At 66.5% G+C, this 56,193-nt stretch carries 57 protein-coding genes, 1 tRNA gene and 1 pseudogene (1 of these 59 running past the window's edge); 26 read left to right on the top strand and 33 right to left on the bottom strand.

Annotation, left to right across the window (positions count from 1 at the left end; all coding sequences use genetic code 11):
• The 3 genes from purB to IU448_RS11505 all read right to left on the bottom strand — a co-directional run.
• Positions 1 to 255, bottom strand: the beginning of a protein-coding gene (gene purB, locus IU448_RS11495) for an adenylosuccinate lyase (RefSeq protein WP_195055559.1). 1,173 nt of this gene lie to the left of the window's left edge; 255 of the gene's 1,428 nt are visible here — the first part of the coding sequence; it begins with the start codon at positions 253 to 255; the stop codon falls past the left edge of the window.
• A gap of 6 nt (positions 256 to 261) precedes the next feature.
• Entirely contained in the window at positions 262 to 900 is a 639-nt protein-coding gene (locus tag IU448_RS11500) for a TetR/AcrR family transcriptional regulator (protein WP_195055560.1), read from the bottom strand.
• A 135-nt stretch (positions 901 to 1,035) separates the two neighbouring features.
• Positions 1,036 to 2,199 (bottom strand): pyridoxal phosphate-dependent aminotransferase, encoded by a 1,164-nt coding sequence (locus IU448_RS11505; protein WP_195055561.1) that lies wholly within the window; start codon positions 2,197 to 2,199, stop codon positions 1,036 to 1,038.
• Positions 2,200 to 2,415: 216 nt separating this feature from the next.
• On the opposite strand from IU448_RS11505, the gene IU448_RS11510 reads away from it, so the two are divergent.
• Positions 2,416 to 3,477, top strand: coding sequence for a M23 family metallopeptidase (locus IU448_RS11510; protein ID WP_228812620.1), 1,062 nt, complete (start codon positions 2,416 to 2,418; stop codon positions 3,475 to 3,477).
• Between the two features lie 396 nt (positions 3,478 to 3,873).
• Positions 3,874 to 4,434, top strand: coding sequence for a transglycosylase SLT domain-containing protein (locus IU448_RS11515; protein ID WP_228812621.1), 561 nt, complete (start codon positions 3,874 to 3,876; stop codon positions 4,432 to 4,434).
• 356 nt (positions 4,435 to 4,790) lie between these two features.
• Here IU448_RS11515 and purD read toward each other — a convergent pair whose 3' ends face one another.
• A complete protein-coding gene (gene purD / locus IU448_RS11520) occupies positions 4,791 to 6,062 on the bottom strand; it encodes a phosphoribosylamine--glycine ligase (RefSeq protein ID WP_195055563.1) in 1,272 nt (423 codons plus the stop codon).
• A gap of 259 nt (positions 6,063 to 6,321) precedes the next feature.
• On the opposite strand from purD, the gene IU448_RS11525 reads away from it, so the two are divergent.
• Together IU448_RS11525 and IU448_RS11530 are read left to right on the top strand one after the other, a co-directional pair.
• Positions 6,322 to 6,699 (top strand): PH domain-containing protein, encoded by a 378-nt coding sequence (locus IU448_RS11525; RefSeq protein WP_195055564.1) that lies wholly within the window; start codon positions 6,322 to 6,324, stop codon positions 6,697 to 6,699.
• 112 nt (positions 6,700 to 6,811) lie between these two features.
• Positions 6,812 to 7,237, top strand: coding sequence for an HIT family protein (locus IU448_RS11530; RefSeq protein WP_195055565.1), 426 nt, complete (start codon positions 6,812 to 6,814; stop codon positions 7,235 to 7,237).
• Between the two features lie 131 nt (positions 7,238 to 7,368).
• Here the strand turns inward: IU448_RS11530 and IU448_RS11535 are convergent, their stop codons facing one another.
• From IU448_RS11535 to IU448_RS11550, 4 genes are all read right to left on the bottom strand, one after another.
• A complete protein-coding gene (locus IU448_RS11535) occupies positions 7,369 to 8,880 on the bottom strand; it encodes a sensor histidine kinase (RefSeq protein WP_416382984.1) in 1,512 nt (503 codons plus the stop codon).
• Positions 8,877 to 9,602 carry a response regulator transcription factor gene (locus IU448_RS11540; RefSeq protein ID WP_195055566.1) on the bottom strand — a complete coding sequence of 242 codons (726 nt, stop codon included), beginning with the start codon at positions 9,600 to 9,602 and terminating at the stop codon, positions 8,877 to 8,879. The genes IU448_RS11535 and IU448_RS11540 overlap by 4 nt, the downstream gene beginning before the upstream one ends.
• Before the next feature lie 235 nt (positions 9,603 to 9,837).
• Positions 9,838 to 11,460, bottom strand: coding sequence for an alpha,alpha-trehalose-phosphate synthase (UDP-forming) (locus tag IU448_RS11545; RefSeq protein ID WP_228812947.1), 1,623 nt, complete (start codon positions 11,458 to 11,460; stop codon positions 9,838 to 9,840).
• A gap of 158 nt (positions 11,461 to 11,618) precedes the next feature.
• Positions 11,619 to 11,789 (bottom strand): hypothetical protein, encoded by a 171-nt coding sequence (locus IU448_RS11550; protein WP_195055567.1) that lies wholly within the window; start codon positions 11,787 to 11,789, stop codon positions 11,619 to 11,621.
• A gap of 143 nt (positions 11,790 to 11,932) precedes the next feature.
• Here IU448_RS11550 and IU448_RS11555 point away from each other — a divergent pair, with 143 nt between their 5' ends.
• From IU448_RS11555 to IU448_RS11570, 4 genes and pseudogenes are all read left to right on the top strand, one after another.
• Positions 11,933 to 12,766 carry an alpha/beta fold hydrolase gene (locus tag IU448_RS11555; protein ID WP_195056232.1) on the top strand — a complete coding sequence of 278 codons (834 nt, stop codon included), beginning with the start codon at positions 11,933 to 11,935 and terminating at the stop codon, positions 12,764 to 12,766.
• Positions 12,767 to 12,909: 143 nt separating this feature from the next.
• Positions 12,910 to 13,140, top strand: a complete 231-nt coding sequence (locus IU448_RS11560; RefSeq protein WP_030522889.1) for an MbtH family protein — start codon at positions 12,910 to 12,912, stop codon at positions 13,138 to 13,140.
• Positions 13,141 to 13,367: 227 nt separating this feature from the next.
• A tRNA-Thr gene (locus tag IU448_RS11565) sits at positions 13,368 to 13,440 on the top strand.
• Positions 13,441 to 13,512: 72 nt separating this feature from the next.
• Positions 13,513 to 13,695 (top strand): annotated as a pseudogene (locus IU448_RS11570) (HNH endonuclease); the annotation flags it as partial.
• A 117-nt stretch (positions 13,696 to 13,812) separates the two neighbouring features.
• Here the strand turns inward: IU448_RS11570 and IU448_RS11575 are convergent.
• From IU448_RS11575 to IU448_RS11630, 12 genes are all read right to left on the bottom strand, one after another.
• Positions 13,813 to 14,298, bottom strand: a complete 486-nt coding sequence (locus IU448_RS11575; protein WP_195055569.1) for a h domain protein — start codon at positions 14,296 to 14,298, stop codon at positions 13,813 to 13,815.
• The gene (locus IU448_RS11580; protein ID WP_195055570.1) at positions 14,295 to 15,413 is read right to left on the bottom strand and encodes a hypothetical protein; all 1,119 of its coding nucleotides are present in this window, start codon (positions 15,411 to 15,413) and stop codon (positions 14,295 to 14,297) included. The genes IU448_RS11575 and IU448_RS11580 overlap by 4 nt, the downstream gene beginning before the upstream one ends.
• Complete coding sequence (locus IU448_RS11585; protein WP_195055571.1) at positions 15,410 to 16,867, bottom strand: MCE family protein; 1,458 nt, start codon at positions 16,865 to 16,867, stop codon at positions 15,410 to 15,412. Before IU448_RS11585 ends, IU448_RS11580 begins: the two co-directional genes overlap by 4 nt.
• Entirely contained in the window at positions 16,864 to 18,114 is a 1,251-nt protein-coding gene (locus IU448_RS11590; protein ID WP_195056233.1) for an MCE family protein, read from the bottom strand. Before IU448_RS11590 ends, IU448_RS11585 begins: the two co-directional genes overlap by 4 nt.
• A 41-nt stretch (positions 18,115 to 18,155) precedes the next feature.
• Positions 18,156 to 19,475, bottom strand: a complete 1,320-nt coding sequence (locus IU448_RS11595; RefSeq protein ID WP_195055572.1) for an MCE family protein — start codon at positions 19,473 to 19,475, stop codon at positions 18,156 to 18,158.
• Positions 19,472 to 20,533 (bottom strand): MCE family protein, encoded by a 1,062-nt coding sequence (locus IU448_RS11600; protein ID WP_195055573.1) that lies wholly within the window; start codon positions 20,531 to 20,533, stop codon positions 19,472 to 19,474. The genes IU448_RS11595 and IU448_RS11600 overlap by 4 nt, the downstream gene beginning before the upstream one ends.
• On the bottom strand, positions 20,530 to 21,555 hold the full coding sequence (locus IU448_RS11605) for an MCE family protein (RefSeq protein ID WP_195055574.1): 1,026 nt from the start codon (positions 21,553 to 21,555) through the stop codon (positions 20,530 to 20,532). The genes IU448_RS11600 and IU448_RS11605 overlap by 4 nt, the downstream gene beginning before the upstream one ends.
• On the bottom strand, positions 21,552 to 22,844 hold the full coding sequence (locus IU448_RS11610) for an MCE family protein (protein ID WP_267467074.1): 1,293 nt from the start codon (positions 22,842 to 22,844) through the stop codon (positions 21,552 to 21,554). The genes IU448_RS11605 and IU448_RS11610 overlap by 4 nt, the downstream gene beginning before the upstream one ends.
• Positions 22,845 to 22,849: 5 nt before the next feature.
• Complete coding sequence (locus IU448_RS11615; RefSeq protein WP_195055575.1) at positions 22,850 to 23,707, bottom strand: MlaE family ABC transporter permease; 858 nt, start codon at positions 23,705 to 23,707, stop codon at positions 22,850 to 22,852.
• A 4-nt stretch (positions 23,708 to 23,711) separates the two neighbouring features.
• A complete protein-coding gene (locus IU448_RS11620; protein WP_195055576.1) occupies positions 23,712 to 24,476 on the bottom strand; it encodes an MlaE family ABC transporter permease in 765 nt (254 codons plus the stop codon).
• 297 nt (positions 24,477 to 24,773) lie between these two features.
• On the bottom strand, positions 24,774 to 25,679 hold the full coding sequence (locus IU448_RS11625; protein ID WP_195055577.1) for a 3-oxoacyl-ACP reductase: 906 nt from the start codon (positions 25,677 to 25,679) through the stop codon (positions 24,774 to 24,776).
• A 44-nt stretch (positions 25,680 to 25,723) separates the two neighbouring features.
• Complete coding sequence (locus IU448_RS11630) at positions 25,724 to 25,912, bottom strand: ferredoxin (RefSeq protein ID WP_068045459.1); 189 nt, start codon at positions 25,910 to 25,912, stop codon at positions 25,724 to 25,726.
• 224 nt (positions 25,913 to 26,136) lie between these two features.
• Between IU448_RS11630 and IU448_RS11635 the strand changes: the two genes are divergently transcribed.
• Both IU448_RS11635 and IU448_RS11640 read left to right on the top strand, forming a co-directional pair.
• The gene (locus IU448_RS11635; RefSeq protein WP_195055578.1) at positions 26,137 to 27,330 is read left to right on the top strand and encodes an acyl-CoA dehydrogenase family protein; all 1,194 of its coding nucleotides are present in this window, start codon (positions 26,137 to 26,139) and stop codon (positions 27,328 to 27,330) included.
• 32 nt (positions 27,331 to 27,362) lie between these two features.
• Complete coding sequence (locus IU448_RS11640; protein ID WP_195055579.1) at positions 27,363 to 28,469, top strand: acyl-CoA dehydrogenase family protein; 1,107 nt, start codon at positions 27,363 to 27,365, stop codon at positions 28,467 to 28,469.
• 194 nt (positions 28,470 to 28,663) lie between these two features.
• On the opposite strand, the gene IU448_RS29570 is transcribed toward IU448_RS11640, so the two are convergent.
• Positions 28,664 to 29,773, bottom strand: coding sequence for an alpha/beta hydrolase (locus IU448_RS29570; protein ID WP_324188571.1), 1,110 nt, complete (start codon positions 29,771 to 29,773; stop codon positions 28,664 to 28,666).
• A gap of 346 nt (positions 29,774 to 30,119) precedes the next feature.
• Positions 30,120 to 30,947, bottom strand: coding sequence for an SDR family NAD(P)-dependent oxidoreductase (locus IU448_RS11650; RefSeq protein ID WP_195055580.1), 828 nt, complete (start codon positions 30,945 to 30,947; stop codon positions 30,120 to 30,122).
• 71 nt (positions 30,948 to 31,018) lie between these two features.
• On the opposite strand from IU448_RS11650, the gene IU448_RS11655 reads away from it, so the two are divergent.
• Positions 31,019 to 31,435, top strand: coding sequence for a winged helix-turn-helix transcriptional regulator (locus IU448_RS11655; protein WP_195055581.1), 417 nt, complete (start codon positions 31,019 to 31,021; stop codon positions 31,433 to 31,435).
• Between the two features lie 154 nt (positions 31,436 to 31,589).
• Here IU448_RS11655 and IU448_RS11660 read toward each other — a convergent pair whose 3' ends face one another.
• The 3 genes from IU448_RS11660 to IU448_RS11670 form a co-directional block, all read right to left on the bottom strand.
• Positions 31,590 to 31,931 (bottom strand): type II toxin-antitoxin system death-on-curing family toxin, encoded by a 342-nt coding sequence (locus tag IU448_RS11660; protein ID WP_228812957.1) that lies wholly within the window; start codon positions 31,929 to 31,931, stop codon positions 31,590 to 31,592.
• Between the two features lie 26 nt (positions 31,932 to 31,957).
• Positions 31,958 to 32,155: a ribbon-helix-helix protein, CopG family gene (locus tag IU448_RS11665; protein WP_174552625.1), complete on the bottom strand. Its 198-nt coding sequence runs from the start codon at positions 32,153 to 32,155 to the stop codon at positions 31,958 to 31,960.
• Positions 32,156 to 32,312: 157 nt separating this feature from the next.
• Entirely contained in the window at positions 32,313 to 33,959 is a 1,647-nt protein-coding gene (locus IU448_RS11670; RefSeq protein ID WP_195055582.1) for an acyl-CoA synthetase, read from the bottom strand.
• Positions 33,960 to 34,021: 62 nt separating this feature from the next.
• Between IU448_RS11670 and IU448_RS11675 the strand changes: the two genes are divergently transcribed.
• A complete protein-coding gene (locus tag IU448_RS11675) occupies positions 34,022 to 34,804 on the top strand; it encodes a crotonase/enoyl-CoA hydratase family protein (RefSeq protein WP_195055583.1) in 783 nt (260 codons plus the stop codon).
• Positions 34,805 to 34,889: 85 nt separating this feature from the next.
• Here IU448_RS11675 and IU448_RS11680 read toward each other — a convergent pair whose 3' ends face one another.
• Complete coding sequence (locus IU448_RS11680; RefSeq protein ID WP_195055584.1) at positions 34,890 to 35,309, bottom strand: VOC family protein; 420 nt, start codon at positions 35,307 to 35,309, stop codon at positions 34,890 to 34,892.
• Positions 35,310 to 35,619: 310 nt separating this feature from the next.
• On the opposite strand from IU448_RS11680, the gene IU448_RS11685 reads away from it, so the two are divergent.
• From IU448_RS11685 to IU448_RS11705, 5 genes are all read left to right on the top strand, one after another.
• Positions 35,620 to 36,624, top strand: a complete 1,005-nt coding sequence (locus IU448_RS11685) for a sigma-70 family RNA polymerase sigma factor (protein ID WP_195055585.1) — start codon at positions 35,620 to 35,622, stop codon at positions 36,622 to 36,624.
• Positions 36,625 to 36,729: 105 nt separating this feature from the next.
• Entirely contained in the window at positions 36,730 to 37,077 is a 348-nt protein-coding gene (locus IU448_RS11690) for an SAV_915 family protein (RefSeq protein ID WP_228812627.1), read from the top strand.
• A complete protein-coding gene (locus tag IU448_RS11695; protein ID WP_195055586.1) occupies positions 37,074 to 37,364 on the top strand; it encodes a hypothetical protein in 291 nt (96 codons plus the stop codon). Before IU448_RS11690 ends, IU448_RS11695 begins: the two co-directional genes overlap by 4 nt.
• Before the next feature lie 3 nt (positions 37,365 to 37,367).
• A complete protein-coding gene (locus IU448_RS11700) occupies positions 37,368 to 38,456 on the top strand; it encodes a hypothetical protein (protein ID WP_195055587.1) in 1,089 nt (362 codons plus the stop codon).
• Entirely contained in the window at positions 38,443 to 39,309 is an 867-nt protein-coding gene (locus tag IU448_RS11705; RefSeq protein WP_195055588.1) for a hypothetical protein, read from the top strand. The genes IU448_RS11700 and IU448_RS11705 overlap by 14 nt, the downstream gene beginning before the upstream one ends.
• Positions 39,310 to 39,663: 354 nt before the next feature.
• On the opposite strand, the gene IU448_RS11710 is transcribed toward IU448_RS11705, so the two are convergent.
• Both IU448_RS11710 and IU448_RS11715 read right to left on the bottom strand, forming a co-directional pair.
• Entirely contained in the window at positions 39,664 to 40,272 is a 609-nt protein-coding gene (locus IU448_RS11710; RefSeq protein WP_195055589.1) for a TetR/AcrR family transcriptional regulator, read from the bottom strand.
• Between the two features lie 38 nt (positions 40,273 to 40,310).
• The gene (locus IU448_RS11715; protein ID WP_228812629.1) at positions 40,311 to 41,789 is read right to left on the bottom strand and encodes a hypothetical protein; all 1,479 of its coding nucleotides are present in this window, start codon (positions 41,787 to 41,789) and stop codon (positions 40,311 to 40,313) included.
• A gap of 146 nt (positions 41,790 to 41,935) precedes the next feature.
• Here IU448_RS11715 and IU448_RS29715 point away from each other — a divergent pair, with 146 nt between their 5' ends.
• Positions 41,936 to 42,157, top strand: a complete 222-nt coding sequence (locus tag IU448_RS29715) for a FitA-like ribbon-helix-helix domain-containing protein (RefSeq protein WP_416382985.1) — start codon at positions 41,936 to 41,938, stop codon at positions 42,155 to 42,157.
• Positions 42,158 to 42,320: 163 nt separating this feature from the next.
• Positions 42,321 to 42,581 (top strand): PIN domain-containing protein, encoded by a 261-nt coding sequence (locus IU448_RS11720; protein ID WP_195055590.1) that lies wholly within the window; start codon positions 42,321 to 42,323, stop codon positions 42,579 to 42,581.
• Between the two features lie 451 nt (positions 42,582 to 43,032).
• Here IU448_RS11720 and IU448_RS11725 read toward each other — a convergent pair whose 3' ends face one another.
• On the bottom strand, positions 43,033 to 44,073 hold the full coding sequence (locus tag IU448_RS11725; RefSeq protein ID WP_195055591.1) for an LLM class F420-dependent oxidoreductase: 1,041 nt from the start codon (positions 44,071 to 44,073) through the stop codon (positions 43,033 to 43,035).
• Positions 44,074 to 44,134: 61 nt separating this feature from the next.
• On the opposite strand from IU448_RS11725, the gene IU448_RS11730 reads away from it, so the two are divergent.
• From IU448_RS11730 to IU448_RS11750, 5 genes are read left to right on the top strand one after another with little or no spacing between them, the layout of a single operon-like run.
• The gene (locus IU448_RS11730; protein WP_416382986.1) at positions 44,135 to 45,148 is read left to right on the top strand and encodes a Zn-ribbon domain-containing OB-fold protein; all 1,014 of its coding nucleotides are present in this window, start codon (positions 44,135 to 44,137) and stop codon (positions 45,146 to 45,148) included.
• Between the two features lie 13 nt (positions 45,149 to 45,161).
• Positions 45,162 to 46,229: a thiolase domain-containing protein gene (locus tag IU448_RS11735; protein WP_324188572.1), complete on the top strand. Its 1,068-nt coding sequence runs from the start codon at positions 45,162 to 45,164 to the stop codon at positions 46,227 to 46,229.
• Complete coding sequence (locus IU448_RS11740) at positions 46,226 to 47,392, top strand: thiolase domain-containing protein (RefSeq protein ID WP_195055593.1); 1,167 nt, start codon at positions 46,226 to 46,228, stop codon at positions 47,390 to 47,392. The genes IU448_RS11735 and IU448_RS11740 overlap by 4 nt, the downstream gene beginning before the upstream one ends.
• Positions 47,393 to 47,394: 2 nt before the next feature.
• The gene (locus tag IU448_RS11745) at positions 47,395 to 48,270 is read left to right on the top strand and encodes a TIGR03619 family F420-dependent LLM class oxidoreductase (protein ID WP_195056240.1); all 876 of its coding nucleotides are present in this window, start codon (positions 47,395 to 47,397) and stop codon (positions 48,268 to 48,270) included.
• Between the two features lie 48 nt (positions 48,271 to 48,318).
• A complete protein-coding gene (locus IU448_RS11750) occupies positions 48,319 to 48,735 on the top strand; it encodes a nuclear transport factor 2 family protein (RefSeq protein WP_195055594.1) in 417 nt (138 codons plus the stop codon).
• Positions 48,736 to 49,155: 420 nt separating this feature from the next.
• Here IU448_RS11750 and IU448_RS11755 read toward each other — a convergent pair whose 3' ends face one another.
• Positions 49,156 to 50,412: a cytochrome P450 gene (locus tag IU448_RS11755; RefSeq protein ID WP_195056241.1), complete on the bottom strand. Its 1,257-nt coding sequence runs from the start codon at positions 50,410 to 50,412 to the stop codon at positions 49,156 to 49,158.
• Positions 50,413 to 50,569: 157 nt separating this feature from the next.
• Between IU448_RS11755 and IU448_RS11760 the strand changes: the two genes are divergently transcribed.
• Together IU448_RS11760 and IU448_RS11765 are read left to right on the top strand one after the other, a co-directional pair.
• The gene (locus IU448_RS11760) at positions 50,570 to 51,733 is read left to right on the top strand and encodes a steroid 3-ketoacyl-CoA thiolase (protein WP_195055595.1); all 1,164 of its coding nucleotides are present in this window, start codon (positions 50,570 to 50,572) and stop codon (positions 51,731 to 51,733) included.
• Positions 51,734 to 52,166: 433 nt separating this feature from the next.
• Positions 52,167 to 52,583, top strand: coding sequence for a helix-turn-helix domain-containing protein (locus IU448_RS11765; protein WP_019044759.1), 417 nt, complete (start codon positions 52,167 to 52,169; stop codon positions 52,581 to 52,583).
• A gap of 232 nt (positions 52,584 to 52,815) precedes the next feature.
• Here the strand turns inward: IU448_RS11765 and IU448_RS11770 are convergent, their stop codons facing one another.
• Genes IU448_RS11770 through IU448_RS11780 form a run of 3 tightly spaced genes read right to left on the bottom strand, consistent with a single transcriptional unit; the run spans position 52,816 to position 55,195 of the window.
• Positions 52,816 to 53,835, bottom strand: coding sequence for a hypothetical protein (locus IU448_RS11770; RefSeq protein WP_195055596.1), 1,020 nt, complete (start codon positions 53,833 to 53,835; stop codon positions 52,816 to 52,818).
• Positions 53,832 to 54,344 carry an ImmA/IrrE family metallo-endopeptidase gene (locus IU448_RS11775; protein WP_195055597.1) on the bottom strand — a complete coding sequence of 171 codons (513 nt, stop codon included), beginning with the start codon at positions 54,342 to 54,344 and terminating at the stop codon, positions 53,832 to 53,834. The genes IU448_RS11770 and IU448_RS11775 overlap by 4 nt, the downstream gene beginning before the upstream one ends.
• 5 nt (positions 54,345 to 54,349) lie before the next feature.
• Positions 54,350 to 55,195 (bottom strand): hypothetical protein, encoded by an 846-nt coding sequence (locus tag IU448_RS11780; RefSeq protein WP_195055598.1) that lies wholly within the window; start codon positions 55,193 to 55,195, stop codon positions 54,350 to 54,352.
• Positions 55,196 to 56,193: the final 998 nt, after the last annotated feature.

The following is a 56,193-nucleotide window of genomic DNA, read 5'->3' on the forward strand; positions in this document are numbered from 1 at the left end:
GATCCGGGCCTTCACATCGTGGCGGGTCACCCGCTCGCGTTCGGCGATCGATGCCAGGTCGACCTGTTCGACGACCCGTTCGTAGTCCGCGACCACACCGGGCGGGACCTCGACCCCCAGTTCGGACTGGGCGCGCAACACCTCCAGCCACAGCCGCCGCTCGAGCACGATCTTGTGCTCGGGAGACCACAGATGCACCAGTTGCGGGCTGGCGTAGCGGGTGGCGAGGACGTTGGGGATCAGGTCGGAGGTCACGTCCGGTCAGTCTAATGACCGGTACCGGTCCATCGGCTGGTGCGTCGCCGGAGCGACGATATCGATGACCTCCAGCAGTGCCCCGCGGGCCAGCCGCCGGGGTTGCGGATCGGGTTCGCTCAGGGCGGCGACCGCCGCGCCGTCGACCACCGCGACCAGCCTGCGAAGTTGTTCGGGCCGCACGATCCGGTCGGATCGGCGCAGCACATCGGCAAGCAGCTCGTCGAGCTGCCCGCGTAGTCGGAGCTGGACCTCGCGTAATTCGGGATGCCGCGCGGAGGCGACGGTGCGCTCGTAGCGGGCGATCAACCGGCCCCGCGCGCCCTCGTCGGCCCCGTCGGAACCGATCAGCAGGTCGAGCACCAGCTCGACCGTCGCCTCCGCGCCGCGGCGGCGGTGGGTCACCTCACCGACGCGCCGCCGCATCGCCTCGAGTTCGGCGTTACCGCTGAACTCCACGGCGCGCGCGATCAGATCCTCGAGCGATTCGAAGTAGTAGGTCGTCGAGGCCAGCGGGAGTTCGGCGCGGGTCGCGACCGATCGGTGCCGCACCGCGTCGAAACCACCTTCGAGCAGTAGTTCGGCGGCTGCGGCCACCAATGCCTGGCGACGCCGTTCACCTTTCGGAGTCGTCGCGGTTATCACCGTGCCATCGTGCCAGTCATATCAGTACGTCCGTGCGGAATCAGGGAAAGGGGAAACAACCATCGATGTTTCTACCGCATCCTCGCAGCAATGGTGTCGTACTGTGCAAAGTTGTTGCCGTACAGCGGGATCGTGTCACGCACGCTGTTGCAGGTAGCTCGCCAGGCGGGTGAGTGCCGTTTCGATATCGGCGGTGGCACCGGCGAAGGAGAGCCGGACGGTCCGGTTCCCGTTCACGGTGTCGAAATCCAGGCCGGGCGCGAGCGCCACCCCGGTATGCGCCAGTACGTCCGCGCACCAGGCCATCGAATCGTCGGTGCGGTGCCCGATATCGGCGTAGGCGTAGAAGGCGCCGTCGGCGGGGGCCAGGTCGGTGATCCCGAGCGCGGCCAGCCCGTCGAGCAGGATCCGGCGGTTGGCCGCGTATCGCCGGACATGCCCGTCCAACTCGGCCCGTGACTCGGCGTCGAAGGCGTGCACCGCCGCGTACTGCGAGATCGCGGGCGGGCAGACGGTCATATTCGAAGCCAGCCGCTGCAACGCGGGCCGGATCCCCGCCGGGGCCAGCATCCAGCCCAGCCGCCAGCCGGTCATCGAGAAGTACTTCGATACCGACCCGATCACCACCGCCGACCGCGAGGTTTCCCAGGCCGACGCGGTGTGCTCCCCACCGTAGGTGATGCCGTGGTAGATCTCGTCGGAGATCAGCAGGGTGCCGTGGGCATCGCACCAGCGGGCCACCGCGGCGAGTTCGGCGGGTTCGATCATCGTGCCCGTCGGGTTCGCCGGGCTGGCCACGATCAACCCGCGCGGCGGTTCGGGCAGGCTGTCGAGCATCGCGACGGTGGGCTGGAAACGCGTTTCGGCGCGGCAGTCCAGCTCGACCACCCGGCAGCCCAGCGCCGTCAGCGTGTTGCGATAGGCCGGATAGCCCGGGCGGGCGACCACCACGGTGTCACCGGGGTCGAAGGCCGCCAGGAAGATCAGGGTGAACGCGCCCGACGATCCGGTGGTCACCACGACATCGTCCGGATCGACCGGATAGCCGTAGGTGTCCCGATGATGGCCGGCGATGGCTTCCCGCAACTGCAGAATGCCGAACGTCTCGGTATAGCCGAACAGTTCGGCATCGATCGCCGACTTCGTGGCACGCAGTACCGGGGCCGGGGCCGGGGTGGAGGGCTGCCCGGCGGCCAGGCTCAGCACATCACCGTGCGTGCGGGCGCGTTCGGCGGCGGCTTTCCAGACATCCATCACGTAAAAAGGTGGAATGGTCGAGCGCCGAGATTCAGTGGACACCCGACCGACGGTAGAACACCGCTTCGGACGCTCTGACGGCTATGGTCAGCTCTGATGCTCGACGAGGCCAGCCGGCCGGCCGCCGGCCCGCCACCATCCGAGTCCGGATCCACCGCTTCCGGCAGCGGTCCCGGGCTGTTCCGGCGTAGCCGGAGCCGGATCTCCCGGCGCGGGGATCAGGAGCCGGAATCCGCGACCAGGGCGAGCATCGGGACCTTGCCGGACGAATCGGATACCGCGTTCGACACGCCTGTCCCCGATGCTCCGAAGGACGACGAAGCACCGCCCCCGGGGTCGCGTACTCTCCTGCAGCGCGCGGTGCTGATCGGCGGTGGCCGGCTCATCGCGCCCGACTGGCGGGAACGCGCCACGCAGGAACGGGAAATACACCTGACGCCCGGGCAGCGGCTCGCGGTCGCACGCCAGTGGACGCACCGGCAGCTCACCGCGCTGCGCTACCGGGTCCCGACCCGCGCCGAGCTCGCCGAACTGTTCGACCGCCGCCCGTCGGTGCAGGATATCGCCGATTCCGCGCGGCGGCACCGTTTCCTACTGGGCGGCCTGGGTCTCACTCTGCTGCTGGCCGCGGGAGATGCGGGAACGGGCCTGCTGGTGACCGCGCATCCCCCCGCGCCCGGTATCGCCCACCGCGTCGCGGTCGCCCACCCGCTGCGACTATCCATACCGGTGCCCTCGGTGCGCCGCTATCTCGACGCCATCGACAACGGTGAGCGGCTGCGCGAACAGGCGGTGGTGGCCGCCGCCGCCCGCGCGACCCTGGCGCGTGCGAAAGCGGAGGCGGCGGCCGCGGCGGCGGGTCAGGAGCAACCGTGGATCAACAGCGCACCGGGTCCCGAGGCGCTACCGCCGGGCGCTGTCCCACCGGGCCCCGGCGGCTTCGTCCTCCCGGCTCCCGGCACGTTCACCTCCGGTTTCGGCAGCCGCTGGGGCACCTTCCACCGCGGTATCGATATCGCCGGGCCGATCGGCAGTCCGATCTATGCCGTGGCCGACGGTACGGTCATCGATGCGGGCCCGGCCCAGGGGTTCGGTCTGTGGGTACGGATCCGTCACAACGACGGAACCATTTCCGTTTACGGCCATATGTACGATTTCTTCGTTTCGGTCGGCGAGCGGGTACCCGCCGGGATGCAGATCGCCCGGATGGGCAATCGCGGTGATTCCACCGGACCCCATCTGCATTTCGAGATCGTCATGGACGGCCGGCACGTGGATCCGCAACGCTGGCTGGCCCTGCACGGACTCTCGTACGGCTGAGTTTTCGTCCAGGCGAATATTCGGTAATCAGAACCAGGCACGACCCACATCCGCGCGATTGTGATCGATACCACGATATATGCAGGTACAGCCATTTCTCTCAGCAGAATAGAACCGTTGATTCGTCTCCTGTTCACCTGTGGTTAATCTATCGCAATCATTCTGTGATGCGCCAGCGAGCAGGCCGCGAGCCTGCCTATCGCGCGGCGAAGATATTCGCCCGAATATCCACCACCCTGCACGCCCGCCGATCGCCATCGGCGCGCGGGATACCGCGTAACCGGCGCGGACAACTGAATCCACAGATTCCACGAAGCAATCACAAAAGGAAACAGCGCAACGACGGCGCCGTCGATATCGCGGCGGCGTGGTGATCCCGCGCTGCCGGAGTTCGTCATGAAATTACGAAAACTGTTGCCCCTGGCCGTTGCCGCCGCCGCTCTCGCGGTCCCGGTGCAGGCTGGCGCCGAAACTCCGGTCGCCGGCGTACCCGCAGAGTTACAAGGACCCGCGCAGCAACTGCAACAGCAGGCCCAGCAGTGGCAACAGCAGTTGCCGCAACCCCAGCGCGATCAGCTACAGCAGTTCGTCCAGCCGCTGCCCCAACCGCTACCGCAGCTACTACCGCCGAGCTTCCCCGACAACCTGGACGGCTGGATCCGCAACGCGCTGCACATCCTCGGCCGGCACGGTATCCCGGCGAGCTACGAGGGCATCCACCGCACCGCCGTGCGGGAATCCGGCGGTAACCCGCACGCGATCAATCTCTGGGATTCCAATGCCGCGGCCGGGATCCCGTCCAAGGGACTCATGCAGGTGATCGACCCCACCTTTGCCGCCTATCACGTAGAAGGCACCTCGTGGGACATCTACGACCCGGTCGCCAATATCGCGGCAGCCTGCAACTACGCCGCCGCCCGCTACGGTTCCATCGACAACGTCTTCGGGGCGTACTGACCGCGCCGGATCCCCGGGGCCGCGCCGCACCCCGCTACCCGGTCAGCGGCGCGCCCCGGGAACAGGCCACCGGCCTGTCCGGCGACCTCGGATCCGCCCGCCGCGGGACGAGTCGCGCCGATGCGGGCGGCGCGATCGCGCCACCGGGACCTGTCACGCCGAATCGCCCACCGCAGAGTCGGGTCATGCCGGTGCAGACGGCCCCGCAGGCGCAGCGGCTCAGCTTGCGGCACCGGCCGGAGCCCCCGGCACCGTCGTCGGCCTCGGAGTAGACCCCGCGAACCTGCGCCGGCCCGTTGGCCCGCAACGGCTCGGTCGCGCCGGCCGGCGGGCTCGGCAGCACGCATCCGCGAAACTCAGAGTTCGATCCGGCCCTCGACCGCGGCGAGTCCGATATCGGAACGGTAATGGCTGCCGGGCAGTTTGATTCCCGCCAGGCGGTCGTAGGCTGCTTCGCGCGCCGCCGTCAGATCCACACCGGTGCCGACAATGCTCAGCACCCGGCCGCCCGCCGAGACCAGCGCACCGTCCGCGCGCTGCGATGTTCCCGCGTGCAGAACGGTCGCTAGATCATCGGTCGCCGCATCGCTCGCGCCGGTGATCACATCACCGGTCCGCGGCCGTCCGGGATAGTTCTCCGCGGCCAGCACCACCGTGACCGCTGCCCCACCGTGCCAGCGCGGCGCCGGCGCCTCGGCCAGCGTGCCGGTCGCGGTGGCGAACAGCAGCTCGCCCAACGGACTGTCGAGCAGCGCCAGCACCGCCTGCGTTTCGGGATCGCCGAAACGACAGTTGAATTCCACCACCGCCGGGCCCCCCGCGCCGATAGCCAGCCCCGCGTAGAGCAGTCCGCTGAACGGACAGCCACGCCGGACCATTTCGGCGGCGACCGGGGCCACCACTTCGTCGACGATCCGCGTGACCATATCGCCGGGCAGCCAAGGCAGCGGCGTATACGCGCCCATCCCACCGGTATTGGGCCCGGTATCGCCGTCGCCCACCCGTTTGTGGTCCTGGGCCGGCAGCAGCGGCACCACCGTCTCCCCGTCCACCAGGCAGAACAGCGATACCTCCGGCCCGTCGAGGAAGGATTCCAGCAGAACCGGATGTCCCTGTTCGAGCAGTTCGGCGGCATGGTCGCGGGCGGCGAGACGATCCGGGGTGACCACGACGCCCTTACCGGCGGCCAGCCCGTCGTCCTTCACGACCCAGGTGGGTCCGAAACGGTCCAGCGCGGCATCCAGTTCGGCCGGCGTGTCCACCACTTCGCTGTGCGCCGTCCGCACCCCGGCCGCGGCCATCACATCCTTGGCGAACGCCTTCGACCCCTCGATCCGGGCAGCTGCCGCCGACGGCCCGAAACAGGCGATCCCGGCCGCCCGCACGGCATCGGCCACACCCAGCACCAGCGGCACCTCGGGACCGATGACGACCAGATCGGCGGCCACCTCCCGCGCCAGCGCGGCCACGGCCTCCGCGGAACCGGCATCCACCGGGCGCACCTGTGCGTGCTGGGCGATACCGGCGTTCCCCGGTGCCGCGATGAGCGCACTCACTGCCGGGTCACGGCGCAGCGCAAGGACGAGGGCGTGTTCACGGGCTCCGGAACCGATGACGAGTACTCGCACCCGGACAGCTTAGAGCGTGTCCGGGAGCTCGGGTCCGGGGGCGGATCGCGCGCAAGCACCGGAAGCGTATTCGGTGGCTGGTGGGTCGGGATCGACAGCGTCTCCGGTGGCCCGCCACCGCCGGTACCAGCGGGTTTCCGCAGGCCGGCGTCCGCTCGCGCCACCTTGTGGATGATGGTGGGGAAACACCCGAAGCGGGTGGGTAATTCGCGCACCGGCCCGCCAGGGGTCATAACGCGCGGACGGGAGGACGGTCGTCATGGGTCTGATGGACGGGATCATGGGCAATGCCGGGCGGATGGAACCGGCACAGGCGCAACAGGAATTCCAGCGGCTGCTGGGCAACGGCGAACAGATCTATTCGGCCTATATCCTGGTGCGCGACGCCATGCTGTTCACCAATCGCCGGCTGATCCTCGTCGACAAGCAGGGTCTGTCGGGTCGCAAGGTGAGCTACCACAGCATCCCCTACCGCTCCATCACCCATTTCGCGGTGGAAACAGCAGGCACCTTCGACCTGGACGCCGAACTGGTGCTGTGGATCTCCGGCAGCGATACCCCGCTGCAGAAGAAGTTCAACCGCCAGGTGGACATCTACGAGGTCCAGGGAATCCTCTCCCACTTCGTCGGCGTCTGAACTCCGCCACCGGCCATACCCGCCCGGTGCGACTCGACGGTTCCCGGCCGGGCCGGGACTCGCAGCCCCCGCACGACCCAGCCCATCCGAGCACAACCAATATGCTCACCACATGGCTTCTGTTTTCAGTGCGATCATCGCCGGGGATCTGCCGGGCCGGTTCGTCTGGGAGGACGACGAATTCGTCGGATTCCTCACCATCGCCCCGGTGACCCCGGGGCACACCCTGGTGGTCCCCCGCAAGGAAATCGACCAGTGGCAGGACATCGAACCCGAGGTCTTCGCCCGCCTCAACGGTGTGGCGCAGAAGATCGGGCAGGCGGTGCGGGCAGCCTGGGACGCGCCCCGAGCCGGTCTGCTGATCGCCGGGCTGGAGGTACCCCACCTCCATGTACACGTCTTCCCGGCCTTCACCATGGGCAATTTCGATATCTCCGGCGCAGACCAGAACCCCTCCCCCGAATCGCTCGACGACGCGCAGACCAGGATCAAGCAGGCCCTGCGCGATCTCGGCTACGGCGCGAACGTCCCCGCCTGATCGCTACGCCCCGTCCGCGATCCGGTCTCGCCCCAGCGTAGGTACCGGACCGGGCGCAGGCGTATGGAGCGCTTCCGGCGAGGCTGTGCCGGCCGAAGTCGGAACCTCGCTGTTCGGTGGTGCCGAGCTGCTCATAGCTTTTCCGGATCATCCGACAACCGGTAAGTCCCCACGCGGTCACCCGACACCGGCCGCCGCCGCGGTAACCGGACCGTGAATGTGGTACCGCGGCCCGGCGCGCTGTCCACCGCCACGCTGCCGCCGTGCGCGGCGACCAGCGCCTGCACGATCGACAGTCCCAGCCCGGAACCACCGCTACCGCGACTCCGCGAATCGTCGACCCGATAGAACCGCTCGAAAACCCGTTCGGCCTGCTCGCCCGCCAATCCCGGCCCGGTATCGGCGACCTCGAGCAGTACCTCGTCCGGGCCGGGAGTGAGCCGCACGGTTACCGCCGCGTCGGACGGCGTATGCACGAGCGCGTTGTTCAGCAGATTCGCCAGGACCTGCCGCAGCCGGGCCGCATCCCCCGGCACCTCGGTGGTCCCGGTGCCCGGCCGCACCGCCAACTCGATCGACCGCCGCGTACCGCCCTGAGCGGCCGCCATCGCGCGGGCACTGTGCACCGCGTCGCCGGCCAGCGACAACAGATCCACCGGCGCGTACTCCACCGGCCGTTCGGCGTCCAGCCGGGCCAGCATCAACAGATCCTCGACCAGCAGACCCATCCGCTTCGATTCCCGCTCGATGCGGTCGAGCAGCATATCGGTATCGCGGGTGGCGCCCTGCCGGTACAACTCGGCAAAACCTTTGATCGTGGTCAGCGGAGTGCGCAGTTCGTGGCTGGCGTCGGCCACGAACCGGCGCATCTTCTCTTCCGAACGCCGAGCCGCCTCCTCCGATGCCTCGGTTGCGGCGAAACCCCGCTGAATCTGCGCGAGCATGGTGTTCAACGACCGGGCCAGCCGGTCCACCTCGGTATTCGTGGGCCGCATCGGCACCCGGCGGTGCAGATCACCGGCCGCGATATCGGCGGCGATCTCCTCCACCTGCTCCAGCCGGCGCAAACTGCGCCGGATCACGAAGTAGGCGGCCACCGCCAGCACCACCAGCACCGCCGCACCGATCACCACCTGCAGCACTACCAGCCGCTCGACGATCGCCTCGGTGTCGTCCAGCCGCAACGCGACCAGACTGGTGCCGTACGCGTTCTCGGTGTAGCGAACACGCCACTGCCCGGAATCACCGCCGGCCGACCCGGTGGTGAACGTACCCGGGCGCAGATCGCCGGGCAGCTCCGGTGCGCCGTTGCGGTCGTCCTGCAGGAACAACCGGCCGTCGGTGTCCTGCACGCGGGTGTAGAACTTCACCGGTGGGCGCTCTTTACCGGGCTCGCCCGGCAGTGATACCGGAGGCCGTCCCCCCGGCCGGGCCCAGCTGTCCGCCGCCTCTTCGAGCTGTTGATCCACCCGGTCGATCAACGTACTCCGCAACGCGGAGGTCACCGCGACCCCCGAAGCCAGCAACCCCACCGTCGCGAGCGCCACCAACGCCAGCACCAGCGTCACCCGCAGCGGTAACGCGGCGAACCGCCCGGCCGGGCCCTCCGGCGGCCGATCCGCCGGCGCGATCTCGACACTCACGATCGGCCCGCAGGCGATTCCCGCATCACATAACCGACCCCCCGCAAGGTGTGGATCAGCCGCCGCGGGCCGGTATCGACCTTCTTCCGCAGATAGGAAACATAGGTCTCCACCACCCCGACCTCACCGCCGAAGTCGTACCGCCACACATGGTCCAGAATCCGCGGTTTACTCAGCACCGTTCCCGCATTCACCATGAAATACCGCAGCAGGGTGAACTCCGTCGGCGACAGCGCGACCAGCTCCCCGGCCTTGAAAACCTCGTGGGAGTCATCGTCCAGTTCGATATCGGCGAACCGGATCCGCGACCGCTCCCGCTCCGGCGCCGCCCCGCCTGCCCGCCGCAGGATCACCCGCAACCGGGCCACCACTTCTTCCAGACTGAACGGTTTCGTGACATAGTCGTCCGCCCCCAAGGTCAACCCGGTGACCTTGTCCTGGACATCGTCGCGGGCAGTCAGGAACAGCACGGGCGCATCGATCCCGTCGGCCCGCAACCGCCGCAACAGCCCGAACCCGTCCATCCCCGGCATCATCACATCGACGATCAGCGCATCCGGCCGGAACCCGCGCGCCACATCCAGCGCCTGCGCACCATCCGACGCGGCGGCCACCTCGAACCCCTGGAACCGCAAACTCACGGTCAGCAACTCGACGATCATGGCTTCGTCGTCGACCACCAGTACCCGCGCCTCGGGTGCGGTATCCGGCCCACCAGTCATAGCTCCATCCTGGTCCAGCGCCCTGGTACCGCCCTGCGTACTTGCTGTGAACACGCTGTGTGTGAGATGGACGAGCAGTCGCGGACCCGGATTCGGCGCGCCGACTCGCGATGACGAGAGACGACCGGTTGGCGGCCTGAGTTCGTTCGTAGTGCAGGGCCGGCAATCGGCAGGACGGTCCACACGCGGGGAAGCCCCGAGGCGTACGGACGCCAGGACCGACGGACGCCGAGGCTCAGTCGGGGTAATTGTCTTCCGGGTCGGCTACCAGGGCTTTTCCGGCGACCTGGCCTTTGGCGAGAGCGTCGAGGAAGGCGCGGGCCCAGCGGTCGACATCGTGGGCGAGGACCTGGCGGCGCAGGGCGCGCATGCGGCGACGGCGGGTTTCGCGGTCGTCGGTGAGGGCGGAGACGATGGCGTCCTTCACGCTGTCCAGATCGTGCGGGTTGCACAGGTAGGACTGGCGGAGTTCGGCGGCCGCGCCGGTGAACTCGCTCAGCACCAGTGTGCCGTTGAGACCACTGTGGCAGGCCACGTACTCCTTGGCCACCAGGTTCATACCGTCACGCAGCGGGGTCACGAGCATGACGTCGGCGGCGACGAAGAAGGCGATGAGCTCCTCGCGGGCGATGGGACGGTGCAGATAGTGCACCACCGGATAGCCGACCCGGGCGAACTCGCCGTTGATCCGGCCGACCTGGCGTTCGATATCGCCACGCATCTGGATATAGCTCTCGACCCGTTCGCGGCTCGGTGTGGCCAGCTGCACCATCACGGTGTCGGCCGGGTCGATACGGCCTTCGTCGAGCAGTTCTTCCAGGGCGTTGAGCCGGATATCGATGCCCTTGGTGTAGTCGAGCCGGTCGACACCGAGCAGGACGTGTTTGGGGCTGCCGAGTTCGGCGCGGATCCGGGCGGCGCGCTCCCGTACCGACCGCCGCCGCGAATGCTCGTCCAGTCCGGCCGAGTCGATGGAGATCGGGAAGGCGCCCACTCGCACGGTCCGGAACCCGACCTGCACCACACCCATCTTCGACCGCACCCCGACCGTGCCGCGCGAGGTGGGCTGCCCGGCCAGCCGGCGGGCCAGGTACAGGAAATTCTGGGCGCCGCCGGGCAGATGGAACCCGATCAGGTCCGCGCCCAGCAGGCCCTCCACGATCTCGGTGCGCCACGGCATCTGCATGAACAGTTCGACCGGCGGGAACGGGATGTGCAGGAAGAAGCCGATGGTGAGATCGGGGCGCAGCATCCGCAGCATCTTCGGCACCAGCTGCAACTGGTAATCCTGCACCCAAACCGTGGCGCCCTCGGCGGCGACCTTGGCGGTCTCCTCGGCGAAACGCCGGTTCACCTGCACATAGGCCGACCACCAAGCCCGGTTGTACACCGGGCGGACGATCACATCGTGGTAGAGCGGCCACAGGGTCGCGTTGGAGAAGCCTTCGTAATAGTCGGCGACCTCCTGCGCCGACAGCGGCACCGGATGCAATTCCAGCCCGTCCTCGACGATCGGGTCGACCTCGACATCGGGAACGCCGGCCCAGCCGACCCAGGCGCCCCGGTTGCTGCGCAGTACCGGCTCCAGCGCGGTCACCAGCCCGCCGGGACTGCGTTTCCAGCGGGTGCTCCCGTCGGGCAGTTTTTCCAGGTCCACCGGGAGCCGGTTGGCGACGACGACGAACCCGGATCCGGCCCCGCGTTCCCGCAGGGGTTCGGCGTCCACCGCCTCGGGCTGGGCCTCCACCAGATCGATCGGACCGGTGACCGGACCGGAACCGTTACCGGCACCGGACGGGCCCGCGGATACGCCGGTATCGTCCTGACGGGTGGAATCTCTGGACGGCTGCTCTGTCATCTGGTCCACTCACGCATCCTTCGCGCGGCGCTGTACGCCACATGTAGTTGTGTGGATCCGCGGACGTCGCCGTTGGCGCCGGCGGCCCACATGGCCGTCAGCGCCCGGCGGCGATAGCTTGCGTGACCAGACGCTCGGCCATGCGGTCGAAGCTCAGCTTATTCGGTTCGGGCGCCCGGGCCGATCCCCAACATCGACAGGAGCATCCGGCATTCGTCGGCATCGGCGGCGTAGGCGGCCACGACCCGCTGCGCCTGACGAGCGGTCTCGTCGGCGAGGGGTTCCAGATCGTCGTCGGCGATACCGTTGGCGCTGCTTTTCGCGGCCATCTCAATCCTCCCGGCAGGTGCGCTGGTATGTGAAATGTCAATGGTATCTGCCCCGTGCGGAGGTCGCTGCGGGCGCGGTAACACAACGCCACCGCGCGGGCTATACCGTGGGCAGCGGAAACGATCAGGAAGGGGCCCTCAGCATGCCGTTGGCCACGGTGAACGGAATATCGATCAACTATCAGGTCAAAGGGGACCGTTCCAAGGGCACCGATGTGAAAGGCGGCGGCCCGCTGGTAGTGCTGATCATGGGGACCGGCAGCCCGGGCCGCGTATGGGAGCTGCACCAGGTGCCGGCACTGGTCGCCGCCGGCTACCGGGTCTGCACCTTCGACAACCGGGGTATCGCACCCTCTTACGAGGCCGCGAACGGGATGACCATCCAGGAGATGGTCGCCGATACGGCGGGGTTGATCGAGTTCCTGGACGAGGGTCCGGCGCTGGTGGCCGGCACCTCGATGGGCGCCCGGGTGGCGCAGGAGCTCGCCCTGGCCCGGCCCGAGCTGGTGCGGAAAGCCGTGTTCCTGGCCGGGCACGGCCGCCTGGACCGGTTTCAGAAGACCTTGTCGCTGGGCGAACACGAACTCGACGAGAGCGGGGTGAAGCTGCCGCCGAAGTACGAGGCCGCCCTCACCGCCGTGATGAACCTTTCCCCCGCCACCATGGCCGATGCCAACGCGGCCCGGGACTGGCTGGACCTGTTCGAGTTCACCGGCGGTCCGGTGCCCCCCGGCATCCGGGCGCAGCGCAAGATGGATCACGAATTCGATCGGGTGCAGGCCTACCGCGCCATCCGCGTGCCGTGCCTGGCGGTGGGTTTCGCCGATGACCGGATGATTCCGCCGTATCTGTCGCGGGAGGTCGCCGAGGCCATCCCGGGCGGGCGTTACCAGGAGGTTCCGGACGCCGGCCATTACGGCTACCTGGAGCGGCCCGATACAGTGAACAAGATCCTTCTGGAGTTCTTCGCCTCGTGAGGTGGAGCCCACAGCTAACACCGGCCTTGCTAGGGTCGACACATCGTTGGGTTCGCGAAACGGCAGCCGGAGGTCGTTCCTCTCTGCCGTGGCTGACCCGGACAGATCCGTACACATACGCGCGAGCACCCCTGTGAGGTGAAATGAGCACCAACCCGTTCGACGACGAGGACGGCCGCTTCTTCGTTCTGGTCAACGACGAAGAGCAGCACTCCCTGTGGCCGGCTTTCGCCGAGGTCCCGGCCGGCTGGCGCGTGGTCTTCGGCGAGGACAGCCGCGCCGCCTGCGTGGAGTACGTGGAGCAGAACTGGACCGATATGCGGCCCAAGAGCCTGCGCGACGCCATGGCGGCCGACGAAGCGGCCCGCAAGTAGTTCCGCCTCCGCACAGCCCGGCCGTATCCGTTCCGGTTACCGCTCTCCGATTCGGGTGCCGCACCGAATAACGGCCGGGCTGCGCAGTGTCCCGGCCGATCTGCACACGCTCGGCCACGGTACCGCTGGGGGCGTGACCCGTTCGTCGGCATGGTGAATCGGGTTCGCGAACTCGGCGGCGGCCCCGTATGATCGGCTGTCGAGCGGCTCGTTGTCCGAGCCGCTCCGCCGCCTTGGCGCAACTGGCAGCGCAACGTACTTGTAATGCGTAGGTTGAGGGTTCGAGTCCCTCAGGCGGCTCATATTTTGCTCTGGCCCACCGACATGTCGGTGGGCCGGAGTATTTTTCGCGGTATGAGGCGATGCCGGGGGCAGAGGCTACCGCTCGCCTTCGTGCTCGACCACATCAACGGCCACGCGACCGATAATCGGCGCGAGAACTTGCGATTGGCATGCCCGAACTGCGATTCACAGCTTCCGACTTATAAAAGCCGGAACCGGGGCAACGGTCGGCACCTGCGGCGAGCGCGCTATGCGCACAGCCAGTCGTACTAGCCGACAGGTTGGCGATCCCGTCCCGACCACGCACTGCCGAGATCCCGAACCGGCACCGGCGCGGGGATCTTCCCGGGTCCGCGGAGCAGATCTCGGCAGGCGGTTACCGTCGGCCGGTCAGATCGGGGTGACCGAGGCGACGAGCCACTGGTCGTCGGATTTGTCGAGGGCGACCCGGACGCGGCTGCCGGTGGTGGTGCCCTGGGGGGCTTCCTTGCTGGTGGTCACCTGATTCAGGAACAGCAGGACCACGGCGTGGGCGCGGTCGGCGGAGACGACGCCACCGGCCTGGGTGGTGGCCTTGACGGTGAGTTCCTTCTCCTTGGCGCCCGGCACGATGGCCTTCTCGATGAGCTGGAGGTAGTCGTCCCGGAAATCGGGAGCCAGGCTGTCGGCGGCCTTGGGCAGTTCCTTTTCCACCGTCTGGTGTTCATAGCTGAAGATGGCCGAGACGGTGCGGCTCGCGGCGGCGACGGCGTCGGTGCGTGACTGTTCGGACTGGCGGTAGTCCCAGTACCGGTAGCCGCCGATACCGGCCACCACCGCGGCGGCGACGATCACGACAGCGGTGACGCCGACGAGGATCTTGTTGCGTAGTTTCATGCCACGAACTCCACATCGGAGGCGGTCAGGGTGCCGTCGTCCCCGCGCTGCACGGTGACCCGGAAGCGGTAGTACCGCTGCTGTTCGCCTTCGGCGCCCGCATTGGTGAGGGTCTGTTTCGCGGCCACCAGGATCACCGCAGAGTTCTCGTCGTCGCGTTCCACGGCGGCCTCGACGACCTCGCCCGTGGACTGCACCTTCGCCTGCTTGACGATTTCGGTGAACGGGTCCACCCGGCCGTCGAATTCGGTTTTGAATTCACCGGAGGCCATGGTGAGGATGCGGTCGATATCTTCCTTGGCCGTATCGGCGCGGATGGTGGTCAGGTTGAGGATCGTCTGGCGCGCGGTCGCCACATACTCGGCCCGGCGCTCGTCACGCTGCTCGGTGGACTGGACGGCGAGCATCGACACCACTGCGGCGCCGACCAGGCCGATCAGCAGTACGGCAGCGGCAGTGAGCGCCACGATCCGTTTCCAGGAGCCGGAGCCGCTCTGCACGGCGGGCTCGGTGCCACCGGATTCGGCCGGAACGGTTTTCTCCATCGAGACGACGGTTGCGCCGGTTTCCGCAACGCCGCCTTCCGAATTCTCGGCAGCCTTCGCCGGGGTTCCGGGCTTGTCCGATATCCCGGTGTCTGCGGCGGACTTGTCGATCCGCACCGTCTCGTCGGGGTCGATCGAATCGGTGCCGGTAGCGGCACCGGGTGCCTGCTCCGCCGCCGTGTCGATCCGTTCGGTGACATCCGCGGACTTTTCCGCAGGGACCTCCGTGGACTTGCCCGCAGCGGCACCATCCGGCTGTCCGGAGGCGACCACGGATTTCCCGGCGGCTTCCTCGGGCTCGTTCGCAGTATCTGTGGACTTATCGGCGGCACCACCGGACTTGCCCGCAGCGGCGCGCCCGGGTTTGTCCGCAGTGATGCGTACCGTTTTATCGGCTGCGGCACTTCCGGGTTTCTTCTGCGCGGCGTCGCGCCCCGGTTCGGCGGCAGCGCTCACCGCTGCGGCGGACGCCGAATTCGCGGTGAGCTGTTCGGTTGCGTCCTCGACCGGTGGACCCGCCGTCCGGCTGGCCCGCCTGCGGGTACGGCGGGGGTCCTTGGTCTCGCTCATTTCTGCTGCTCCTGGAACATTGCCTGCCAATCCGCGGGTACGGTGCCCGATCCGCCGGGTGCGATATTGCCCTGACGGTAGCTGCGACCGTCGGTGCCGGTATAGACCCCGGTGGCCGGATCGTACGAGAGAGCGGCGGCGGGGGTGCTTGCGCCCGAGAAACTAGCAGGTGCGGGGGGTACTCCCGCAACCCCGGGGCCCGTGTCGGGCGCGGCAGCCGGTGCCGCGGGTTCACCGGGTGCAACCGGTTGCGGCGGTCCGAACGGCGGGTTCGTGCCCTCCGGAACGAATCCGGTGCGGCACAGCTCCGGGGTCGGGGCCCGGCGGCCCGGGAATTCCATACACGGTGTGTTGCGGATACCGCGTACCGCGCTGATGTCGTTCTGTGGAGTCTTGCAGTACAGGCCCTTCGGCGTCGGGATCGTATCGACCGCGTCGGGCCCACGCCGCTGATCAGGGGGCAGGAACCCGGTGGTACAGGCCGGCGGATCGTTGAGCACCGTCATGAAGTCGACCAGCGCGCCGTACTCCATGGGACCGCGGACGGCAGTGAGCAGCGCGGCGATCAGCGGCGGGTAGACGACCAGGATCTGTTCCAGGCCGGCGTGGTAGGTGACACCGACCTGTCCCACGCTGACCAGGTTGTTCAGCAGCAGCGGCAGGGTGGGCCGGAGTTCGTCGAACTGCTGGGTGACCCGTTCCATCGCCGCCGGACCGTTGGCGAGGATACTGCGCAGCGCCGGGTCGTGGGCGCGCAACTGGTCGGTGACGACCGCCAGATCGCGGGTCCACGACCGGATCGCGGCATCGGAGTTCACCTGGGTGTCGAGCAGCGGGCCGATCTGTTCGATGAGCTGTTTGGTGGGCCCGACATTGTCGTTGGCCTCCTGCACCAGCAGTGCCGCGGAGTCGAGGAACCGTTGCAGATCCGGTCCGGCGCCGTTGAAGGCCCGGAACGCCTCGTCGATGACCTGGCGCAGCCGGGTGTCGGCGACGCTGGCGAGCAGCCGGTCGGCCTGGTCCAGCAGTGCGCCGACGTCCTGCGGTAGTTCGGTGCGGTCCACGGGGATCACGCTGCCGTCGTACAGGTTGGCGTCGCCGGGCTGCTCCGGCGGAACCAGATCGACGTACTGTTCGCCGATCGCCGAAACGCTGCGGACCAGCGCGGTGGAATCGGCCGGGATCTTGTAGTCGCTGTCGACCGAGAGCCGGGCTTCCACACCGTCGCTGGTGAGCCGGACCTCCCGGACCACACCGACATTCGTTCCCCGATAGGAGACGTTGGCGTTCTGGTAGAGCCCGCCGGTGGCGGCGAGTTGCAGGGTGACCTCGATACGCCCGATACCGAGCATGGCGGGTACGCCGACGTAGGTGCCGCCCATGACGGCCAGGCCGACCACCGTGAGGATGGAGAAGATGACCAGCTGGATGCGGACGAAACGGCTGAGCGTCACGGGCCCTCGCCCCCTTGCGGCTGCCCGGGCAGCGGCACCGTCAGCCCGGGAATGGCGGGCAGGCCGGGAATCGGCGGCAGCCCGGGAATGGTCGGTTGCGGCTGGTCGCTGGGCGGCGCGCCGGGGGGCGGCGCCAGCGGTGTCGCGAGCGGGTTGCCCTGTTCGCCGGCGGGTCCGGCCACCTGGCCGAGGGCGACCTCTACGCCGCCGAACATTCCGCCGAGCCCGGTCCCGGTGAGGAAGTTCGAGTCCAGCCGTGCGGCGGTCAGGTCGACCGTCATGAACAGGTTCAGGTAGTCGCCCTTGATCGCGTTGTCCAGGTTCTTCAACGGGAACGGGAACGAGGCGATGATCTTCAAGGATTCGGTGAGGTCGGCGCCGGTATCGGCCAGTGTCTGCAGGACCGGGGCGAGGTTGGCCAGGTTCGCTTTCAGGTCGTCGCCGCTGTTGGCGATCAACCGGTTCACCACATCGCTGAGTTCACCGAGCTTGGTGATGGTGGTGGTGATGTTCTGCCGGCGATCGGCCAGCACGGTCAACGCGGGATGGATTTCCGAGATCGCTGCTTCCACCACATCGGTCTGCTCGACGAACTGGCCGGAGAGCCGGTCCAGTCCGCTGATCGCGGAGATGATGTCGTCGCGTTGCGCGTTCAGGTTGCCGATCAGATCGTTCATCTGGGGAATGAGGTCGCGGATCTCTTCTTCGTTGCCGACGAGCGCCGAGTTGAGTTCGCGGGTGATGTTCTCCAGCTGCGAGATACCGCCGCCGTTGAGGACCACCGACAGCGAGGACAGCACCTGTTCGGTGGTCGGGAAGACCCCCGCCCGCTCCAGCGGGATCACGTCACCGTCGGCGAGCCGGCCTTCGGGGGCGGTACCGGCCGGTGGCGCGAGTTCCACATGGTTGCTGCCGAGCAGACTGGTCTGGCCGATCTTGGCGGTGGCGTTGGCGGGCAACACGACATCAGGATTGAGCGAGACGGTCACCAACGCGTGCCAGTCCTCGACCTCGATATCGGTGACCGCGCCGACCGCGACGTCGTCGATGCGTACCGGTGAATTACGGGTCAGTGTGGTGACATTCGGCATCTGGATCTGCACGGTGTACGCGCCTTCGCCGGTACCTTCGGTGCCCGGCATCGGCAACGAGTTGAGTCCGTCGTACTGGCAGCCGGTGATCGGCAGGGCCAGGGCGAGCCCGACGGCGAGTGCCGCCGCCCGGCGCCGGAAACCCGGCGCGGGCATCTTCGGCCGGATGTCCGGCGCCCGCATCGCGAGTCGGCGCATCATCGTCCTCCTCCGGGCAGGCCGGGAATTTCGGGAAGCGGAATACCCGGGATCGCCAGTCCCGCGACACCGGCCGGAACCGTGACGGGTGCGGGCGCGGGCGCCGCCGGGGGTCCCACCTTCTGCGGATCCACCCGGCCGGGCAGGTCGGGGGTGGTGTAGTCCAGCTGGTCCGGGAACGCGGTCACACCGGTCGCGGGGTTGGTCATTATGGGCACGTAGTTCATCGCCAGCGAGTTGATCACCGGGGCGAGGTATTCGACGCACAGGTCGGCGCTGGTATCGGATTCGTGCTGTTCCAGAGCCCGGACCGAACCGCACAGGAAGCTCACCGGATCGGCGAAGTTGTTCAGCGAGATGGCGCCGGTCAGCGTGCCCTGGGCGGGTTTGTAGATCTGGTAGAAGTTCACCAGCGCGGTGGGCCCGGAGTGCAGCGCCTGCTCCAATTCCGGTCGTTTGTCGACCAGGATCTGGGTCACGTCGGCCAGCCGCTGGACGCCTTCGGTGAGTTCGGTTCCGCTGCCGTCCAGGAAGCGCTGCACATCGGCCAGTGCGAGATCCAGGTTGTCCAGGCCGGCGCCCAGATCCTGGGAGACGCCGGCGAGTACCGAAGAAACCGAAGCCAGCCGCCCGCCGAATTGCACGATCTGCTCGTTGCTCTTGGAGAGCACATCCACGAACTTCTGCAGGTTGCGGATGGTGCCGAACAGGTCGGTGCGGCCGTCGGACAGCGTGGTCAGCGTGGCCGAGAGTTCCCGCAGGGTGCTGCGGAACGCTTCGCCGTTACCGTCGAGGTTTTCCGCGGCGGTGTCCACGAAGCGGCCGAAGGAGCCCTGGGGGTCGTCGCCGACCGGGCCGAGCGCGGTGGAAAGTTTGTGGAGTTCGGTTTTGATGTCGTCCCATTCCACCGGGACGGCGGTCCGCTCGATGGGGATCTCCGCGCCGTCGGACAGCGTGTCCCCGCCGGTGTAGGCGGGCGCGATCTGGATGAAACGCGCGGAAACCAGCGACGGCGCGATGATCACAGCCCGGGCGTCGGCGGGCAGGTCGACGCTGCCGTCGACCGTCATGGTCACCTTCGCCTGCTCTTCACCGGGCTCGATGGAATCGATCTTGCCGATGGGCACGCCCAGCACCCGCACGTCGTCACCGGGGTAGATTCCGGTCGTGGAGGTGAAGTACGCGGTGATCTCGTGCTTGGTGAGTTGGTTGTACGCCAGGTAGCCGCCGGTGGCGACCAGCGCGATCACCACGACTCCGGCGAGGATCCCCACCCATTTCTTCGGCAGTGCGCGAACTGTGTCCTTGACCGTACTCATCGCGGCGGCTCCTGTGCGGACGGGCCGATCTTGGGACCGGGTTCGAGCAGATAGGCGCGCAGCGATTCGGGCAGGTGCTGCGGCCAGACCAGTGCGTCCACCAGCGGATGCAGGGTTTCACTGCTGGCGTTGACGACGTAGGCGTTGAAGTACGGACCGCTGCCGACCTGTTCGCCGAGCGCCGCGGCGAACGGGCCGAGACCGTCGAGCGCTTCGGTGATGTTGTCCCGGTTGCGCTCGAGCAGATCGAGCACCGAATTGAGCTTGTCCAGGGCCGGTTTCAGCTGCGCTTCGTTGTCGTGGACGAGGCCGGACAACTGCTGGGCCAGCGAGTTGACGTAGACGATCATCTGGCTGATGGCGGTGCGCCGCCGGTCGAGTTCGCCGAGCAGCTGGTTGCCGTCGACGAGCAGCGCGTTGATCGCGTCGGCCCGGTCGGCCAGGATCTTGGTGACGTTCTGCGCCCGGGACAGCAGATCCGACAGGGCCTGATCGCGGGCGTTGATGGTGCGCGACAACGCGGTCACGCCGTCCAGCGCCGACCGCAGCGGTGCCGGGGTGTCGGCGAAGGCCGCGGAGAGTTCGTCCAGCGTCTGATTCACCTTCTGCAGGTCCAGGTCCTGAACGGTCTGGCCGAGGTCGCCGAGCGCCTCGTTCAGCGAGTAGGGCGAGGTGGTGCGTTCGAGTGGAATGGTCTCGGTGACGGTCAGGGTGCCCTCGCCGTCCGGGTTCACGGCCAGCGATTTGCGGCCGAGAACGGTGTTGGTCTTGATCGCGGCGGTGGTCTTGCCCCCCAACTGGATCGAATCGTCGACGCTGAACCGGACCAGCACCCGGTCACCGTCGAGGCTCACGTCCTCGACGCGGCCGGATTTGATCCCGGCGACTTCCACGTCGTCACCGGTCACCAGCCCGCCGGCGTCGGCGAAGTAGGCGGTGTAGAAAGCGCCGCCGCGGATGAACGGCAGCCTTTCGAACTGCAGCGCCGACAAGGCCACCGCGACCGCCAGCACCAAGCCGACGACGCCGATGGTCACGGCACGTGATTGCTCCTTCATTCGCTCGCACACCTTCCGGTCGTCTGCGGGCCGGGCAGTTCGAGCAGCAGCGGCTTACCGTCGGGGCCGTCGACCAGGAAGTTGGTCTGGCATACGTAGATGTTGAGGAACGAGCCGTAGGCGCCGATGCGGTTCAGCATCTTGTAGGCGCCCGGCAGTTCGTCGAGAACGTACTGCACAGTGTCCGAACCATTGTCGAGGTTGGTGGCCAGCCGGCCGGTCTGGGCGATGGTCGCGGCCAGGTCGGGGCGGGCTTGCACCAGGAGATCGTTCGTCGCCCGCGTGGCGTCGGCGATCCGCGGCAGCGCGGCGCCGATGGGGTCGCGGTCGGCGGCGAGGCCGCTGACCAGCCGGCGCAGCTCGTCGATCGTGGTGGCGAATTGGTCACCGCGATCGTCGATGGTTTTCAGTACCGAGTTCAGGTTGTCGATCACACTGCCGATGAGCGCGTCCCGGTCGGCGAGGGTTTTGGTGAACGAGCCACTGCTGTTGAGCAGTTCGACGAGCGTGCCGCCCTGCCCCTGGAAGATCTGCAACAGGGCGTTGGTCAGGTCGTTGACCTGGGCCGGGTCCAGTCCTCGCAGTAGCGGTTTGAAACCACCCAGCAGCAGGTCGAGGTCGAGGGCGGGCGCGGTCTTGTCCAGGCCGATGGTGCCGCCTTCGTGCAGGGTGGTCGCCTCGCCCGGGCCCTCCAGCAGTTCCAGGTAGCGGTCGCCGACCAGGTTCTCGTAGCGGATCGTGGCCTTGGTACTGGTGAGCAGCCGGTACTTGGTATCGACATCGAATTCGACGTGTGCGTGGTATTCGTCGTCGACCTTCACCGAGGAGATCGAGCCGACCGGTACTCCGGCGATTCGCACCTTGTCGCCGGGCAGCATGCCCGAGGCGCTGGTGAACACGGCGTGATAGCCGTTCTGGCTGGAGAAACGCACCTGCGAGAACACGATCGCCAAACCGGCGAAGACCAGGGACATCACCAGCGTGAAGATGGCGAGTTTGACTGTCGTTGCGGTGTTTTTCATGGCCGGCCCACCCCCGGGAGTCCGCCGAACAGAACTTCGAAAACCTTGGGCGCGTTGAGGTTCAGCTTGGTCGAGGGAATGTAGGGATGCCCTTCGGAGGTATCGGTGACGACATAGTCGGCATGGCTGCCCGGTACGCGGTCGGTTGTCCCGGCGCACCGCGGTCCGCCCGTGGCGTTCACCTTCGGCAGATCGTTGGGGTAGGTGTAGGGCGGTGTGCCGTACATGAAACCGGTGTTCAGGGCCACACCCTCCTGTCCGCCGCCGAAGACCTGCTCACCGATCGGCATCGCCTTGGCCGCACCGCCGATGAGGCAGGCCAGCGCGGGCTTGTACTCGTTGAGCAGTTCCGTGGTCGGCCGCAGCAGATCCAGTGCGGTGCCGAGCTGCGCCTCGTTCTCGTGCAGGACCGCGCCGGTGGTGTCGGCGAGACCGGTGAGATCGGCCAGCAGGGCGTCGACATCCGATTCCGCTTCGGTGATGGTGCGGGTGCTCACCGTGGCATTGTCGACGGTTCGCAGCAGATCCCCGGACACATCCGCGTACAGGTTGCCCACGGTGGCGGTGGCCTGGAAGTCGCGCTGCAAGGCCGGCAGCATCGGGTTGATCTCGCGGAGATACGCGTTGCCGTTCACCAGCAGCTCACCGAGCGATTCGCCGCGACCCTGCAGCGCGGTCCCCAGCGCGGTGAGCGTGGCGCTGAGCTTCTCCGGCTCCACCTGGGCCAGCACATCGCTGAGATGTTGGAACAGCGTGTTGAACTCGACAGTGACCTTATCGGTCGCCAGCCGGGCGCCCGGTTGCAGCGATTGCTCCTCCGGCTCCTGCGGGATCACGAAGTTGATGTATTTGGCGCCGAACACCGTGGTCGACCGGATATCGACGGTGGCATTGGCGGGCACCAGGCCCAGCTTGTCGGGATCCAGCGCCAGGCGCAGATCGGTGCCTTCGTCGGTGGGTTCCAGCGCGGCCACCCGGCCGATCTGCACACCGCGCACTTTGACCTTGGCATCCGGGTCCAGCACCAGACCGCTACGGGGTGCTGCCACGGTGACCGTGACGCTGGGTGTGAAACCGCCGAAGAACATCGTCAGGGAGACGAATACCGCCGCCACCACGGCCAGGACCATAGCACCGCCGGCCAGTTTCAGCCCGAATTTCCGCTGGAAGGTGGTCCATCCGCTCACCGGGCGCAGTGGCGCCGCGGGTTCGCCGGGATCTTGGATGCCGTTCGTGGCCGCGGGATCGCGCCCGGGCTGTTTGCTGTCCGATCGCATCAGTTCAGTCATGGCGCCTATCCGGAAAGGTTGAAGTTGCCGGAGGTGCCGTAGAGGGCCAGGGAGATCAGCAGCGTCACCGAGACGACCGCGATCAGCGAGGTACGGACCGCATTACCCACGGCGATACCGACACCCACCGGGCCGCCGGCCGCTGTGTAGCCGTAATACGTATGGATCATCATCACCGCCAACGCCATGACAATGGCCTGAACGAACGACCACAGAATGTCGCTCGGAATGAGAAATGTGGAGAAGTAGTGGTCGTACACGCCGGCCGACTGTCCGTAGATCACGACGGTGGCGAACCGGCTGGCGATGAAGGAGGCGATCACGGCCAGCGAGTACAGCGGCACGATCGCGATCATCCCGGCCAGCACGCGGGTTCCCACCAGGTACGGCATCGGACGGATCGCCATGGATTCGAGTGCGTCGATCTCTTCGGCGACCCGCATCGCGCCCAATTGGGCGGTGGAGCCGGCACCGATGGTGGCGGCCAGGCCGATTCCGGAGATGACCGGTGCCGCGATACGGACATTGAGGAACGCGGCGAAGAAGCCGGTCAGCGCCTCGACGCCGATATTGCCGAGGGAACTGTAGCCCTGGACGGCGATGGTGGCACCGGAGAACAGGGTCAGGAAGCCGACGATCACCACCGTTCCGCCGATCACGGCGAGGGCGCCGGTACCCATGCTGATCTCGGCGATGAGACGGATGGTTTCGGTGCGGTAGTGCACCAGCGCGCGCGGCATGGAACCGATCGCGCGACCGTAGAACACGGCCTGTTTGCCGAGATCGTCGATCGAATTCGAGAATCTGCGGACGCGCCGGGTAACTCTGGGGAAGCGGGATTGGATGATCACCGAGGCCGACATCGCGTCACCGCACCGAGAATTTGAGACCGACCGCCGTAACCACGACGTTCACCACGAACAGCGCCATGAAGGCGAAAACCACTGTCTGGTTCACCGCATCACCGACACTTTTGGGACCACCTTTGACATTCAAACCCAGGTAGCAGGCCACCAATCCGGCGATCAGACCGAAAAGACCGGCCTTGACTTCGGAAATGATCAGCTCGGGAAGATTGGTCAGCAGGGTGATGCCGTTGACGAATGCGCCCGGGTTCACGTCCTGCAGATACACCGAAAAAAGGAAGCCGCCGACAATACCGATGGTGCAGACCAGGCTGTTCAGCATCAGGGCGACGAACATCGAGGCCAGCACCCGGGGCACCACCAGCCGGTGGATCGGATCGATGCCGAGCACCTTCATGGCGTCGATTTCTTCCCGGATGGTGCGGGCACCGAGGTCCGCGCAGATGGCGGTGGCGCCCGCGCCGGCGACGATGAGCACCGTGACGATAGGCCCGACCTGGGTCACCGCACCGAAGGCCGCACCGGCCCCGCTGAGGTCGGCGGCGCCGATTTCGCGCAGCAGAATATTCAGGACGAATACGACGAGCACGGTGAACGGTATTGCGACAAGAACGGTCGGCAGAATCGATACCCGCGCTACGAACCACGACTGGTCGATGAATTCCCGCAGCTGAAAGGGCCGCCGCAGACTCGCCCGGGCCACCGAGGCGGTGAGTTCGAAGAATCCGCCGACGGCCCGCAATGGCACGGCAAGGACGTCGTTCACTGTGGATCCTCCTTGCCTGACTGGTCCCGCTGGCGGCCGGTGGGGGTACACCCCGGGACACGCCCCGCTAAGTAGAACACGTTCATTTCCTATTTGGGGCCATTTTGAGGCTTGTGAACTGTTGACTTGTCGCAATCTCAGACAGCGAGACTGGAACCTGTTGCATACGCCTTGGGCATCATCGTGTGAGGCCGGGCACAATACGACCCTTTGTTTACCAACGACTGGACGTTTGTACAACTCCGACCGGCCGGGTTGCGCGATTCGAATCGTGCAACCCGGCTCGGCAGAATCGGCTCAACCCAGTTCGTGCAGCGCCGTTGCAGAGAAGGTACGGCCTTCGTCGCGTCCGGCGAAGTAACCGGTCAGCGTGGTAGCCAGATCGTCATCAGACCATTGCGCACCGGCCGCGTCGAAGCGCTGCTCGACCTCCGGCGCCGCCATCAACGCGACCATCGGCCCGTAGACCACGAAAACCTGCCCGTTCACCCGGTCCGCGGCCGGGGAGGCGAGGTAGGCCACCAGCCGCGCCACATGTTCGGGCGACAGCGGATCCACCTCGTTCTCGGGCGCCGCACTGAAGACCTGTTCGGTCATCGCGGTACGCGCCCGCGGGCAGATCGCGTTCGCGCGCACACCCACGCGTTCCAGCGCCCGGGAAGCCGACAATGTCAGAGCGGTGATCCCGGCCTTGGCCGCCGCGTAGTTGGCCTGCCCCGCGGGCCCCAGGAGACCCGCCTCGGAAGAGGTGTTGACAATCCGGCCGTAGACCGGAGCACCGGCCTCCTTCGACCGCGCCCGCCAGTAGGCGCCCGCATTACGGGTCAGCAGGAAATGCCCGCGCAGATGGACCGACAGAACCGCGTCCCAGTCCTCGTCGGACAGGTTGAACAGCATCTTGTCGCGGGTGATCCCCGCATTGTTGACCACGATGTCCAGGCCACCGAAGGATTCGGTGGCGGCGGTGATCAACGCGTCGGCGGTGGACCGCTCGGCGACACTGCCCGCGACGAACTCCGCTTTGGCGCCGAGGGCCCGGATCTGCTCCAGCGTCTCACCGACGGCGTCGGACTCGGCGAGGTCGTTGACCACCACCGAGGCCCCGGCTCCCGCCAGAGCGAGCGCTTCGGCCTTACCCAGGCCCGCACCCGCTCCGGTCACGATCGCAACTCGCCCGGCAAGGCTGGTATCTGTATCGCTCACCGGGCCGACTCTAGAACGTGTTCTTATTCACGGCAAGAGCAGATTCACAGCAAACGCAAAGCCGCTTTCGGACATTGCGCAACCGCATCGGCAACCGCCGACTCCTGCTCGGGCGCGACCTCACCCTCGGCGACGTGCAGCATGTCCTCGTCATCGAGTTCAAAGACGTCGGGAGCAATTCCCGCGCAGATTCCGTTCGCTTCGCACTGATCGAAGTCAACGCTGACCTTCATCGAAACTCCTTTTCCCGCCCAATGGCGCAAGCCTAACAAGCGAGGCACCCACGGGCAGGCTACATGGGCTGATTACCTTTCAATACTGGAACATGTTTCAGTGCATATGCAATGATCGGAGCCAGGTATCGGAGATCCATTCCGCGCTCCGCGAGGGTGAGCGCGGCACGATCCCACGTCCAGGCCCATCTCCAACCCGCAGAACGAAGGCTCGAGGTACCGCCATGCGCATCGCGTATACCCCGGAACACGAACAGCTCCGCGCCGAGCTGCGCGCATACTTCGCGCGCCTGATCACCCCGGAACGGCGGGCCGCGCTCAGCGCGCAGACCGGCGAGTACGGGCAGGGAAATGTGTATCGCGAGGTCGTGGCCGAGATGGGCCGCGACGGCTGGCTGGCCCTGGGCTGGCCCGAGGAGTACGGCGGCCAGAACCGGCCCATGCTCGACCAGCTGATCTTCACCGACGAGGCCGCCATCGCCGGCGCCCCGGTGCCGTTCCTGACCATCAACTCGGTCGCGCCGACGATCATGCACTACGGCAGCGAGGAACAGAAGAAATTCTTCCTCCCCAAGATCGCCGCCGGTGACCTGCACTTCGCCATCGGCTACTCCGAACCCGGCGCCGGTACCGACCTGGCGTCGCTGCGCACCACCGCCGTCCGCGACGGCGACGACTACGTGATCAACGGCCAGAAGATGTGGACCAGCCTCATCGCCTACGCCGACTACGTCTGGCTGGCCGTGCGCACCGACCCCGCCGCCAAGAAACACAAGGGCATCAGCATGCTGATCGTGCCCACCACCGCCGAAGGTTTCTCCTGGACTCCGGTGCACACCATGGCCGGCCCCGACACCAGCGCCACCTACTACCAGGATGTGCGCGTCCCGGTGACCTCCCTGGTCGGCCCGGAGAACGGCGGCTGGCCGCTGGTCACCAACCAGCTCAACCACGAACGGGTCGCGCTGACCTCCGCCGCGGCCCTGCAACTGGCCGTCGCGCAGACGACCGCATGGGCCAAGGAGACGAAGGCAGCCGACGGGTCGCGGGTGTTCGACCGCGAATGGGTCCAGCTGAACCTGGCCCGGGTGCATGCCAAGGTCGAATACCTCAAGCTCATGAACTGGGAGATCGCCAGCCGGGCCGACGCCGGCGGCGACGCCGCACCCCGCCCGTGGGACGCCTCGGCCTGCAAGGTGTACGGCACCGAACTGTCCACCGAGGCCTACCGGCTGCTCATGGAGGTGCTCGGCCCACAGGCGGCACTACGCCAGGACTCCCCCGGCTCGGTGCTGCGCGGCCGGTTGGAGCGGATGCACCGGGCCGCCCTCATCCTCACCTTCGGCGGCGGCACCAACGAGGTCCAGCGCGACATCATCGCCATGACCGCGCTGAAACAGCCCGCCTCCGCCCGCTGACCGCGTCCGATTCCAGAAATAGGTAGTTCACCATGGATTTCACTCCCACCGAAGCCCAGCTGGACCTGGCCCGGCTCACCGGCGAGGTCTGCGAGAAACTGGTCACCGCCGACCGGCTGCGCGAACTTGACGGCGGCACCGCAAAATTCGACGAACCATTGTGGAAATCGCTCGCCGAGACCGGGGTGCTGGCGGCCGCGTTGCCCGAGGAAATCGGCGGTAGCGGGTTCGGCACGCTGGAGCAGACGGCGATCCTGCGCGAACTCGGAAAATCCGTCGCGGCCGTCCCCTACCTGTGGTCGATCGTGCTCGGCGCGGGCGCGCTGGCCCGGTTCGGTTCCGCGCCGCAACGCGAACTCGCCGCCGCGGCCGCCGCCGGCACGTCGATTCTCACCGTCGCCGTGGCCGAGGAACACAACTGGAATCCGGCCCGGCCCACCACTACGGCCACCGAATCCGGCGACGGGTGGCAGGTGACCGGCGTGAAGACCACCGTTCCCGTCGCCGACCGCGCCGCGCGGATCCTGGTGCCCGCCTCGGTATCGGGCCAGCCCGCCGTTTTCCTGGTCGATCCGGCCCACGATTCCGTCACTGTGACCGCACAGCAGGTCACCGACCGCAGCGCGGAATCACTGGTCGAATTCGCCGACTCCCCCGCCGAACTGCTCGGCACCCTGGCCGACGGCGAACAGATCCTGTCCTGGCTGCTCGACCGCGCCTGGCTCGGTCTGTCCGCGCAGCAACTGGGCACACTGGAACGCTCGCTGGAGCTGGTCGCCGGCTACGGCCGCGAACGCGAACAGTTCGGCCGCGCGGTCGGCAGCTTCCAGGCCGTGGCCCAGCGCCTCTCCGACGCCTACATCAGCGTCCAGGGCCTACGCCTCACCACCACCCAGGCGGCGTGGCAGCTCAGCGAAGACCTCGACGCCACCGGCGCCATCCACACCGCGAAGTTCTGGGCTGCCGAAGCCGGTCACCAGGTGGCGCACACGCTGGTCCATGTACACGGCGGGGTCGGGATCGACCGCGACCACATCGTGCACAACTACTTCACCGCCGCCAAACACAACGAGTTCGCCCTCGGCGGAGCCACGAACCACTTGCTTGCGCTGGCCCGGTTCGTTCCCGAATCCGCTTAGGGTCCGACCGGTCGGCGCCGCTGTACCTGCTCTCGACGGAGAGTCCCCAAGCCGGTCTGACCTGCCGATGTGTACTCGCCTCCCCTTGCGGGGGCGCTGCTCCGCGCCCGGCGTTGGCGCGACCGAGTCCAATGGGGGGAGGGAAAGCAGTCGATTCCTGTCCCGGGACAGACGCGGCCGGATTGCCCGACCGGTCAGTGGAAGCGCACCTCGGGGCTCGCCGGATCCGGTGCGTCGAGGATCGGGTGCGCGATACCGCGCAGGTGAAAATCGACGAAGGCGGTGACGTATCGCCGAGTCAGGTCCATCGCGCGGTTACCGTCGATTGCCGTCGCCGGGACCTGGTAACCGAGGGCCGCGGCGATCGGCGCGTAATCGGTGAAGGACGAATGTGACGTGCCGGCCACCGACAGCCAGCGTTTCCAGCCGTGGAACGCGTCGAAGGCGGTATCCCATTCGGCACCGGACTTACCGTCGGGTGCGTGCCCCGGTGCACCCATCATCAGAAACGGCCGGTCGACAGCTCGGCCGTACGGCGCGGCGGGGAACGTTCCGTCCAGGTTGAATCCCGCGCGGATCCGGCCGTCCTCGGCGAGCGCATACGGCGCGGTGAACCCGCCCGCGGAGTGACCGCCCATGGCGATCCGGGACGGATCGATCGGTAGGCGTCCCGCCAGTTCGTCGAGGACGAAGGACACGTCCTGTGCCCGACCGCGCGCGACCCCGGCAGCGTCCAAGCGGCCCACGCACGCCTCGCATTCGGTGATGCGGCCATCCGGGAAGGTCACCGCCGAGACCTCGTATGTGTGGTCGATACCGAGTACGAGATAGCCGCGAGCGGCCAGCTCCTCGGCGAGGCCGGTGAGCGATGCCCGCGGCATGGTGAAGCCGGGCGACAGCACGACCGTCGGCAGCGGATGTCCCCACCGCGGCGCGTCCACATAGGCGTGCGTTCGTATCTTGCTGAGTGAATCCGGCGCGAAGCCTTCCAGTCCCAGCGAAGCAAGAATGAGTGCCGATTCTTCCGGTGTGGCGTAGAGGTCCGGCCGGCCGATCGGTGCCAGTGCCGGGTACCAGGCAGAGACCATCAGTTCGCGGTCGCGCCCCGGAACCCACGGGTCGGGCCGATCGTCGATCAGATGGAACTCCTGGACACCGACCGGGAACGGCCCCGTCGGGGCCGGCAGGGCCGCGCCGAGCCCGGGCCCTGATGTGGCGGGCGCGGCCGACGCGGGTGCGGTGACCACAACCCCCAGCGCGACCGCGAGAATCGCTGCGAAGGCAAGGAAACGAGTGATACCCACGGACTCACTTTCGATCGGAACAATCATGTTCCGCTGAGCTTCGCAGGCGTTCGTACTGCTGCGCATCAGGTGAATCCCGGAATCCCACCCTGGGGACTTATGGATCGGACAGCGAGTGCGGACCATCGGCCCGCTCGAGCTCCGCCCCTGCGTCACCGTGCGCACATCTCGCGACGTCGCGCCACAATCAGCAGTGGCGAGCACGGGCGTTCCGGCGAGGCCGCGACAGCCTGACCTGCGCCCGAATCCCCGCGCGACGCCATGAGCGTGGCGGAAACGGGCACCATCCGGCCCCCACGGGCGCGCTCCGAAGCAGATGGCGAGTTCCGTGATCACCTCGCGGCGTTCACGCCTGCGCTGACAGCAGTTCTTCGGTGAGCCGGGAAAGGCGGTCGGCTGCGCCCCGGTCGAGCGTGGGCAGCGACAGATCGAGGGCACGGCCCCGGTCGATTGCGCGGAGTGGCACCGCGGAGGGAGTGTCGACGAACTCGTGGATCGGGTGGATCGCGGTGGACACGGGCCGGGCGGCGAACACGGCGAGCGTCCTGATGGCTGTCCGGGCTACGGGGTTCAGCGGTGAGAGGTCGCCGCTGCGGGTGAACCCGGGATGATAGAGAACGTATCCGATCTTCCCGCCGAATTGTCCGGCGAAGGAGACCCCCAGCAGATCGTTCGCCCGGCCGGCCTGCAATTGGGCACGGACCACACTGTAGCCATGCGCGAGATGCGGATCATCCCAGTTCACCGCTCCTTTCCGAACCCCGACTCCGGCGATGTTCACGATCACCGGCTGTGCACTGCGCTCGAGCAGCGGAACCAACCCGTACGAGAGCAGATACCGGCTGAGGTAGTACAGCGCGAAGGTGCGCTCGAATCCCTCCTCGGTCTGGATGCGCGTCGGTGAAGTCCGGTTCGCGAACAGCAGCAGCGCATCGACTACCTCGTACTCCGACGCTATTTCGGCGACAACTTTTCGCGTCTCCGCCACCGAACTCAGGTCCGCCCGCAGAAAGCGCGCACGGTCCGCATCAGGCCCTGCGGCAGCAACCAACGAATCCCCCTTGGCCGGATTGCTGCCGATCACCACGACCCGATCGCCCCGGGCAAGCCGCTCCAGCGCGAACGCGCGCCCCATACCATCGGTACCACCACTGACAACAACAGTTTTCGTCATCGCACCTCCATCGGTCCACCTGTCGATCCCATCCTCGACAACGGTTACCGACCCCGGAAGAAGGCACTTCTATGTTCCCCACCCCAGCGCAGGCCCCCTCCTTCGCCACGGCGGAACTCCCCGCGACCGTCCCCAGCGCCGACTATCAGTCTTGCCCGGTCACCGATATCGTCCGGATTCTCGGCGACAAATGGACCCTGCTGGTGATCGCCCTACTCGCCCGCCGCCCCTACCATTACAACGAACTGCACCGCTCCGTCGAAGACATCAGCCGCCGCATGCTGACCCGAACCCTGCGCGCCCTGGAAGCGGACGGCCTCGTCGACCGGACGGCCTACCCGACCGTCCCGCCAACGGTCCGATACAGCCTCACTCCCCTGGGCGAAACACTCCTCGATCCCCTCTCGGCCATCGCCGGCTGGGCGGTGGATCATGCAAGCGATATCGCCGCAGCCAGACTGGCCCACACCGGAGCAGCCGCGCGGTGATATCGAACAGTGGTCGATCGAATGCGTGGCACCGCCGACAGCAAAGAGGTCGAAGGTATGAGTACCGACGAGATCATGGAATTGCTTCGCGGCGACCGACCTGAGCGATGAACCACAGTCCGAGTTCCTGCCACGCCGATTCGAAACCTCAGAGTTACTGCTCGAACCTCGTCAGCTGCTCGGTGATCTTCGGCAGATCGAGCTGGCCTTGGGCAACAGCCAATACGAACCGTTCGGCTTCGTCCACATCGAAGTTCCTGTCCAGCGGATGCCCGTTCATTTGCAGGAACACCCATGTCGCGTACCAAGCCAACCGCTTGTTCCCATCGATCATCGCGTGGTTCCGCGCAATCGACTCCATCAGTGCAGCGGCCTTCTGCCATAGATGCGGGTAGGCGTCCTGGCCAAAAACGCTCGCTTGCGGCCGGGCCAGTGCCGACTCCAACAGCCCGTAGTCGCGTACCTCCGGTGTCCCGAGACGGTCGGCAAGATTCATCAACTCGACAAGCGTGAGGTACTTGATCAAGCGAGCCGCCGGTTCAGTTCTTCGCTGGCCGCGAGCACATGATCGGCAGCCTCGTTGAACAAGCGCGAATGCTCATTGATCGCGGTGATCACGGCGTCATGCGCGAACTGCTGCATGCTCCTACCCTCTCGCTCAGCCCGCTCCCGCAGGGCCTCCAGTTCCTCATCGCTGAACCTGACATTCAAACCGGCCATACCGAACGGTACCACGCGGTACCACCGATACCGCGGCCCTTGAAGGGAAGATACGCGCAGGTAGCGGCCCAGCCAGGAGGCGACTGCCTGGATTCACCGCTGGAGCACAAGCGAGGGGCTGCCGCATCCATGCGACAGCCCCTCGGGGCGAGGAATTCTACGACGAGCTGCCCGCCTGGGAATGCTCGTCGGCGTCGCGCTCCTCGGTTTGCGCCTTGGCCCACTTGTAGTCGGGCTTACCGGCCGGGGACCGCTTGATCTCGTCGACGAACCACAGGCTGCGCGGCATCTTGTAGGAGGAGATCTCCTGGGTCAGCACCGGACGCAGCTCCTCGAGGGTGGGGCGTTTGCCGCCGCGGCACTGCACCACGGCCGCCACCCGCTGACCCCAGCGTTCGTCGGGAACACCGACCACCAGCGCGTCGAAGATCTCCGGGTGGCATTTCAGCGCGCCCTCGACCTCTTCGGGGTAGATCTTCTCGCCGCCGCTGTTGATGCTCACCGAGCCGCGGCCCAGCATCGTGACGGTGCCGTCTTCCTCGACCCGCGCGTAGTCGCCAGGGATCGAGTACCGGACGCCGTTGAACTCCTTGAACGTCGCCGCGGTTTTCACCGGGTCGTTGTAGTAGCCGACCGGGATATGCCCCTTCCGGGCCAGCAGGCCGACCTGACCGGAGCCGGGCGCGACCGGGTTGCCGTCGTCGTCGATCACCGCGGTGGACGCGTCGATCTTCACTCGCGGGCCACCGGTGTGCGTGGCGCCCTTGGCCGCGATGGAGATACCACCGAACCCGGTCTCCGACGAGCCGATCGAATCGGTGATGACCGTATTCGGCAGCAGTTCGATGTAGCGGTCCTTGAGCGACGGGGAGAACAGCGCCGCACTGCTGGCCATGGCCCACAGGTTGGTGTGCTGATAGGGCTCGCCAGTCTCCGGATGGCCGGCCTCGAGCGCGTCCAGCATCGGCCGGGCCATGGCGTCGCCGGTGATGAAGATCATGTTGATACCGTGCGCGTCGACGGCCTGCCAGACGGTGTGCGCGTCGAATTCCGGGATCATGATGGTCTTGCCGCCGTCGAACAGCCCGTGGAAGACGGCGGTCTGCGAACCACCGTGGATCAGCGGTGGAATCGGGTACCGCACCATCTGGCCGCCGGCCGCGCCGTTCTTGGCCTGCTGCCATTCGTCCTGCACGTATTCGCCGGTCATGAAGTTGATACCGCCGCCGAGCACGCGCCACCAATCCTCGTGGCGCCACATGACGCCCTTGGGCATTCCGGTGGTGCCGCCGGTGTAGAGCATGAAGATGTCGCCGTTGGAGCGATCGCCGAAATCGCGTTCGCCGGACGATTCCGCCAGGGCCGCTTCGTAATCCACCGATCCCTCGGCGGTAGCCGCGTCGGTGCCGTCGTCGACCACGAGCACGGTCTTCAGCTGCGGCACCTTCGGCCGGACGTTGGCCACCTTGTCGGTGTAGCGGCGCTCGTGGATCAGCGCCACCATGTCCGAATTCTCGAAGATGTACTGCAACTCGTTCTCGACATAGCGGAAGTTGACGTTGACCATCACTGCCCGCGCTTTGAAGACCGCCAGCATCGACTCGACGGCCTCGATGGTGTTGCGGGAGTAGATGCCGACCTTGTCGCCCGGCTGCACACCGTGTTCCAGCAGGTAGTGCGCCAGTCTGTTGGCACGGTCCTCCAGTTGGGCAAAGGTCTCCGAGCGGTGGTCGTCAGCCAGCGCAACCCGGTCCGGCACGAGATCGATTGTGTGTTCGACGAGGTCGGCTATGTTGTACGTCACAAGGTCAAAAATAGAACGTGTTACTGTTTCTGGCAAGGGTCCGAGTAACAGGAGAAACAACGATGCCTCAATGCCTCGTCGAGAAGCGCGGCCACGTCCTCATCGTCACCATGAACCGCCCCGAGGCCCGTAACGCGCTCTCGGGCGAAATGATGGCGATCATGCGCGACGCCTGGGATCAGGTGGACAGCGATCCGGAGATCCGGGTCGCGATCCTCACCGGCGCCGGCGGGGCGTTCTGCGCGGGCGCCGACCTCAAGGGTATGACCCAGCAGCATCCCGGGGACTCGTTTGCCGGAGGCGGCTGGGATCTGTCGAAGATCGAGGCACTGCTCAAGGGTCGTCGCCTCACCAAACCGCTCATCGCGGCTGTCGAGGGGGCTGCCATCGCCGGCGGTACCGAGATCCTGCAGGGCACCGATATCCGGGTCGCCGGCGAAAGCGCCAAATTCGGTGTCTCCGAAGCGCGCTGGGGCCTGTTCCCGCTGGGCGGCTCCGCGGTCCGGCTGGTCCGTCAGGTCCCCTACACCGTGGCCGCGGATATCCTGCTGACCGGCCGGCATCTCACCGCCGCCGAGGCCAAGGAGATCGGCCTGGTCGGCCATGTCGTCCCGGACGGTCAGGCGCTGGACAAGGCCCTGGAACTGGCCGACCTGATCGCCGCCAACGGACCGCTCGCGGTGCAGGCGATCCTGCAGACCATCCGCGATACCGAATGCATGCCCGAGGAAGAGGCGTTCCAGATCGACGCCAAGCTCGGCATGGCGGTGTTCCAGTCCGCGGACGCGAAGGAAGGCCCGAAGGCATTCAAGGAGAAGCGCAAGCCCACCTTCACCGGTAAGTGAGCTTGCCGGGCTCGCGATGAGCCGAGACAGCAGAAATGTCCCGGTCGACAGCCGTCGACCGGGACATTTGTATCACGATGCGCTGTTATTCGGCGCCGGGGTAATTCATGTAGAAGGGCTCCCACTGGTGCCCGTCCGGGTCCAGGAAGGTGCGGCCGTGCATCCCGACCTGCGCCTCCTGCGCCTGCTTATCGGTGTTGACCTCTTCGGTGCCACCGGCGGCCACGGCGGCCTCGGTGAGCCGGTCCACCTCATCGGCGCTGCCGAGCGACAATGCGTAGGCGGCGCCGGTAGCGGCCGAGGTATCGGCGATCGGACGCTTGCTGAACATCCCGAAGTGCGCATGGGTGAGCAGCATCAGGCAGATGTTGTCGTCGACCACGATGCAGGCGGCGTTCTCGTCGGTGAAATCGTCGTTCACCTTCCAGCCCAGCGCTTCGTAGAACTTCTTGGAACGCGCCAGATCGGCGACGGGCAGGTTCACGAAAATCATCTTGCTGCTCATGGTTTCGGTCCTTTCGAGGTGGTGGTCTGGTCTCCGGCCGGCTTGTAGGTAGAGACGGCGACCGCTTCGCAAACTCATCGGCGATGCCGGGAAAACTTTTACCGCGCCCCGGTCATAGGGGCGGAGGACGGCCGGGCCCGAATCTCGACGGGCGGCGCGGATGTGATCGTTGCGCCCGGTTGCCGGGCCTGCGCCTCGCCGGGTGGCACGCATGTGGCGGTTGTGCCTGCCGGGACGGCAGTGGCGCACCTGTGAACAGGCTTTTTCATCCTCTGTTCACATGTCGGGGGCCTGTGTCAAAGTGACACCCATGAGCGAGCAGACCGGCACGATCGACGCCGACGTACTGAGATCCTTCGAATCACATCGGCGTGAGCTCTGCGCCTATGCCTACCGCATGCTGGGGTCGTCCTTCGAGGCCGAGGACGCCGTCCAGGATGCCTTCACCCGCGCCTGGAAGTCCTACGACTCGTTCGAGGGCCGGTCCAGTCTGCGTTCCTGGCTGTACAAGATCACCACCAATATCTGCCTGGACATGCTCGACGGGCCGCAGCGCCGCGCCCGGCCGATGGACCTGTCGAGTCCCGGCACCCCCGATCAGCCGCTCGGCCCGCCCAAACCGGATTACGTCTGGGTCGAACCCATCCCCAACGCGCTCGCCTTCGGAGCCGACCCGGCCGATCACGCCAGCACCAAGGACAGCCTGCGCCTCGCTTTCGTCGCCGCCTGCCAGCATCTGCCCGCCACCCAGCGCGCCATCCTGATCATGCGCGAGGTGCTGCGTTTCTCGGCCAACGAAACCGCCGAGGCACTCACCATGAGCACCGCGTCGGTGAACAGCGCCCTGCAGCGTGCCCGCGCCACCATGAGCAAGGTCAAACCGGCCGAAACCGACAGCTACGACGAATCCGATACCGATCAGCGCAAACTGATCGACGATTTCGTCACCGCCTTCGAGTCCTACGATATGGACGCGCTCACCACTCTGTTGAAAACCGATGTGGCACTGTCCATGCCGCCGTTCGATCTCTGGATCTCCGGCCCCGAGAACGTGGCCGCCTTCATGCTCGGCACCGGTGCCGCCTGCCGCGATTCCCGGCTGGTACCGCTCGGCGGCGCCAACGGTCATCCGGCCTTCGGCCACTACAAACCGAGCGGCGAACCCGGCCGCTGGACACCGTGGTCGATCACGGTCCTGGAATTGCGGGACGGCGTGATCGCGGGCCTGAACTTCTTCCTCGACACCGAGCGCCTGTTCCCACTGTTCGATCTGCCGCCGGAATGGACGGAGAAGCAGGCGGGCGAACCCACCTGAGCCCCGCTGGTCGCGCGTCGTGGCTTTGCTGACCGGGCTTTGTTTCGTTTCAGGACTCGCCTATCCGGATGGAGTCGGGTATCGGTGTCGACTAGCATTCCGCGCATGAACGAATTCGGTACTACGGTCGCCATTGAGACCGGCCGGAGCCAGTTCGGTCAGGGGGGAACACCTCTTCCGAAAAACTTTCCGCCCGTTGTCTACTTGCCGGTGTTGAGGCAAGTGCAGCGGGTCGAGGACGCGCAGATCATGTTGCGTCAAATGCGTGACGGCCGCCTGGCTTGCTTGGCATATTCGGCGCTGGATCGCCTGTTGACCTGCTGCGGCGAAGATCAGCCCTGGATGTGGACTCCGACCGTAGCTCTGGATGCATTGCAGCAGGCCCGACCGTTCGACGTCCTGCTCCTGGATGTCTACATTCCGGAGGAGAGCCGGAGGTATCCGCGGTCATGACGGAGCTGTACATCGACCAGGATTCGCTCGCAACGATAGTGAGCACACTGGCCACCTCCAGCACGGAGCTCGATGCGACGAACAACAAGACCCCCGACGCCTTGGATGCCGGTACGGTGACCCCCTCGGTCCTTGCGATCCTGTCTGTTCTGATAGACGGTGCCGGACAGCTCGTCGTGGGAATGGCTGCGAGTAGCGATGCGGTAGCGGATGCCGCCGCGAAGTACAAAGAGCAGGACGATACGACGGCCGACGCGGTGATACAGCAGACGTGGACGGCGGTCTGACCGATGAGTATCAATACCAAAGTCGATGGGGACCCGGCCAGTATTCGGGCAGCGGCGGGATGGCTACGAGACACCCTCGCAGGTCAACTGTCGATCGCTGTGACAGACCTCGACAAAGTGCGCGGCCTCGCCGAGGCTGGATGGGACGGTGAGTCCGGCGAGGCGTTCGCCATCAAGACCCGGAACACGGCCAACAAGGCGAACGGTTTCGTCACTGAAATACAGAAGTATGCGACCGAACTCGACGCACTTGCCGGCCAAGTGCAGCAGGCACAGGTCGATATGTCGACCATCCGGACCAACGCGAGCAACGCCGGACTCACTCTCACAGAACAGACCGTCGAGATGCCGGCCGAGGATGACGCCACCAAGCTCGCGGCCTACAACACCGCTTCCCAAGCGGTACAGCAGGTCCGCGATCGTGAGGGCTTCTGGGGATCTACCTGGACTAATATGCAGAATGACGTCAAGGACAAGTGGTTCCTGGTCGTCGGCGACATGATCAACGGGGCAGCCGGCGCACTTGCCGTCAAGCATTCGTCGATGCTTCTCCAGAGCGCGGCAACCGCATCCAGTGATGCGTTGAAGGCCATGATCGAAGCCAAGAACGCGCCCGCCGGAACCCCACGTCAGGTGGTCTATCGCGATATGGACTGGTCGCGACAGCAGATGCTGAAAGCCGGCGATCTGCTGGACCAGTCGGACAACGCGAAAACCAAAGGCGCAAAGATCGGTTTCCGGGTCGGTGGTGCGCTCGCTGTCGCAGGAATCGCATATGACATATACAACGGCAAACCTGCAGAGCAGGCCGTCGTCTCCGGTCTCTCGGGCTTCGGCGCTTCCGTCGCCGCTGGTGCCGCGGTCGGCGCGGCCGTGGGAATGGTAGTACCAGGGCCTGGGAACCTCGTGGGCGCTGCAGCGGGCACCGTGGTCGGGGCGGCTGCCGGACTCTTCACCTCAGGCGCTGTTGATTCTCTGTATTCGGAGGGTCTGAGTGTGGGTAGTGCTATCGACGGTGGAGTCCAAGCGCTGGAATCGACTGGCGAAGCCATCGGTGGGGGCATCTCGAAGGCGTGGAATGCGCTCTTCTGACCTTCCCGGTTATCCGAGCCCTTGGATCGAGGCACGCGGGTTCGCGCGGAAGCGTCTCGTATCCCTGGTTTTCCTCACGTGCCTGGCAGTTCTATGCGCTGTCGCGGCGGTGCTGATGTGGCGCAGCGGGGACCATGCGGCCCACGTCGTAGCCAAGTATGTCGGATTGTTCGGCCTGACGATGGCAGCCGTTGTGGCGATTGGGGCGTACACGAACTTCGGTTCGATTCGGCGGCCGAGCATGGCCGTATCGGGGAAAGCGGAAGGCGAGAAGGCGACCATCGTCCCTGGTTCGCTCTTCTATTTTGCTCTGTACCAGTTGATCTGGACCTGTTTTGCGATTCTGTTCCTCACGGCCGGCACAGAAATTGCGGCGGCTGCCTGGCAGACGCACTGGGCCCTGGTATTGCTGTTCACCGGCCTCGGGCTGTGCAGCGCGTCTGCCCCGGCACTCGCGATGATGGACAAGCTGCGGCGCGGACGGGTCGTGCTGACCGCCGAGGAGATAATCCACGAAGGCTGGAGTTCGCAAACCCGGATTCCTTGGGACGATATTGCCCGCGTGGTTCCTGCGTTCGAGCAGAGTCCGTTGATCGTGATCACCGGATTGCCCGACGCGCGGTGGAGTCGACGTGCCATGACCCCGACATTGCAGATGGGCGAGCAGCCACGCCAGATCTGGAGGTTGGATCGCCCGGCGCGCACCGGCAGTGTCGTTCTGGAGTGCACTCGATTGGCCGTGGACGGTTACCGGCTCTACCGCTTCCTCACCCACTACCTCGACAATCCCGCGGCAAGGTCTGAACTCGGAACCGCGCGCTCGCTCGACCTGTGGTGCACCGTGCTGGACTGAAGCGGTTGAGACCGGTCTATCTCTCGGATCGGCGACTGTGCACCGCCCGCCGCAGACGTGCAGAAGGACCAGCCCCATGAGCACTCGGCGCGCCCGACAAAAGAACCGCATACGACGTAGGCACGATAGACAGCGGGGCCATTACGCGGCAGCCACCGCATTGGCGGCAGGGGCGGGGACGGCTCGGCGCAGACGTGGCGACAGGTGCGGCCCTCCGGCGCCCCCCTGTGAAGAACGTCCTCGACGCTGTTAGGAGCAGCGGACCCGGCAGAGCCGGAAGCGAACACGTCTGCCGCTGGAGTGGACGGAGGAACCGGCCTGAGGGGTGCCCGTACGCCTCCGAGCCGACCTCTCTCAATGCGATGGGACCGACCGGTCCCGGCGGTCGACCACCGGGAGGATCACCTGGTCGACGATATCGATCAAGGTGTCGTCGCCGGGGAGGGAGCCGGCGTCCAACGCGTGCTTCAGGACAAGCGCTTCGCCGATATCGAGCACGACGGGGGTGACCACCGCCGGGTCTATCCGTCCGGAGCCGGCGTAGTGCTGTAGTACCGCTGTGGTGAATCGCCCGCCCTTCGGCTCGAACACATCGCTGTAGACGGCTTCCGCCAATTCCGGGTACCGGGCACGTTCGGCCAGAATCGTGCCGGTCACCTGAGCTGTGGGGGTGGCCATCCAGGCGACCATCAGCCGGAGCGCCTCGATGAGGTCGCGACGTAGATCGCCGGTGAGGTCGGGTTCCGCGTTGTCCTGCGGGAACCCGCCGCGTACGGTATCCAGCAGCACTGCCTGCGGGTTGTCCCAACGCCGGTACAGCGAGGTTTTCGCAATACCGGCGCGCTGGGCGATACCGTCCATCGTCAGCTTGCCCACACCCACCTCGATGACTTCCTCGACGACGGCCGCATGCACGGCCGCCACCACTTCGGCATCAGTTCGGCGGCCAGATTTTGCGGGCATCCGATCCTCCGGTATCGCACGGGACTGTCCCGAGCAGACTAGTCCGCGCTGTTACCGAGGACAGCGACCGCCGTACCGAACGGTCCCAGTTCCACCATCCCGTTCTGCACCGGACGGGTGATCGCCGATCCGGAGCCGGTGGTCGTATCGATCGTGTGGATGTGGCGGACCGGATCGGTGATCTGTACGCGCACCGTTTCTGGATACTTGTTGACGAGCAGAAGCTTGCGCTGTCCTTGCGGGGAGACGAACGCCTGGCTGTGGAGCCGGGTCGCCAGCATGGGCGGGAGCGGAGCATTCGGATACAGGGTGTCGCCGGGCCCGAAGTTCTCGAGCAGGAGTTCCAGGACTCGGTAGCGCGCGTTGGGTTCGCCCGTTTCCCAGTCCAGCAGGGAGACGCCGTGGTTCATCCCCGGGTAATCGATGAATTCGGCCACGCCTACGAGATCGATGCCCAGCGCCGTCAGATTCGACCAGATATAGGCGACCACCGCGCCGCTGAGCGCCCAGTATTCAGCAGGAGTATCCGGGGCCGGGTTCATGACGTCCGGCGCGAACGTGCCCAGCTCGTTGATATGGGTTTCGGTGTCCGGCGAAAGCCGCTTTTTGATCGATTCGATCAGTTGCACCTGGCGGAGGAAACCATCGGCCTGGGCGAACATCCCGCCGTGCCAGGTGTCGAAAGGTGCGTTGCCTTCGAGACCGAATGGATTCAGGATGTCGGGCACCGCATAGAAGTGGTAGGAAATCGCGTCCAGCGGAATTCCGTCGCGGTGGTTGGCCGGATCGAGGAAGTGCCAGAAGTATTCCGGGTCCAGGTCCACGAGGCTGAGCGAGAGTCCGATGAATTTCATTTCCGGGTCGAGCGGTCGCAGGCGTTCGACAACCGCGTCGTAGAGCCGGGTGTAGACCTGAGGCGAAAGCTGGTGTCCCATATCGGGTTCGCACAGCACCTCCCAGTACGCGAACCGGTGGTTTCGTCCGGATACGTGTCGCGTATCGAACTGATCGACGAATCCGCCGTCGATATACCAGCGGCCGATCCGCTCGAAATGCTCGGCTACTTCCGCCAGGCTCGGGTCACGGAATTCTGTGCCCTGCTCGTATTCCCAGTTGATCGCAGCGGGGTCTTCTTCGGGGATGACCGGTTCCGGCGTATCGAACATCCAGGTGGGGATGGTCGCGAAGTTCGCCACGACAGGCCGGCCGGCGGTGGCTGCCAGGAAATCGTCGACGAATTCGTCGAGCCGGCCGAAATCCCAGGAGGTCTTACCGTCCCGGGGCGGGTGGAGTTCGGGCACCGACAGTCGCGGCGAGGACCACCAGGGCAGGAACCGGGCGTAGTCGACGCCGAGGGCGCGCAATGCCGCGAACGCTTTGTCGTGGATCGGTGAACTGCGCTGCAGCGGAGGCGCTGTCCACAGGTGCGTGGTCAGCGTGGTGCGGGAGGTGGCGGACGGGCTGGACCAGTCGACCGCGATCGGCATGATCTCGGTCGCGGGCTGGGGTTCGGTCATGTGGAGCCTTCCAGAGCAAGAAACACTAGCGTAGCTACGCTAACATAGCTAACTGTTCGTAGTTATGCCTCGGAGGTGGTCGACTCACCAGGCCGGCGAAACGGCAACCACGACGCCATGATGCAATCACTGCTGGCATTGATTGCATGGCGACGGTAACCATCCGTGACCTCGACAGCAGCGTGAAGGACCGCCTGCGCCGGCGAGCCGCCGCACATGGACCAAGCATGGAAGCCGAAGCCCGGGACATACTCGCCGCGGCAGTACGCCCGAAACGGCTATTGCATGAGCTCTACGAGCGCAGTCGGCCCTACGCAGCCGAGCTGGACATGCCACAGCAGCCCGAGGCCGGGTCGGCACAGCTGTGATCATCGCCGATACCGACGTGGTGTCCGAGCTGTTCAAACACACCCCGACAACCACGTACTCACCTGGCTGGGCGAATGCGACGACGTCACGATCAGCACAGTGACCATCGGCGAGATCTAGGCAGGTATCGAGAAACTACCGGAGGGATCCCGCAAGGCGGGCTTGGCCACATTGGCAACCGAACTGTTCGACGAATTCGGCGACGAAGTCGAAGCCTACGACTTCCGTGCGGCACGTATCTACGGCCGAATTGTCGCCGAATATCGCCGCCGTGGCCGGCCGATCGGATACGCGGACGCACAGATCGCCGCGAGCTGCCTCGCCAACGACTGCCCGGTAGCGACCCGCAACGTCAAGGATTTCACCGACCTGGGCCTCGCCATCGTCACCCCCTGGGAAACCGATCGACACGCCAGAGGGTGAGCGGGAGTGCACTCGACTGGCTGTGGACAGCCACCGGCTCTACCGCTTCATCACCCACTACGCCGACAACCCCGCGGCACGATCCGAGTTCGGAAACCCGCGATCACTCGATCGGTGGCATCGAGCGACCAGATGATCAGCAACACACCGTCCAATTTGTCGGGTCCGGGCTCGCAGGGCGGAATACCGGCGGCGAGCGCGGTGGGAAGCTGAACCCGTAAATTCCGGTTGTCCCGGCATTACGAACGCCTCGTCAGCCCGTGAGCGCCGGACCTTGTCCGGTAGCCGATTCGCGATCGCAGGCCGAGCCGGTACGCAGCGGCGGAGAGCAGTTCGGCCGTGCCAAGAAATCACCACATCTGAACAGGCTGGGTTCGATGTGGTGATTTCGCCACACGCTACCCGCCGGAGTACACGGCGGGTAGCGGCAGGGAGTATTTCTGAAACAAGTTCACCCGACGGCGACCAGTGGCGCCAAACGCTTCAGCTGCTCCACATCGGGTACCGAAACCAGCAGCATGGTGACACCCGAGGCTTCCCAGACGCCGATCTGCTCGCGGACTTGCGCCTCGTTGCCGATGATCGCCGTCTCCAGCACCAGTTCGTCGGGTACGGCGGCGGCCGCCTCGGCCTTCTTGCCCGCCTGGAACAGGGCGCCGATCTCGTCGACCTCCTTCTCGTACCCCATCCGCCGGTACACCTGAGCATGGAAGTTGAGCTCCGGCGCACCCATCCCGCCGATGTAGAGCGAGGTGACCCAGCGCATCCGTTCGATCTCGGCGGCGACATCGTCGGTGACGATCACCTGGGCGGTGGCGGCGATTTCGAAGTCCTCCCGCGAACGCCGGGCACCCGGGCGCGCGAAGCCCTCGTCGAGCCATTCGTTGTACATTCCGGCCATACGCGGCGTGTAGTAGATCGCCAGCCAGCCGTCGGCGATCTCGGCGGTGAGCGCCACGTTCTTGGGGCCTTCGGCACCCAGCCAGATCGGCAGGTCCGCACGTAGCGGGTGGGTTATCGGCTTCAACGGCTTGCCGAGGCCGGTGGCGCCGGGGCCGGTGTAGGGCAGCGAGTAGTTCGGGCCGTCGTTCGTCACGGGGGCTTCCCGGGCCAGGACCTTGCGGACGATATCGACGTATTCGCGGGTGCGCTGCAACGGTTTGGCAAACGGCTGCCCGTACCAGCCCTCCACCACCTGCGGGCCGGAGACGCCGAGACCGAGAATGGCCCGGCCGCCGCTGAGGTGGTCGAGGGTCAGCGCGTGCATGGCCGTGGCCGTGGGGGTGCGGGCGGACAACTGCACCACCGAGGTGCCCAGCCGGACCCGTTCGGTGGCCGAACCCCACCAGGCCAGCGGGGTGAAGGCGTCCGAACCCCAGGATTCGGCGGCGAACACCGCGTCGAAGCCGGCCTCTTCGGCGGCTACCACTACTTCCGCGGCATGCTGCGGCGGCGCGGCGCCCCAGTAACCGAGCTGCAATCCGAACTTCACAACCGACCCCTTTCCGGCCTACTGCTTGCCAGCAGAATAAGAACCTGTTCTACTCGATAATGTGACTCTTGGGAATACTGCACCCACGGTAATTACGCAGGAACGCCCGCCCGGACTGAAACCGAGCGATGTGCTCAGTGCGCCGCTGCGGATGGAGTTCGACTACACGCGCTCCGTGGGACCCATCATCGGCAAGTTCCTCACCGGCCTGCGCGAGCGGCGCATCTTCGGTAACAGAGGTTCCGACGGCCGAGTCCTGGTACCGCCGGCCGAATTCGATCCGGTTACCGCCGAACCGCTGTCGGAATTCGTGGAGGTCGCGCCGACCGGCACGGTCAAATCCTGGACCTGGGTCCGTGATGTGCTGCCGGACCAGCCCTTCGACCGGCCGTTCGCCTACGCGCTGATCCAGCTCGACGGTGCGGATACCGCACTGCTGCACGCGGTGGATGTGGAAAGCCCGGATCAGATCAGCACCGGTATGCGCGTCACCGCACGCTGGGCGGCCGAACTCACCGGCACCATCCACGATATCGCCTGCTTCGAGCCGGGCGAGACGCCGACCGCGGAGCCCGCGCCGGCTTCCGGCGCCGAACCGGTCACCATGATCACGACGCCGATCGCGATGGATTACAAGCACACCGCCTCACCCGAGGAATCCACGCTGCTGCGCGGCCTCAAAGAGGGCAAGCTCACCGGCGCCCGCGCCGATGCGAACAGCAAGGTGTACTTCCCGCCGCGCGGTGTCGACCCGGTGGACGGTCGGTCCACTTCCGAGGTCGTCGAACTGGCCGAAACCGGCACCGTCACCACCTTCTGCATCGTCAACGTGCCGTTCCTGGGCCAGCGGATCAAACCGCCCTATGTGGCCGCGTATGTGCTGCTCGACGGCGCGGATATCCCCTTCCTGCATCTTGTCCTGGGCGTCGAGGCCAGCGAGGTGCGGATGGGTATGCGGGTCAAGGTGGTCTGGAAGCCGAGCGAGGAGTGGGGCTACACCATGGCCAATATCGACCACTTCGAGCCGACCGGCGAGCCGGATGCCGATTACGACACCTACAAGCATCACCTGTGAGAGGGCTCCCCGCGTGACCATCATCGAGCGTTCCAACGATAACGCCACCGAGATCGCCGTCGTCGGCTTCGCGCACGCACCGCATGTGCCGGAGACCTACGGCACCACCAACGGTGTGGAGATGCTGGTGCCCTGTTTCCAGCAGCTCTACGACCAGCTCGGCATCACCAAATCCGATATCGGCTTCTGGTGTTCCGGTTCGTCGGATTACCTGGCCGGCCGGTCCTTCTCGTTCATCTCCGCGATCGACTCGATCGGCGCCGTGCCGCCGATCAACGAATCGCATGTGGAAATGGACGCCGCCTGGGCACTGTACGAGGCCTGGGTGAAGATCCGCTCCGGGCAAGTGGAGACCGCCCTGGTCTACGGCTTCGGAAAATCGTCCGCGAGCACCCTGCGCAAGGTGCTCACCACCCAGCTCGACCCGTATCTGGTCGCTCCGCTGTGGCCGGATTCGCTGTCCGTCGCCGGCCTGCAGGCCCGGGCCGGTCTGGATGCCGGACGCTGGACCGAACGCGATATGGCCGCGGTTTCGGCGGCCCACACCGTCGACGGTAAATCGGTCGACGATCTACTGGCCGCGCCCTACGTCGCGGATCCGCTGCGGGAACACGATTGTGCGCCCATCACCGACGGTGCCGCCGCGATCGTGCTCGCCGCCGGAAACCGTGCCCGGGAACTGTGCGAACGTCCGGCGTGGATCACCGGTATGTCGCACCGCATCGATTCCAGCGTGCTGGGCGCCCGCGATCTGACCGCGTCCCCCTCCGCGGCCGCTGCCGGGCAGGCGGTGACCAACGGTGACACCAGCGGTATCGACGTCGCCGAACTGCACGCACCGTTCAGCCACCAGCAGCTCATCCTCGCCGAGGCGCTGGGCCTGAAACCGGAGACCAAGGTCAATCCGACCGGCGGCGCGCTGGCCGCCAACCCCATGTTCGCCACCGGGCTCGAGCGCATCGGCTACGCCGCGCTGCCCATCATGGCGGGCACCGCCGAGCGCACGCTGGCCCACGCCACCAGCGGCCCGGCCTTGCAGCAGAACCTTGTGACAGTCCTGGATTCGGAGGCCCGCCGATGAGTTTCCCCGCCGCGGTGCTGGGCACCGGACAAACCCACCACGTCGCCAAGCGAAGCGATGTCTCGATGGCCGGGATGTGCCGGGAGGCCATCGACCGCGCCCTCGCCGATTCCGGCCTGACCATGGCCGATATCGACGCGATCGTGATCGGTAAGGCCCCGGACATGTTCGAGGGCATGATGATGCCCGAGCTGTACCTGGCCGATGCGCTGGGTGCGCCCGGCAAACCACTGCTGCGCGTGCACACCGCCGGTTCGGTCGGCGGCTCCACCGCGTGCGTGGCCGCAAACATGGTGCAGGGCGGTGTGCACGAGAAGGTGCTCGCCATCGCCTGGGAGAAGCAGTCGGAATCGAACGCCATGTGGGCGTTGTCGATTCCGGTGCCGTTCACCATGCCGGTCGGCGCCGGCGCGGGCGGCTACTTCGCACCCCATGTGCGCTCCTATATCCGGCGGTCGAACGCACCGCTGCATGTGGGCGCGATGGTCGCCGCGAAGGATCGCCGCAACGGGGCCAAGAACCCGTACGCCCATCTCAAGCAAGGCGATAAAACGGTCGAAGAGGTGCTGGCCACGCAGATGCTGTGGGACCCTATCCGGTTCGACGAAACCTGCCCCTCCTCCGACGGCGCCTGCGCCGTGGTGATCGGCGGCGAGGAATCGGCCACCGCGGTGGAGGCGACCGGTAAGAAGGTCGGCTGGATCCATGCCACCGCCATGCGCACCGAACCGCTGGCCTACGCCGGCCGTGACCAGGTGAACCCGCAGGCCGGGCAGGAGGCAGCCAAGGCGCTGTGGGCGCAGGCCGGGATCACCGATCCGCTGGCCGAGATCGACGCCGCCGAAATCTATGTGCCGTTCTCCTGGTTCGAACCGATGTGGCTGGAGAACCTCGGTTTCGCCGCCCCCGGCGACGGCTGGAAACTCACCGACAAGGGCGAAACCGAAATCGGCGGCACGCTGCCGGTGAACCCGTCGGGCGGGGTGCTCTCGTCCAACCCGATCGGCGCCTCCGGCATGATCCGCTTCGCCGAGGCCGCCAAACAGGTGATGGGCCGGGCAGGTGACTATCAGGTCGAGAACGCGCGTAAGGCGCTGGGCCATGCCTACGGCGGTGGCTCGCAGTACTTCTCGATGTGGGTTGTCGGGTCGGAACGCCGATGACGCTGAAGTTCAGCCTCGGGGTCGCGCTCAGCCCGCTGGAACAGCTGCCCGAACTGGCGAGAACGGCGGAGGAGGTCGGGTTCAGCTCGATCGCACTGCCCGATTCGCTGTTCTATATGAAATCGCAGGCGGCGAAGTACCCGTACACACCGGACGGCGCGCGGTTCTGGGGCCCGGACACCCCGTGGGTGGATCCGCTGATCGCCGCGACCGCCATGGCCGCGGTGACCACCCGGCTCCGCTTCTACACCAATGTGCTCAAACTGGGTTCCCGGAACCCGCTGCTGCTGGCCCGCCAGGTCGGTTCGGTGGCGAACCTGTCCGGTAACCGCTTCGGGTTCGGTGTGGGGATCGGCTGGGCACCGGAGGAATTCGAATGGTGCGGGGTGCCGTATGCGCGCCGCGGCGCCCGGGTCGACGAAATGATCGAGGTCATCAAGAAGGTCCTCGCGGGCGGCATGGTCGAGTACCATGGTGAGTTCTTCGATTTCGACGAACTGCAGATGAGTCCGGCGCCGAGCGAACCGGTTCCGTTCTACATCGGCGGCCATACCGAAGTGGCGCTGCGCCGGGCGGCCCGGGTCGGCGACGGCTGGACCTCGGCGATGATGAAATTCGAGGATCTGCAGACCACCATCGCCCGGCTCGGGGAGCTTCGCGCCGAACACGGCCGCGCCGACGTGCCGTTCGAGATCCAGGCGGTCTGCGTGGACAAGTTCGGCCGCGACGGCTACCAGGAGCAATACGACGCCGGGGTCACCGACGCGATCGTGATCCCCTGGCTGGCTGCCGGTATCGGATTCGACGGAGATATCGAGGCGAAGAAAGACGCACTGCGCAAATTCGCCGACGAGAACATCCAGAACCCGATCACCTGAGCGTTGCTGCCCCCGGGGCGGCAACACCGGTTTGTCGAGAGGAAACCCATGAGCAGCGACGAACATCCCGCACGCGCGGCCGGACTGGCCTCGCAGGCCGCTGTCCGCGCCCGGAACAAGGACGCCTGGCTCGCGCTGTTCGCGCCGGACGGGATCGTGGAGGACCCGATCGGCCCCTCCGGTTTCGACCCCGAAGGCAAAGGACACCGCGGCCAAGAGGCGATAGCGGCCTTCTGGGACAAGGCGATCGCCGGAACCGAGTCGATCGAGTTCCTGTTCGGTGATTCCTTCGCCTGCGGCGCGGAGGTCGCGTTCACCGGCACTATCCGCAGCACCATCGGCGGACACCGTATCGACGCCGAAGGTGTTTTCACTTACAAGGTGGACGACGCCGGGAAGATTTTGGCGCTGCGCGCGTTCTGGGAAGTGGATCGCGCGATGGCCACGGCCACCCCGATCGGCTGATCGGCTCCCGGGCTGCCCCTCACAGCCCGCCTGCCGATCGGCTTCAACACCGGACCGGCCCCGCACCCCCTCGGGAGTGCGGGGCCGATTCGTGTTCGCCCATCGAAGTCCGTGCGGCGCGGATGCCCGGTCCTTCGGCCTGGCGTGTACCTCGGCACGTCGGTGACGCCGGACGGGCAGCGACGGCATACGGCCGAGTCGAAGACCTCACGGCTCGGCGACCGATCGGCTTTCTCCGCCGAACGGCCTCCGCGCCCGGGGGTGCGGGGGCCGGTGAAAGGCTTCGGCCCCGCGCTCTTCGAACGCGGGGCCGAACTGTGGGCCGCGTCGCCGCCACAACGGCACGGCGCACACTCGATTCCGGTTACGGGCCGGTCCCGGGCACCAGCGGTCCCGGGCCGGCGGCTTGTACCGCGGAGCTCAGCTCGCGGTCTGCCCCGTTACCGGGCAGGTCTTGTAGTCGACCTGGAATTCTTTGATGCCGTTCAGCCAGCCGGAGCGTAGCCGCCGCGGGTCGCCCAGCTTGGAGATATCGGGCATATGGTCGGCGATCGCGTTGAAGATCAGGTCGATCTCCAGTTTGGCCAGGTTGGCGCCGATGCAGTAGTGCGCCCCGGTGCCGCCGAAGGCGACATGCGGGTTGTCCTCGCGCATGATGTCGAACTTCATCGGGTTCTCGAAGACATCTTCGTCGAAGTTCGCCGCCCGGTACACCATGAGAACCCGCTGGCCCTTCTTGATCTGGACACCGCTGAGTTCGGTGTCCTCGAGGGCGGTGCGCTGGAAGGTGGTGATCGGGCTGGCCCAGCGGATGATCTCGTCGGCCGCGGTCTTGGGACGATGCTTTTTGTAGAGCTCCCACTGGTCCGGGTTCTCCAGGAAGGCGATCATGCCGTGGGTAATGGCGTTACGGGTGGTCTCGTTACCCGCGACCGCCAGCAGCATCACGAAGAATCCGAATTCCTCGGATTTGAGCGCTTCCCCGTCGATATCGGCCTCGACCAGGGTGGTGACGATATCGTTGGCCGGGCAGGCCTTGCGGGCCTCGGCCATCGCATAGGCGTATCCGAGCAGTTCGGTGGAGGCCTGCACCGGGTCAACGTCGATTTCCGGATCGTCGTATCCGGTCATCTCGTTGGACCAGGTGAACACCTTCATCCGGTCTTCCTGCGGCACACCGATCAGCTCGGCGATAGCCTGCAGGGGCAGTTCGCAGGCGATCTGGGTGACGAAATCGCCGGACCCGGCCTCGGCCGCGGCCTTGACGATGGCCTCGGTACGTTTCGACAGCTCGTCGCGGAGCGAGTTGATCGCGCGCGGCGTGAACCCACGCGAGATGATCTTGCGCATCCGGGTGTGCTCGGGCGGGTCCATGTTCAGCAGGATGAAACGCTGGAGGTCGATCTGCTCGCGCTCGATATCGTCGTTGAACCGCGGCAGCGCAGTGTTCTCGTAGGTCGAGAAGACATCGCTGCGCCGCGAGACCTCCTTGATATCGGCATGCTTGGTGACGACCCAGAAGCCGTCGTCGTGGAAACCACCGACCTCGGGCGATTTCTCCTGCCACCAGATCGGCGCGCTGCGGCGGAGTTCGGCGAACTCCTCGACCGGCACCCGCTGCATATACATATCGGGGTCCGTGACGTCGAACCCGTCCGGCAGGTTCGGCCGGCCCATGCGCGTATCCACCACCAGATGTCTCCTTCGACAAACTGAAACACGTTCTACAATCATTGTGTCACAGGCATAAGAACGAGGAAAGAAACCGGACTGGACTAACCGCCACCCATGCGCGGAACACGTTACAGTTTTTGTCCGAAACGAAAGGTTCAAGATGGGCACACCCGTTATCGTCGAGGCAGCTCGCACCCCCATCGGTAAGCGCAACGGCTGGCTCTCCGGCCTCCATGCGGCCGAGATCCTCGGTCTCGCCCAGCGCGGACTGCTCGATCGCGCCCACCTCGATCCCGCCAAGGTCGAGCAGATCATCGGCGGCTGCGTCACTCAGGCCGGCGCCCAGTCCAACAACATCACACGCACGGCCTGGCTCGCCGCGGGCCTGCCGTGGCAGGTGGGCGCCACCACAATCGACGCCCAGTGCGGTTCGGCGCAGCAGGCCAACCATCTCATCGCCGGTCTGATCGCCACCGACGCCATCGATATCGGCGTCGCGTGCGGTGTCGAAGCGATGAGCCAGGTGCCACTGGGCGCCAATGTCGGCGACCAGGCCGGCCCGCGGCGCCCCGCTTCCTGGGATATCGATATGCCCAACCAGTTCGAGGCAGCCGAACGAATCGCCAAGCGGCGCGGTATCACTCGCGAGGATGTGGACGCGCTCGGTGTCCGGTCGCAACGGCTGGCCGCCCAGGCCTGGTCCGAAGGGCGCTTCGACCGCGAGGTTCTGACGATCACCGCGCCGGTCGTCGACAAAGAGGGCAACCCGACCGGCGAGAAGCAGGAGGTCAGCCGCGACCAGGGGCTGCGGGAGACCAGCGCCGAGAGCCTGGCCAAATTGAAGCCGGTCCTCGAGGGCGGCATTCACACCGCCGGCACCTCCTCGCAGATCTCCGACGGTGCCGCGGCGGTGCTGCTCATGGACGAGAAAGCCGCCGAGCGTGAAGGATTGCGGCCCCGGGCCCGGGTCGTGACGCAGTGCCTCGTGGGTTCGGAACCGGAGTTCCACCTCGACGGACCGGTGCAGGCCTGCACCCGACTGCTCGAGCGGTCCGGTATGAGTATCGGCGATATCGACCTGTTCGAAATCAATGAGGCTTTCGCCTCTGTGGCGCTGTCGTGGGCTCAGGTTCACCAACCGGATTTCGACCGGGTGAATGTCAACGGCGGCGCGATCGCGCTGGGCCATCCGGTCGGCTCGACCGGCTCCCGCTTGATCACCACCGCCTTGCACGAACTCGAACGGTCGGACCGCAGTACCGCAATGGTTCTCATGTGCGCCGGTGGCGCGCTCGCGACGGGAACGATCATCGAACGGCTCTGACCGTCTACCGAATTCGACGACACCTCCGGCAGATCCGGGGCGTTAGTGCCGCTTCACAGCCGAGCGCTCCGGATCTCCGGGAATTCCACACCGTAGGTTGAACGTTCATCTCAGCGTTCGACAGACGTGTCGTACGACACACAAACTGCTATACACTGCCCTAGAAGGGGCATCAGCAATCCGAAGGCTACTTGCCGAGCGCCCGCACAGACCGCGTCAACGGGCGGCTACCTGGCGGTATCAGCAGTCCACAAGATCCGTGCGGGGTAACCCGCAAACGCGATACCGCGGTCCACTTCCCCGGATACAGACCTAGAAGCTTCAAGGAAATCCTGAATCAGGCGTAGGTTTTCAGTTACTGAGCCGCTAATATCAATGATAGGTATCCGAGATAACGACTGTTAGTACAGTGAAGGGAATTGGGCGGCTCACAATGGCTGATTTCGCGGCGCGGCTGAACAAGCTGTTCGAAACCGTGCATCCCCCGGGGCGTAAGCCGCACACCAATGCAGAGGTAGCGGCCGCACTGACGGCATCCGGTCATCCGATCTCCAAACCGTATCTGTCGCAGTTACGGTCGGGACAGCGGACCAACCCGTCCGATGAGACGGTCGCCGCCCTGGCGAAGTTCTTCAAGGTCAAGCCCGACTACTTCTTCAACGACATCTACGCCGCGAAGATCGACCACGACCTCGAACTCCTGGCGCAGCTGCAGGGTTACGGACTGCGCCGACTGTCCAGCCGGGCCTTCGACCTCTCCGAGGAGTCGCAGAACTTGCTGACCTCGATGGCGGAGAAACTGCGCGCCAGCGAGGGTTTGCCCGAAATTCCTCCGGACGGCACGGAATAGGGCCGGAAACAGGCGCGGTGCGATCCCCCATCGGGGCGCCCCGCGCCTGCACCTGTCCAGGGAAACGTCATACCTGCGGCCGGACAGGGAAGAATTTCCTCCGGCGTCAGTATCGCCAGGCCCCAAGTTCTGCGGTATCCGATAATCACCGTACCGACCACTCGGCATGATTCTCGAGCCGAGCCGAGTGTTATCACAGTGACGTAACGGGCTTACCGCATACGTTGGGCAACTAGCGAGAGACGGGCTCTGGCGTGGCCTGCTCCGGTAGCGCGTCGAAGGCCTGCGCGATCGCCTGGACCCAACCGCGTGGACTGATTCCCGCCGGCGGTGCGATCCACCGGGCGTCCACCACGGCCGGGCCCAGCGGATGCTTGGCCCATTCCGCCACCCGCTCGGCCCGCCGGTCGAGCGCCGCGGGCGGATCACCGGCGGCAGCAATCTCCACACCGCCACCCGACTGCAAATACAGCGCGTCCATGATCTGCGCCACCCGATCCGAGGCCTTGAGCTGGGTGGATGTCCCCGTCTCCTCCTGGACCACCTCCGGGAACCGCTTCACCATCACCTTGTACAGACTCTGCACGCGGCGCAGCAACAACCGTGCCCGCAACCACATCTCGACCACGATCCACACCGCACCGAACCCGATCAGCAGCGCCGCCACCTGCCACAGCGGCCAAGCCCACGCCGGTTGCCCCGCCTCGGCGCCGGGAGCATCGGCGAGGCTCCGCTGGATCTGCCCGGCGGCCAGCCCGATCGCCACTGCGGTCCCGGCTATATAGACGGCGATACCGCGGCCGAGCGCCGTCCAGCTGAGATTACGCAGCCCGGTCACCACCACGAAGAGGCCCGCCGCCGCGACGACGGCCCAGCCGAGGACGAACGACCACAGCAGCGCGCCGGCGATCGCCAGAGCACCGAGACCGTATATCGCCCAGGCGATCTGGCGTAGATTCCGGCGCGAAACCACCGGCCAGGCCGCAGCGGCCACCACCGAGGTAGCGGTGACGAACAGCAACCACGCACCGGTAACCACGCCCTCGGACAGCAAACCGCCACTCAGGCCGGCGGGTCGCAGATTGTCGATCGCCAGGCCCACATCGGGTATCGCCGCAGTACAGGCGAGTGCCACCGCGGCGACGGCGACCACGATCGCCACCCGGGCGGTGGTCGCCGGTTTTACGAGAACCCGCCCCACCCGGGCGCCGGCGGCGACCCAAACCAGGAGGGCGGTCAACCAGAACGTCATCCCAGAGCCTCATCGAATCGAAGGACCGAGACGCCCGCGCCCCGGCTGTTGAAAACGCGCAAACGTGTCATCAGCATGGCGGCGAACGTTTCGGCCTCCCATTCGGCCTGGTCGTTCTCGCCGTCCTCGACCGCGGTCTGATGCGAACGCTGACTCAGCATGTACGCGATCAGTTCGTCGCTCACCTCGAGCGTCACCTCGGTGGCCGGGGCACCCTCGTGGTCGAAGACGATATGGCCCAGCTCATGCGCGAGCGTGTGGTCGCGGCTCGGTAGCGCGCTGGCCAGCACGATGATGTCCTTGGCCGGATAGTAGCGCCGCTGCCCGCAGACACCGGGCCCGAGATCGGCATCGGTGATCTCGATCGGCCGGCCCCGCTCGGCGGCGACCGCGTCCACCACCTGCTCCAGGGTGGTGGCGTCGGCGTCGGCGGCGATCGCGCAGACCGCGTCCACAGCAGCCGCGACGCGGCGATAGGCACGAGTGCTTTGTGTCTTGCTCTGCGTCATCGGAATCACGCACCTGTTCCGAAGAATTCGGACCGCGCGGCGTCGATTCGCGCCTGTGCCTGGGCGGCGCTCTGATAACTCATCACGGCCGAACCACCCCCCGCGATGGCGAGAGCGACGAGCCCGCCGATCACCGACAGCAGTTTCGGCTCGGGCAGCAGACCCTCGGCGCTGGTCGGCCGGATGGTGTGATTCGGCGGCGCGGCGGCCACCGGCGGCGAACTCGGGGCCGGCGCAGGGGCATCGGGCGCCGCGGGAGCCGGCGCGGCAGGAGCGGGCAGGTCCGCGCCGACCGCGACGTCCACCGCGCTCGGCGCATCGGGGCCCGCACCGGCGCCGCCGGGCGCGGGCAAGGCCAGCGGCGGCCCCACCGGGGCCGGCGGTACCGGCGGGAGTGGCAACAGCAGAAGCAGCAATGGGGCGGCCGAACCCACACCGGCCGATCCCAGGGCCGCCGAACCCGTCGCCGCCGAACCCGCGGCGGCCGAACCCGTGGCCGCGGAACCGACTGCGGCCGAACCGAGCGCCGCCGAACCGGTACCGAGCACCCCGACGCCCGCCGAACCGAGCGCCGCCGATCCCGTGCCCAGTACGCCCGCACCGGCGGAACCCACCGCGGCCGAACCCGTTCCGAGCGCGGCGGAACCGGTGCCGAGGCCGGCCGAGCCGGTGACTCCCAGGCCCAACCCGGCCGAACCCACTGCGGCCGAACCGGTCCCGAGCGCGGCCGAACCCGTACCCGCCGCCGCGGAGCCGGTGACGGCCAATGGGGCGAGCGCCGCCGAACCGACGGCAGCCGAACCGGTGCCGAGAATCGTGCCGAGTACGGTGCCGAGGCCGAGCGGGGCCACGGGTTCGGCGACCTCGCCGGGAGCGGGAGCGGCAGGGGCCGCGGAGCCATCTATCGGACCGGTCTCGGTGTAATCGTCGCGACCAGGGATATCCAGGGGTTGCCAGTCCGCGACTTCACCGGACTCCGGCCCACTGCTTCCCGTGCCACCGGGAGCGACCGCCGGGCCGCCCGCCTCCGGAGCGGGAACATGGGCTGGTACGGGTGGAACGGCACCGTGTGCGGGCGCAGGATCACTGGAAGCGCGCCCACCAGCGCTACCGGAACCGAGACCGGGGTGCTCGCCCTCGGCGGCCGCGCCGTTCGGCCGGCCGGGGATCGTGAGAGGTGTACCGGGGCCCTGCTCCGGCCCGGCGTGACCGGGCGGCGTGGCCCCCTGGTCACCGCTTCCGGTCGGCCCCTGCTCCGCTTTGGGCGAGCGGCCCGGTTCGGCGGCTGCGTATCCCGGCCCCCCGAGTAGCGCCAGGCAACCCACTGCCCCGGCTACTGCGAGTAATCGCTTGCTGCGACCAACGGCCATGCGTCAGCCATCCCCTCGATCGATATTGCGGATCTCCCGGTGATGTCGCCTTCCGGGCAGAACGAACAGATGGTTGCCCATCGTAAACCAGGGCTCTGACCGGCGCATAACAAACCCGGGAGACGGCAGCCGCCCCGCGCTTCACCGCAGGTGGAGCCACAGGCCACAGCGGCGAAACAGCTATCCGGGATGGGATTACTCACAGTTACCGGCCGGCGGATCCGGTAACTGAGCCGCTCGCGCATCGGCGGATCCCGGTCGGCGAACACGGCACCGGAGCCTCGGCCGGATCACGAGGTCACCGCTCCTGAACCGAGTCGCTGCGCAGGGCCTCCGGCAGTGGCGACCTTCGGACCTCTCAATCGGGGTTCTTGGGCCCCGAAGCGACTGGGTAACGGCGGTCGGCCACCGTCCACGGAGCTCTTGCCGCTGGTCGACGGTACAGCTGAGCACTACGACCGGTAGCACGATCGTCGCAG

It is taken from the genome of Nocardia flavorosea, assembly GCF_015477805.1.
Taxonomy (GTDB): Bacteria; Actinomycetota; Actinomycetes; order Mycobacteriales; family Mycobacteriaceae; genus Nocardia; species Nocardia flavorosea_A.

What these genes read in the sequence shown, in the direction of transcription:
- IU448_RS11515 (WP_228812621.1), top strand. Translation starts at nt 3,874, where the DNA reads ATGAAATTACGAAAACTGTTGCCCCTGGCCGTTGCCGCCGCCGCTCTC.
- IU448_RS11525 (WP_195055564.1), top strand. Translation starts at nt 6,322, where the DNA reads ATGGGTCTGATGGACGGGATCATGGGCAATGCCGGGCGGATGGAACCG.
- IU448_RS11530 (WP_195055565.1), top strand. Translation starts at nt 6,812, where the DNA reads ATGGCTTCTGTTTTCAGTGCGATCATCGCCGGGGATCTGCCGGGCCGG.
- IU448_RS11540 (WP_195055566.1), bottom strand. Translation starts at nt 9,602, where the DNA reads ATGACTGGTGGGCCGGATACCGCACCCGAGGCGCGGGTACTGGTGGTC.
- IU448_RS11545 (WP_228812947.1), bottom strand. Translation starts at nt 11,460, where the DNA reads ATGACAGAGCAGCCGTCCAGAGATTCCACCCGTCAGGACGATACCGGC.
- IU448_RS11550 (WP_195055567.1), bottom strand. Translation starts at nt 11,789, where the DNA reads ATGGCCGCGAAAAGCAGCGCCAACGGTATCGCCGACGACGATCTGGAA.
- IU448_RS11555 (WP_195056232.1), top strand. Translation starts at nt 11,933, where the DNA reads ATGCCGTTGGCCACGGTGAACGGAATATCGATCAACTATCAGGTCAAA.
- IU448_RS11560 (WP_030522889.1), top strand. Translation starts at nt 12,910, where the DNA reads ATGAGCACCAACCCGTTCGACGACGAGGACGGCCGCTTCTTCGTTCTG.
- IU448_RS11575 (WP_195055569.1), bottom strand. Translation starts at nt 14,298, where the DNA reads ATGAAACTACGCAACAAGATCCTCGTCGGCGTCACCGCTGTCGTGATC.
- IU448_RS11580 (WP_195055570.1), bottom strand. Translation starts at nt 15,413, where the DNA reads ATGAGCGAGACCAAGGACCCCCGCCGTACCCGCAGGCGGGCCAGCCGG.
- IU448_RS11590 (WP_195056233.1), bottom strand. Translation starts at nt 18,114, where the DNA reads ATGCCCGCGCCGGGTTTCCGGCGCCGGGCGGCGGCACTCGCCGTCGGG.
- IU448_RS11595 (WP_195055572.1), bottom strand. Translation starts at nt 19,475, where the DNA reads ATGAGTACGGTCAAGGACACAGTTCGCGCACTGCCGAAGAAATGGGTG.
- IU448_RS11600 (WP_195055573.1), bottom strand. Translation starts at nt 20,533, where the DNA reads ATGAAGGAGCAATCACGTGCCGTGACCATCGGCGTCGTCGGCTTGGTG.
- IU448_RS11605 (WP_195055574.1), bottom strand. Translation starts at nt 21,555, where the DNA reads ATGAAAAACACCGCAACGACAGTCAAACTCGCCATCTTCACGCTGGTG.
- IU448_RS11610 (WP_267467074.1), bottom strand. Translation starts at nt 22,844, where the DNA reads ATGACTGAACTGATGCGATCGGACAGCAAACAGCCCGGGCGCGATCCC.
- IU448_RS11615 (WP_195055575.1), bottom strand. Translation starts at nt 23,707, where the DNA reads ATGTCGGCCTCGGTGATCATCCAATCCCGCTTCCCCAGAGTTACCCGG.
- IU448_RS11630 (WP_068045459.1), bottom strand. Translation starts at nt 25,912, where the DNA reads ATGAAGGTCAGCGTTGACTTCGATCAGTGCGAAGCGAACGGAATCTGC.
- IU448_RS11635 (WP_195055578.1), top strand. Translation starts at nt 26,137, where the DNA reads ATGCGCATCGCGTATACCCCGGAACACGAACAGCTCCGCGCCGAGCTG.
- IU448_RS11640 (WP_195055579.1), top strand. Translation starts at nt 27,363, where the DNA reads ATGGATTTCACTCCCACCGAAGCCCAGCTGGACCTGGCCCGGCTCACC.
- IU448_RS11650 (WP_195055580.1), bottom strand. Translation starts at nt 30,947, where the DNA reads ATGACGAAAACTGTTGTTGTCAGTGGTGGTACCGATGGTATGGGGCGC.
- IU448_RS11655 (WP_195055581.1), top strand. Translation starts at nt 31,019, where the DNA reads ATGTTCCCCACCCCAGCGCAGGCCCCCTCCTTCGCCACGGCGGAACTC.
- IU448_RS11660 (WP_228812957.1), bottom strand. Translation starts at nt 31,931, where the DNA reads ATGAATCTTGCCGACCGTCTCGGGACACCGGAGGTACGCGACTACGGG.
- IU448_RS11665 (WP_174552625.1), bottom strand. Translation starts at nt 32,155, where the DNA reads ATGGCCGGTTTGAATGTCAGGTTCAGCGATGAGGAACTGGAGGCCCTG.
- IU448_RS11675 (WP_195055583.1), top strand. Translation starts at nt 34,022, where the DNA reads ATGCCTCAATGCCTCGTCGAGAAGCGCGGCCACGTCCTCATCGTCACC.
- IU448_RS11680 (WP_195055584.1), bottom strand. Translation starts at nt 35,309, where the DNA reads ATGAGCAGCAAGATGATTTTCGTGAACCTGCCCGTCGCCGATCTGGCG.
- IU448_RS11685 (WP_195055585.1), top strand. Translation starts at nt 35,620, where the DNA reads ATGAGCGAGCAGACCGGCACGATCGACGCCGACGTACTGAGATCCTTC.
- IU448_RS11690 (WP_228812627.1), top strand. Translation starts at nt 36,730, where the DNA reads ATGAACGAATTCGGTACTACGGTCGCCATTGAGACCGGCCGGAGCCAG.
- IU448_RS11695 (WP_195055586.1), top strand. Translation starts at nt 37,074, where the DNA reads ATGACGGAGCTGTACATCGACCAGGATTCGCTCGCAACGATAGTGAGC.
- IU448_RS11700 (WP_195055587.1), top strand. Translation starts at nt 37,368, where the DNA reads ATGAGTATCAATACCAAAGTCGATGGGGACCCGGCCAGTATTCGGGCA.
- IU448_RS11705 (WP_195055588.1), top strand. Translation starts at nt 38,443, where the DNA reads ATGCGCTCTTCTGACCTTCCCGGTTATCCGAGCCCTTGGATCGAGGCA.
- IU448_RS11710 (WP_195055589.1), bottom strand. Translation starts at nt 40,272, where the DNA reads ATGCCCGCAAAATCTGGCCGCCGAACTGATGCCGAAGTGGTGGCGGCC.
- IU448_RS11715 (WP_228812629.1), bottom strand. Translation starts at nt 41,789, where the DNA reads ATGACCGAACCCCAGCCCGCGACCGAGATCATGCCGATCGCGGTCGAC.
- IU448_RS29715 (WP_416382985.1), top strand. Translation starts at nt 41,936, where the DNA reads ATGGCGACGGTAACCATCCGTGACCTCGACAGCAGCGTGAAGGACCGC.
- IU448_RS11740 (WP_195055593.1), top strand. Translation starts at nt 46,226, where the DNA reads ATGAGTTTCCCCGCCGCGGTGCTGGGCACCGGACAAACCCACCACGTC.
- IU448_RS11750 (WP_195055594.1), top strand. Translation starts at nt 48,319, where the DNA reads ATGAGCAGCGACGAACATCCCGCACGCGCGGCCGGACTGGCCTCGCAG.
- IU448_RS11755 (WP_195056241.1), bottom strand. Translation starts at nt 50,412, where the DNA reads ATGGGCCGGCCGAACCTGCCGGACGGGTTCGACGTCACGGACCCCGAT.
- IU448_RS11760 (WP_195055595.1), top strand. Translation starts at nt 50,570, where the DNA reads ATGGGCACACCCGTTATCGTCGAGGCAGCTCGCACCCCCATCGGTAAG.
- IU448_RS11765 (WP_019044759.1), top strand. Translation starts at nt 52,167, where the DNA reads ATGGCTGATTTCGCGGCGCGGCTGAACAAGCTGTTCGAAACCGTGCAT.
- IU448_RS11770 (WP_195055596.1), bottom strand. Translation starts at nt 53,835, where the DNA reads ATGACGTTCTGGTTGACCGCCCTCCTGGTTTGGGTCGCCGCCGGCGCC.
- IU448_RS11775 (WP_195055597.1), bottom strand. Translation starts at nt 54,344, where the DNA reads ATGACGCAGAGCAAGACACAAAGCACTCGTGCCTATCGCCGCGTCGCG.